We start from the raw sequence: 44973 nt of genomic DNA, 5'->3' as shown, positions 1-44973 counted from the left end.
CATTATATACCCCGGGTCGATCCGCTACGCTCCTCTTCACCCGGGGTTATGCACATTAAATCCCTGCGGGATTTGGCCTTCGAAAAACCTTCAAATTTTACAATATCTGAAGATAATTCTTTTATTGAGTTCACGTTATTTTTAATTCACCTAATTCTCACAGACCACCCACGACTTAAACTCTGCCGCTTTATTTTTACTGATATAAATCCGTTCGGGAGTTTCAACATCCAACGAGATCAATAAACGGCTATCGAACCAAATCGTTATATTTTTCACACTATCGCGTGCGATAATATACTGTTTATTGGCTCGGATAAAATCCGAAGGATTCAATGAACCGATAATCTGGTCTAATGTGCGCGAATAGACATAATGTTGCCCGTCTTTCATATAGATATAGGTTGTCTTATCGGTCGTATAAAAACAGGCGATATCCTTCATATTGATCGGCAGCAATTTATCTTTTACCGGGATCAACATCTTATCCTTATACGCAGGAACAGGAACAGCGAGTTGTGTCAACTGCGACAAATAGTGCAAGACCTCCGTTCGGGTCCATTTACCAAATTTCTCCAAGGCACGTTCGAGTTCTTCTTCTTTCACCGGCTTGAGCAGATAAGCAATGCTATTCACTTTAAACGCTTCAATGGCATACTCATCATAAGCTGTAATAAAGATAATCGGTGTTTCAATCTTTATCATATCGAATATCGAAAAGGCAGAGCCATCCGACAAATGAATATCCATAAAGATAAGATCCGGAAGCGTATTCTTTTGCATCCAATTGACTGTCTGAGTCACACTTTCGGTATTCCCTACTATTTCAATAGCCGGATCAATCCGGTGGAGGATATCTGCCAGATTTTCATAAGCGACAGTTTCGTCTTCAACGATCAATACTCTCATCTTTGTTTGACTTTAAAGGTAAATAAACACGGTATACTTGCACATCTTCTTCTACTCGTATCTGTCTGTTCATCAATAAAGAGAAGCGATTTTCAAGATTTTTCAACCCGGTACCATTGGTTTCAGACGGTGTTAATTTCGGATAGACCGGATTGGAGACAATCAATTCGTCTTTTTCGCTCAACCAGATAGCGACCTCCATTTTGTGATCGCTATCTATCGTATTATGCACCACCACATTGTCGATCAAAGGTAACAAGGAAAGAACCGGGATTTTTAATCCGAGTTTCTCTTTGGGCACCTCTATCCTGAACGATAATTTATTGGCAAAACGCACCTCCATCATATAACGGAAAGCCTCTACAAATTCCAACTCCTCCTCCAACGTCACCAACCCTTTTTTACCACTCTGAAGAATATATCGGAAAACATCCGACAAGGTATTGACATACGCCTGTGTCTTCTCATCATCTTTCTTGCGAATCAATCCTGAAAGTCCGTTCAATGAATTGAAGAAAAAATGGGGATTTATCTGATTGGTCAACGCATCATAACGGCTTTGCAGGTTCTCAGTCTTCAACTGCTCGATTTCTTGTTCATTCTTAAGCTGCTTATTGTACAGAAAGAAGACATGCCCGGCAAACGTACAAAGAATGAATACCACCAAAAACTGGAAAATCAATATGCTGCCAAAACAATCGGCCTTTTTGCAACAGGCAAATGAAATACCGACATATACCAGATAAGCCAATGCCGAGAACAGGAATGTGCGTATCAGCCGTTTTTTGAATTCAAAACCTTTGATCTTCCCCAGGTTATATTTAACCAGAAAACCGATTAATACAACAAAAAAGAAATACCTGAAAAAGAAAAAAAGTAAATGAGAGACGTGTTCGGATTCGTCCAGAAAACTGAGTTCCCAAGGCAAACAGGCGATATTGGGATAAACGATAAAAACAGCGCTAATCAAATTGATTAGTATCCGTTTTGAAGTCGTGTATTTTTTAATTATATCCATTTAGAGCGTATAAAAACAGTATTACATACCGACAGGCGCATCTTAGCTGTAATTGCAACAAACAAAAATAGACAATTGTCTATTCATTCGGAACATTCCGCTGAAGAAAACGAAAAAAAGCGATATTAAAACGAAAAACAATGAAAAATACCTTAAAGATCCAACGTTAATTGTTGTGGTAAAAGGGTAAACGTTTTCCGATGATAAGGGGTTATCCCAAACTGTTGGATAGCGATTCGATGGGCACGTGTGGGGTATCCTTTATTCTCCTCCCAATGGTATTGGGGATGAAGTATTGCTAAGTCGTGCATATAGTCATCCCGGTAAGTCTTTGCCAGGATAGAGGCAGCGGCAATACTCAAATATTTACTATCGCCTTTAACGATTGCCGTATGTTGAATGGAGGGATAAGGAGTGAAACGATTGCCGTCGATCAACAGGTGTTCGGGTTTTACCGTCAGCTGATCAATGGCTCTATGCATTGCCAGAAAGGAGGCATTTAAAATATTGATCCGATCGATTTCTTCCGGTGTCACAATCCCAACGGCCCAGGCTAAAGCTTCTTGTTCTATGATCGGGCGTAATACATAACGTTTCTTCTCACTCAGTTGCTTACTATCATTCAAATCAGTATGTTGAAAGTCGGGAGGAAGAATAACAGCAGCCGCAAAGACCGATCCGGCCAGACACCCTCTGCCGGCTTCATCACATCCGGCTTCCAGCCGGCCTGGTTGTAAATAGTTTAATAGCATACCCGACCTTATTGAGAAGATTGAAAAATAGAGGGACGTATAATAAACCAGGCTATAGCTGTTGCCGTAAATACACCTGTGGTATTGGCTAAAAAGTCAAGCCAGTCACCTCCACGATATGTTGTCAGTGTCTCCTGAAGAATCTCAATGAGTCCACTGAAAAAGATCGGGATAAATACGGCTCCTATCCAACCATGTTTGAATGGGACAGGATGATCATGGCGATGGTTTCTTAAAAATTCAATCCATAACATGCCCGACACTCCGGCATACATACAGAAATGAACGAATTTATCCCAATAAGGGAATCGCGGAATATGCACAGCGGGTGGTTTGAAGAACGATAAATAGATCACCACCAGAATAAGAGCGATCGAAATAGGGTATTTTTTTAAGTAATATAGCATCTATTTACAGGCTAAAACATTTGACACACTTTTTCTATCCCTTTAATAAACGTGTCGATTTCCTCTTTCGTATTATAAAAGGAAAAAGAGGCCCTTACGGTTCCTTCTATACCCAATAGATGCATAAGCGGCTGGGCACAATGATGACCGGTACGCACGGCTATTCCTAACCGGTCGAGCAACATCCCCATATCATAGTGATGTATATGTCCTACCAGAAAAGAGATCACACTGCTTTTATGTGCGGCATGTCCGAAAATACGCATCCCTTCAATTGCATTCAGCTGATGGGTTGCATACGTTAGTAGTTCGTCTTCATAAGCTGCGATTTTCTCCAACCCTAAAGCAGAGACATACTTTAAGGCTTCGGCCAAAGCCGTACTTCCGATATAATCAGGTGTCCCGGCCTCAAACTTATAGGGCAACTCGTTGAAGGTTGTTTTTTCAAACGAAACGGTACTGATCATCTCCCCTCCCCCTTGATAAGGAGGCATTTTGTCGAGCCATGACGCTTTACCATACAAAACGCCTATCCCTGTCGGGCCATAGATTTTATGTCCTGAAAAGGTATAAAAATCGGCATCCAGATCTTGGACATCCACATTGAGGTGAGGAACAGCTTGCGCTCCGTCAATTAATACGGGAACATCGTGTTGATGAGCGATCTCTATAACCTCTTTGACGGGATTGACTGTCCCGAGCACATTGGAGATATGTACAACGGAGACCAACCGGGTACGTTCCGAAAACAGTGCCCGGTAAACATCCATATCCAGTTCTCCTGTTTCCGTCAACGGAATGACTTTGATCGTGATTCCCTTACGGGCAGCCTGTATTTGCCAGGGAACGATATTGGAATGATGTTCCATGGCAGAGATGAGGATTTCATCGCCTGGCATCATACACCCTTCAATAAAACTGGAAGCAACCAGATTGATCGCTTCCGTAGTACCACGGGTAAAAATAATCTCATTGGAAGAGGGAGCATTCAGGAATTGCTGTACGGTCTTTCGGGCATTTTCATGCGCTTCGGTAGCCGCCTGGCTGAGAAAATGGACTCCCCGATGTACATTGGCATTGACTGAATAGTAGCCTTGCTCTATTTTTTCGACCACACAACGGGGCTTTTGTGTAGTTGCTGCATTATCGAAATAGATCAGTGGCTTTCCGTAGATGGATTGTTCCAAAATAGGAAAGTCACGCCGAATAGTTCTTATATCTAACATCTTTATTGACTTTTCTTCTTACTAATAAAGAACAAAGATACGATGTTTATCGACGTGACCTTCTATCGTTTATGAAATATCAAACGGCTATTTCTTCGTTAAATGCAAGATTTAACCTCCTTTAATTAATCTTTATTCGCTTTACCTTCACCGACAAAATGTTGGTGTTTGTTCTTGAATAAAATATTAAAAGAGGTCAGACTTCCGTAGCAACGGGTTATATATTGTTGCAAAGTAATCTTTTCATCATCTTCGATGCGGCTGGAATTGACTTTCTGCTCCAACACCCGTAAACGGTCGCGTACCATAATGATTTTATTGAAGAAGGTTGAAATCGGCATTTCATAGGGTTTCATCTCCGAATTTGATGGTTTTAAAATCAATGTACCCCCTCTCCATTTATCTGCAATCGGAACAACCTCCTGAATATCGGAGAAATTACGCAAAATACGGGTGAGCGTCTCTTCAATCATCTCAAAACTAACCAGATCCTCATCCGGCTCTAATAAATCAATGATCTCCAATCCTTCATACTCGCGGGAGATTTCCCGGTTGCCATACTCCATAAAAGTAATCAGATAACTTTTCGGTTTTACCTGGATTACCGCTCCTAAGCCATATTCTTTGTGTTTGACTCGCGAGCCAATACCTAATACTTCCTTTTCCATTTCCATGATATGTTGATTAGTGATTAAACATCTCTTTAGCCATTACGCCGATACTCCAAAGGTGAAACACCGACGTGTTTTTTGAAAAATTTCCCAAAGGTCGACTGGTCTGAAAAGTTCAATTCATCCGCAATCTGCTGAATGGTAATATTCGGTGATTTGAGAAGAATCTTCGCCTCAACAAGTACGGCTTCATTGATCCACTCGTTGGCGGTTTTCCCTGTGACATCTTTTAATGCAAGACTCAGGTATTGTGAGGTAATAAACAGCTTATCGGCATAAAACGAAACCGCATGCTGTTCTTTACAATGTTTAAGAAGCAGTTTCAAAAAATTATTGAAAATATCCTCACGGCGGGAGACTTTTTGAACAGACAGATGTTCCTTTTTACTCATTATTATATCTGCAAAATCCAATAAAAATGAGGCAAAAGCGATCTGTACCACTTCTTGATGAAAATACGAGTCACTTTTATGAAATTTAGCCCTTAACGCTTCAAGGCTATCCATCAACAGGCTGATCTCCTCCTGAGTTAACGACAGTATCGGATTTTTTCTCAATTGCACATAGTTTGAGATGGAAGCTATGATTTTACTGGGTCTGTTTTCCTGAATAAATTCAAAATCTGAGATCAGGAATTTTCCTTTAAAATCTTTATCAGCAACCATTTCCTGGACAATATGTACGGGCATAATCAACAACACGGTATTGGGTGTTAGTTGATAAGGAACATGATCGAGTTTAATTGTCGCTGTTCCATCTTCGACCAATAAGAAAGAGACTGCATTCAGTCTGACAGGCAGCCAGGTTTTTCGCTGTATCTCTTTTTCGTCTAAAACTTTATTGTCAAAGTTTACAATAAACAGTTGGTCTTCAAAAAAATCGGTAGGTTCAATACCTCGTTTAAAATCCTCTATTTTAATTGTACTTGGTGCATTCATAACAAATGAATATATTGGCCGCGGTAAAGATAGTGATTATAATGAGAGCGACCGAAAAATGAGTTTTGTTAAGAATATATTAAGAATTGTTAGGGATAAAAAAATCTCCATGTTATTTCTACATGAAGATTTCTATTGATCTATTCTTTTTTGCTGATTTTTATAACTCATCCAATGAACCTCTGACAATTCCCCGGCTGGATGTTTTTATAAAGTCCAGAATTAAATCCCGGTCATTGCTTGGCGCATATTCGGTTTCTATCGCTTTAAGCGCTTCGGAGTTATTGAGACCACGGGTGTATAATGTTCGGTAAATGTCCTGTATCAGAAAAACCTGATCATTAGTAAATCCACGACGACGCAGACCGACAATATTAATCCCGCAGTAAACGATCGGATCACGCCCGATCAACGTGTAAGGAGGAATATCTTTACCTACACGTGATCCTCCCTGGATCATTACATGCTTGGAGATTCGCGTAAATTGATGTACCAGACTACCGCCACTGACTATCGCATAATCATCGATTTCGACCTCTCCTGCTAATTGAGTTGAATTACCCAGGATAATATGATCTTTCAGGATACAATCATGCGCGACATGCGAGTAGGCCATAATCAGACAATTACTACCGACCACGGTCTTTCCTCTCGAAGCTGTACCTCTGTTAATCGTGACACACTCCCGGATTGTAGTATTGTCGCCAATTTCTGCCGTAGTCTTTTCTCCGATAAACTTTAAATCTTGTGGTATTCCTGCTATAACAGCACCGGGAAAGATCTGACAGTTATTGCCGATCCGCGCTCCGTTAAGAATGGCAGTATGTGAATAAATGCGACAGTTATCACCAATAATGACATCCTGTTCTATGACAGCAAACGGATCTATCGTAACATCCTTCCCTATTTTTGCGTCAGGGTGAACGACAGCTAATGGAGACTGATTCATCTTTGTGTTTTTTTATTTATTCTTGATAATCTGAGCCATAAACTCAGCTTCACTGACTAGTTTCTCACCAACAAAAACATACCCTTTCATGGTCGATATCCCTCTTCGGATAGGTGCCAGAAGTTCCAACCTGAGAATAAGCGTATCACCCGGAACCACTTTCTGACGAAATTTAACACCGTCGATTTTCATGAAATATGTAGAATAGCGCTCCGGCTCATCGACTGAGTTTAAAACCAATAGACCTCCGGTCTGTGCCATCGCTTCAACCTGCAAAACGCCTGGCATCACCGGTTCCTGAGGGAAATGCCCCTGGAAGAAAGGCTCATTCGTTGTAATATTCTTTATCCCGACAATGTGGTCACTCCCTATTTCAATGATTTTATCGACTAAAAGAAACGGATAACGATGAGGCAATAACTCACGGATACGGTTAATATCCATTACCGGATCCTTGCTCGGATCATAGATTGGCGCTTGTATATCATTTAATTTAATCTCTTTTCTGATTAGGCGGGCCAGTTGATTGTTGATCTTATGTCCCGGACGGGTAGCAATCACACGACCACGTATCGGTCTGCCAATCAATGCCAAGTCACCGATCACATCGATCAGTTTATGTCGTGCCGGCTCATTATCAAATACCAACGGTTTATTATTGATATAACCCAACTCCTGTACATTTTTATGTGGGAGTCCCACCATATCTGCCAATTTATCTAAGGCTTCCTGAGACATTTCCTTGTCATAAATAACAATGGCATTATCCAGGTCACCCCCTTTGATCAGGTTGTTTTGCAACAATAGTTCTACTTCACGCACAAACACAAATGTCCGGGATGCAGCCAATGAAGGAAACTCACTCAAATCGTTAAGTGTAGCGAATTGGTTAGGCAAAACGGGTGAATCAAACGAAATCAACACATTCAGACTAAACTTATCATCCGGTAAAATAATCAAAGAGGATCCGCTATTTTCATCGTAAACCTCTATCTTATGTTTGACGATATAAAAATCTTTAGGTGCCTCCTGCTCCCGTATACCGGCCTTTTCGATCTCTTCGATATAAAAGATAGAACTTCCGTCAAGAATAGGAAATTCCGGAGCATCGACCTCTATCAGACAGTTATCTATCTCATAAGCATATAACGCAGCCATGGCATGCTCTATGGTTCCTACCTGAACACTATTTTTACAAAGCACGGTTCCCCGCTGCGTATTCGTCACGTTTTCGGCAACCGCATCAATCACCGGAGTTCCTTCCAGATCAACACGTTTTATTTTATATCCATGGTTTTCCGGTGCAGGATTAAAGGTAATATGAATATCCAATCCCGTATGCAAACCTTTACCATGAAGCGAGAAACTTGCCGCAAGCGTTTTCTGTTTTTGCATATTATTTGTTGATTTCTTTTTTTAATTGTTCTATTTCACGTTGCAACTGCCCTATCGTCCGGTAGATATCCGGCAAACGATTGAATACGGCGCTTGAACGCATAAATCCTTTGGCATCGATAGCCGGAGCTCCTAAAACCGAAGCCGGTCCTTTAATATCTCCGATCACACCGGCCTGTGCACCGATATGCGCATTATCAGCAATTTGAATATGACCCGCCAATCCGGCCTGGCCGCCAAACATACAATGCTGACCGACTTTCACCGACCCGGCTATTCCTACCTGAGCCGCCATCACGGTATTCTCTCCGACTTCGACATTATGTCCGATCTGAACCAGATTATCCAGTTTCACTCCCTGACGAATAATGGTAGAATCGATGACCGCACGGTCGATAGTCGTATTAGCACCTACTTCAACCCGGTCTTCTATAATCACATTCCCCAGCTGAGGAATTTTGTTGTACCCCTCACCTTCCGGTGCAAAACCAAAACCATCAGCTCCGATAACTGCTCCGGCATGGAGAATACATTTTTGCCCCACAAAACAGTTTTCGTAGATCGTTACATGAGGATATATAATCGTATCATCCCCTATCGTGACATGGTCACCAATGTAAGCATAGGGGTAGATCATACAGTTTTTTCCGATTTTGGCCTGTTCGCCTATATAAACAAAATGACCTATATAACAATCTTCTTTTAATGTAGCAGAAGAGGCTATATAGGCTGTTGAATCTATACCTGATTTTTTAGGTTTCGATTGTTCCACCAAATTCAACAACATGGCTAAAGCAGAATAAGCGTTTGGTACCTTTACCAGCGTAGCCTTAACAGGTTCGGTAGGCTCAAAGTCGGAATTTACAAGAACAATACTGGCTTTTGTCGAATAAATATGATGTTCATATTTAGGATTAGCCAGGAAAGTCAAGGTTCCAGGCGCTCCCTCTTCTATTTTTGAAAAATTATTCACATGAACATTCGGATCGCCTATTATGGTTCCTTTTAAAAATTCTGCAATCTGTTGAGCCGAAAATTCCATTTCAATTAGTTATATAATAATACGTTACAGTCAATAGTTGTATGTTTTTTCACAATTCAATTTGCAAAAATGGTGAAAAATCTTTGGATTGCCTATGATTTGTAAGGAATAATTCCTTTATCAATCAGATAATCTGCCATTTCTCGTTGCAATAATTCCGCTTCACGACGTGCAAAAGAGGCAAAATCAGGCGTATTGTCCGCATAGATAATCGCACGGGAAGAGTTCACCAAAAGTCCGCACTGATCATTCATCCCATACTGAGCGACCTCTTTCAGGCTACCTCCCTGAGCACCGACTCCGGGAACCAGCAGAAAATGATTCGGAGCATACTTACGGATCTCCTTAAACATTTTTCCTTGTGTCGCCCCCACGACAAACATCATCTGCTCATCAGTACCCCATTCCTGCGATTTTTTCAATACTTTCTCAAAAAGACGTTCACCCTGAGCGTCTTCCATCAATTGAAAATCGGAAGAACCTTTATTAGAAGTCAACGCCAGCAAGATCACCCAACTTTCCGGATAGATCAGAAAAGGTTTCACACTATCTTCGCCCATATAGGGAGCAACCGTCACCGCATCTACCTGAGCCACATCAAAAAAGAACCGGGCATACATCTCCGAGGTATTCCCGATATCCCCCCGTTTGGCATCTGCAATAATAAATTGATCGGGATAGTTTTCACGAATATAACAGACTGTTTTCTCAAAAGATTCCATCCCCTTTACACCCAGGCTTTCATAAAAGGCCAGATTGGGTTTGTAGGCCACACAGAAATCAGCTGTCGCGTCAACAATCGCCTTATTAAAGGCAAAAATGGGATCTTCTTCTGTTTGTATCAGATGTTTGGGGATTTTTTTAATATCCGTATCCAACCCCACACAAAGAAAAGATTGTTTTTGTTTTATATGTTCGAAAAGTAGTTGTTTGTTCATCTGTTCTTTCTTTCTGAAATAATTTATAATTCTGCTTCTTTCAACCTTTCGGCATTTTCCGCAATAATCAGTTGATCGATACAATCTTGTATATCTCCATCCATAAAGGCCGATAGATTATAGATCGTATAATTAATACGATGATCCGTAATCCGCCCCTGCGGATAGTTGTATGTTCGGATTTTAGCCGACCGGTCACCTGTCGATACCATCGTCTTGCGCTTGGAAGAGATCTCGTCCAGGTACTTCTGGTATTCCATATTATATATACGTGAACGAAGTTCAATCATCGCTTTGGCTTTATTCTTCAATTGCGATTTCTCATCCTGACACTGAACGGTAATACCGGTCGGAAGATGCACCAGTCGAATGGCCGAATAGGTCGTATTCACAGACTGTCCGCCATGTCCGGATGCACAGAAAATATCGGTTCGGATATCCGACTCTTTGATCTCAACATCAAACTCTTCAGCTTCAGGCAATACAGCGACCGTTGCAGCAGAGGTGTGCACCCGCCCTTGCGTTTCTGTCTGAGGAATACGCTGAACACGGTGTACACCCGATTCATATTTCAATATTCCGTAAACACCCTCACCACTAACGGTAAAGATCACCTCCTTAAAACCGCCTGACGTACCATCGGTGTAACTTGTCATCGCGACTTTCCACCCTTTATTCTCGCAATATTTGACATACATCCGGTAAAGATCACCGGCAAAAATCGATGCCTCATCTCCTCCGGTTCCGCCTCGAATCTCTACGATGGCATTCTTATTATCCTGCGGATCAGCCGGAACTAAGAGTAATTTAATCTCTTCTTCCAATAAAGGCAACCGGTTTACACTTTGATCCAGTTCTTCCCGCGCCATCTCACGCATCTCCTGATCTTGTTCGGTTTCCAGTATTGTTTTAGCTTCTTCTATACTGTTCAATGCAGCGATATATGCCAAACGCGTATTGACGATCTTTTCCAGATCATGATACTCTTTATTGAGTTTGACGAACCGCTTCATATCGGCAATGACTTCCGGATCGGTAATCAAGGTTGCCACCTCTTCAAAACGACTAACCAACCCGTCCAATCTCTTCAACAAACTATTATCTGCCATTTACGATCAATATATAAAGCGACCTTTTTCGCTTTCAATAATAAGCTCGTTGGTCTCAGCCTCTTCCACATAACCGACAATCTGGGCATCAATATCAAAACTTTTAGCGATATCCATCACTTCCTGGGCATACTCAGGCGCAAGATAAATCTCCATCCGATGTCCCATATTGAAGACTTTGTACATCTCCTGCCAATCGGTTTGGCTCTGTTCCTGAATGATGCTGAAAAGCGGAGGTATCGGGAAAAGATTATTCTTAACCACCCGTTTGTTTTTCACAAAGTGCATGATTTTGGTCTGAGCGCCTCCCGAACAGTGCACCATTCCATGCACCTGAAGACGTAACTGATCTAACAAAACTTTGATAACCGGAGCATATGTACGTGTCGGAGAAAGCACCAGCTTACCGGCAGTCATACCAACATCGATCAACCAGTCGGTCAGTTCCAACTCTCCCGAGTAGACCAGTTCTGATGGAACCGACGCATCATAACTTTCCGGATATTTCTCGGCCAGCCCATGAGCAAACACATCATGTCGTGCAGAGGTTAAGCCATTGCTCCCCATCCCTCCGTTATAGGCTTTCTCATAGGAGGCTTTCCCATAAGAGGACAGTCCAACAATCACATCTCCCGCTGTAATCCGGCTGTTATCGATCACATCACTGCGTTTCATCCGGCAAGTCACCGTACTGTCTACAATAATAGTACGCACCAGGTCGCCGACATCTGCCGTCTCACCTCCGGTTGCATAACAACCGATTCCCAATTCGCGAAGTTCAGCCAATAACTCGTCGGTACCGTTTATGATCGCTGAAATCACCTCACCCGGTATCAACAGTTTATTTCGCCCTATCGTCGAGGAAACAAGGATATTGTCCAATGCCCCCACGCAAAGCAGGTCATCGATATTCATGATCAACGCATCTTGTGCAATCCCTTTCCATACGGAGAGATCACCCGTCTCTTTCCAATACATATAGGCCAGAGAAGATTTTGTACCGGCACCATCCGCATGCATAATGTTGCAGTACTCAGGATCACCCCCCAATATATCAGGTATTATTTTACAAAAAGCGTATGGATATAAACCTTTATCAATATGCCTGATCGCATTGTGTACATCTTCTTTTGATGCCGACACTCCGCGCAAATTATAACGTTGATCACTCATTCTCTTTATTGTTTCGGAAGGCAAAGGTAATACTTTTTTATATTTCCTTAAAAGCCTTAAAGTCCTTAAAGCCTTTTCGACTTCATCATCGCAACTTCAACACTTCCCCCGGCACAGGCCTATAGTCTTTCTTCTTCTTATTCATCTTTAGTAGACTATTAAGCTGTATGCCGTATTTCTGTGCAACATGGTGCATCGTTTCACCACTCAGAACCACATGATCATAATGTGGTTTATCTGCTTTCTTTTTCTTTTTCTGCAAATAGATAACTTCCCCTTTGATCAGTCGTTGGTCAACAGATAAATCATTGAATTTTGCCAACTCTTTTGCACTCTGGCGGATATCGCGGGCTATCTGCTCAAAACTATCATTTGCATCCGCATAAACATAGATCAAGCCATAGGTTTTATAGACATTTCGTCGGATCTCGATCTGATCAACATTTGTTTTGTCAGAGGCTTTGTTGCCGGAGGTATCCAACCGCCCTTTCTTTCCCTTTATCTGTTTACTGCTTTTGACCTTATCATACTGATGAAGATCATAATCTTCAATCAGCTTAATCAGCTTTTTCCCATAAGAAGGATCAGTCGCATATCCGCTTTTTTGCAATCCTTTGGCCCAACCTTTATAATCTGTGATTTTCAATTTAAAAAGCGGTTCATACCATGGGCGTTGTGTGAGAAACAACGAATGATCCTCGTAAGAGTCTTCTACCTTTTTATATTTACGGAAACATTCCCCTTGTTTATCATCATTATGATAAACCTTTGCCCCCTTCCAGTTATTGCATTTGATCCCAAAATGATTGTTGGATCGCTTGGCCAAATCGCCTTGTCCGGCTCCCGACTCCAAGATTCCCTGAGCCAACGTAATGCTGGCAGGAATTCCATATTTACGTTGCTGAAAAATGGCAAGATCACCATATTGCTTGATATATTTCTCGTAAGTCGGATTATTTCGTTGAGCAGAAAGATGATCAACATTCAGAAACGTCAACAGAAGAAAAAACCAACAGAAACGAATAGTCAAACTCATACTATATATAATGTAATAATCCCACAAAGATATAACTCCTCCGATAAATTCTTACATTTGTTTCTAATAATGTTATTAGAATGAAAGAGTTAAAAATAGAATTCCAACTAAAGGAACTGGCATTAAACGAACTGACGGATAGCGAATATCAATTGATGCAAACCGCTATCTCTGCGGCAGAAAACGCCTATGCCCCCTACTCCTGTTTTCAGGTCGGCGCTGCTGTGTTGTTACAAAATGGAGTGATTATAACCGGGAATAATCAGGAAAACGCCGCTTACCCCTCCGGACTGTGTGCCGAAAGGGTCGCTTTATTTTACGCCGGCGCTCAATATCCTCAGACAGCAGCAACTACGCTCGCTGTTGTTGCATTGAAAGACGGGATTATCCAACCGAACATTTCACCTTGTGGCGCCTGCCGACAAGTCTTGATGGAGTCTGAACAAAGAGGTAATACGCCTATGACGATCCTGCTTTGCGAGAAAGAAAAAGTACTGAAAATCTCTTCCGCTTCAGCACTGTTACCACTTGCCTTTACAGAAAAGAACTTATAAAAAAATTACATCTGCGAACCCTTTTTCTGAAGACAACTGAAATACTTTTCTGTTGCACGTAGGTCTGTTTTTTGTTAGAGGTACCTCTAAAATAATTTAGAGGTACGTGTAAATCGATTTAGAGGTACCTCTAACAGAAAACGGAGGTAGGTACTGCAAAAAAAGAGACAGAATGATGTTTTTATTTCTATCAGATGAAGTAAAAAAATGTATACTTTTATGCGCTTTGGAACTGTTGTTTAGAAATTAGAAAATATGACACACCCATTTATTGTAGACGCCCATCTCGATCTGAGCATGAATGCCATGGAATGGAACCGTGACTTGCGTCAGTCGTTAGAAGAAATCAATCGTCGTGAAGCTGGTATGACGGATAAACCCGATCGGGGGAATGCGACTATCTCTTTTGCCGAATTACGAAAAGGAAATGTCGGTTTAGTTGTTGCCACACAGATTGCACGTTATATATTCCCGGGTCAACCTCGTCCGGGTTGGCATTCTCCTGAGCAGGCTTGGGCACAGACGCAAGGGCAACTTGCCTGGTATAAGTTGATGGAGGAAGCCGGAGAGATGACAATGATACGGACAAAGTCTGAATTAGAGGCGCATCTGGCTTTGTGGAACAATAACGATCCTGTAGATAGCAAACCGATCGGTTACTTATTGAGTATTGAAGGAGCCGACTCGATTGTGCGGGTGGATTTTCTGGAAAGGGCCTATCAATATGGTTTACGGGCAGTCGGACCGGCACATTATGGCTCGGGGCGTTATGCGAATGGTACCGATTCTTCGGGGCGTTTGAATGCGATGGGGGTTGATCTGTTAAAGGAGATGGATCGCCTGGGTATGATCTTGGATGTGACCCATCTGAACGATGATGCTTTCTGGCATGCCTTGGAGATTTATAAGGGGCCGGTTTGGGCAAGCCATAATAATTGCAGGGTTTTTGTAGATCATAATCGTCAATTCAGCGATGATATGATCCGGGCATTGATAGAACGTGATGCAGTCATCGGAGTTGCTTTGGATGCCTGGATGATGGTTCCCAATTGGATCAGAGGAAAATCAACGCCGAAAGGGATGAATTGTACTATGGATATTATGGCCGAGAATGTAGATCATATCTGTCAGTTAGCAGGAAATGGTAACCATGTCGGAATTGGCAGTGACCTGGATGGTGCTTTCGGAACGGAACAATGTCCTTATGATTTGAAAACAATTGCCGATTTGCAAAAACTACCTGTTCTCTTGCGAGAAAAAGGGTATACGCAGGAGACGATCCATAAAATAGCCTCAGGTAATTTTATAGAATTTATGCGTAGGGCAATATGAAGAAAATTATGAATTATGAGTTATGAATTATGATGTAACCATCTGGTTTATAGTTGTTCGTTTGTGATTTTCTGTGATTGATAACTTCTTTTTATAAAAAACGGGTCATATAATTCATAATTTACAATTCATCCTTGTAATAACACATCCTCTATTGCTTTTTTGAGGTCGGCTTTGCTCAATACCCCTTTGGCTATTTGCGGAGGTTGATTCATCGGGCAAAATAGAAGAGTTGGTATGCTGCGTATATCAAAGGCTATTGCTAATTCTTCCTCTTCTTCCGTATTGACTTTGTAAATATCGATTTTGCCGACATATTCTTGAGCCAATTCTTCCAGAATCGGGGCTATCATTTTGCAGGGACCACACCAGTCGGCATAAAAATCAACAATACATGGTTTGTCTCCTTCAAATTTGAATGCTTCCCTGTTCTGTTCAAAATTGGTTACTTTTTTAAGAAATTCTTCTTTGTTTAAATGTTTTGTTTTCATCGTTTTATAGTTTAAAAAAAGCCGTTCAGCTATAATGCCTGAACGGCTTTTGTATCTATTAAATGCTTCGTTTCACGAAATAGACTTAATATCTTTTTCCAACCACATCCCAATCAATGATTTTCCAAAGTTCACTGAGGTGGTCTGCACGACGGTTTTGATAATCAATATAATAAGAATGTTCCCATACGTCGAATCCCAATAGAGGAACAAGTCCTTTTGTGACGGGATTACTTCCGTTGGCTTCACTGGTTATAGATAATTGGCCAACATTGTCTTTTGCCAACCACACCCAGCCTGAACCGAATAAAGAGGTTCCGGCTTTTTCAAATTCTTTCTTGAAATTGTCGAAAGAACCCCATGTTTTATTGATTGCTTCAGCCAGTTTCCCTGTCGGATTACCTCCGCCATTCGGAGAGAATTGGGTGAAATACAAGTTATGGTTGAGCACCTGTCCGGCATTGTTAAACAGACCGCCTTCGGCTCCTTTTACGATTTCTTCTAAAGTCGCATTTTCAAACTTACTACCCGGAATAAGATTATTCAGATTGTTTACATAGGTTTGCAAATGCTTTCCATGATGCAACTCGATGGTTTGTTGACTAATTACTGGGGCTAAAGCGCCTGTCTCATACGGTAATTTTACTAATTCAAATGTCATAATGTTATCATTTTTAATTGTTAATTGATTATTCGGAATCAATAATAATAGACTTAGAAAAATACTTAGCATAATTTTGTTGTTTTAATGGTCTATATACTATTGTAACAGTGCGAAATCTTAATTTGTTCATCAAAAGTACAAATAGTTTGATTGTTTGTATCGTATTGTTATACAGTTATTTTCTATGTGCCGATAGATGAAATTTATGAAGGAGGATAATGTCCTTTTTGTTGTTTCTGATGATTCTGTCGAGTTAGAACAAGATGGTTATGGATTTAAATTATTTTCCTATCTTGCACGTTTGAAATTAAAGGAGGTTATGAGGAAATTTTTTCTGTTTTTTGTATTTATTGTCTCGGTTACTGCAGCATTCGCACAGGAAGAACGGGTGGAAGAACTAATCAATCGTGGAATAGCTTACCATGATGCCAAAGAATATGATAAAGCCATTGAATTGTATAGAGAGGCACTTCGGTTGGATCCCTATTCGGCAGAAGCGATGTATGAACTCTCTTTGTCTTTATTGGAAATTCAAGATTATGTTGCTGCTATCGAGTATTGTGATAAATTGATAGACAGGGATGATAAATATGCGATCTTATCTTATAACACCAAAGGTTCCTGTCTGAATTATCAAGGAAGAACGAGTGAAGCAATCGATGTATTTTTAAAGGGAATAAAAAAAGAGGATAGTTTTTATCTGTTGTATTTTAATTTAGGATTGGCCTATTATGCGAATGAGAATTATCAGCAAGCCAAAGATGCGTTTGTGAATGCATTGGATCTGAATCCGCAGCATGCCGGGAGTCACCTGAATCTTGGACGAACGATGTGGAGTCTTGATAGGCGGATTGAAAGCTTGTTAAGTCTTTATTATTTTCTGTTGATTGAACCTAACACTGATCGTTCGGAGTGGGCTTATCATGCATTGCAGGAACAATTCTTGAAAAACGGTTTGTCGAAATCCCAATTTGGTGCTGCGGATGTGTTGTATTCTACCTATCTTTCAGCTGAAGGATCTGATAATGAGAGTGAAATGGATTTGTTTATCCGGAATACAGACGCTTTTTTTAGCGTACTGAACGAAATCAATCTCCGTAAGAATCCTCGGGGTGAAAATGTGTGGTGGTCTTTTTATACCGATTTTTTCAAAGAATTATCTTCCTTGAAATACACCGAAGTGTTTTGTCATTATATCAGCCTGTCGGTCTCCGACCTGGAAGAAGAATGGTTGAAAAGGAATAATGATCAAGTGCGAGGTTTTGCGATCTGGTTGAGGCAGCAATAGTCAAAAAAACTTCTGTTTGTACTGCCTACTCACCTATACATTACACTTACTCAACCGTATTTAAATATTCTTTCAATCGTTCGTTTATAAAGAAGACCCAGCCTTGAAGGCAACTTTCTCTAGTAAAAGCTGGATTTTCTTGTGGAAAACTCTCTTGTCCGTGATGAGAAAAATGAAGTATGGTCTGATCCTCGTTTGTCGTCAACTCCCAAACAACAAAAGAGCTACCAGGATATCCTCCATATTTCCAACTGTAAACAAGTTTCTGCGTAGGAATAACTTCTAAAACTTGCCATACATGCAAATAGTCATTACCCTCAAAGTGAATTTTAAAACTTGTTTCAAAACCAACTCTCGGCTCAAAATCAGGTATCATTTCAAAAAACCATTTTGTCATTTGGTCTTTATCAGTGATTGCCGTCCAAACTCGATCAACCGAAGCTTTGAACTCTTGTGTTATCACTATAGGATTATCTCTCATAATCGTCTTTTATTCTTATGAATATTAAGCAATTTTACCCATTAAGGCGCATATATCATGAATACATTACAAATATGTGATAAAAAACAATTCAAACCAATTCGGCTGAATAATTTTTTATAAAACAAAAAACCGCAGTAAATCAATTGTCTACTGCGGTTTTAAATTCACTTTAGTTATTGGTAGTGATGGTGGGTTATTTCACTTCTTCGAAATCAACATCCGTTACCCCACCATCTTGTTTGTTGTCACCACCGGCATTGCCTCCGGCTTGTCCGCCGAAGTCGGCGCCCGGTTGAGGTTCGCCTGGCTGTTGTCCGGCGTTATACATTTCCTGGCTAGCAGCTTGGAATACACTGTTCAGCTCTGCCATAGCAACATCGATTGCATCGATATCCTGTGCTTTATGAGCCTCTTTCAGTTTATTTAAAGCAGCTTCGATTGGTGCTTTTTTATCTGCCGGAAGCTTATCTCCCAGGTCATTCAACTGTTTCTCGGTCTGGAAGATTGTACTGTCGGCCTGGTTTAATTTATCGATACGTTCTTTTTCCTTTTTATCGGCTTCAGCATTAGCGGCGGCTTCGTCTTTCATGCGTTTTACTTCATCATCACTCAAACCGCTGGATGCTTCGATACGGATACTTTGTACTTTGCCTGTTCCTTTATCTTTGGCCGATACATTTAGTATACCATTGGCGTCGATATCGAAAGTTACTTCAATCTGAGGCACTCCACGTTGTGCGGCAGGTATGCCATCCAAATGGAAGCGGCCGATGGATTTATTATCTCTGGCTAAAGAACGTTCTCCTTGCAGGATATGGATTTCAACAGACGGTTGATTGTCAGCTGCAGTGGTAAATGTTTCCGATTTCTTGGTTGGGATTGTTGTATTGGATTCGATCAGTTTGGTCATCACACCACCCATTGTTTCAATTCCTAAAGAAAGCGGAGTTACATCTAATAACAGAACGTCTTTAACTTCACCTGTTAAAACTCCTCCCTGAATAGCGGCACCTACAGCGACTACTTCGTCAGGATTCACCCCTTTTGAAGGCGCTTTTCCGAAGAATTTCTCTACGATAGACTGAATTGCCGGAATACGGGTTGAACCACCAACCAAAATGACTTCGTCTATATCCGATGTACTCATACCTGCATCTTTCAAAGATTGACGGCAAGGTTCGATACATGCCTGAATCAACGTGTCGGCCAACTGTTCGAATTTAGCACGCGTCAACGTTTTTACCAAGTGTTTAGGAACACCGTCTACCGGCATGATATATGGCAGATTGATTTCCGTACTGGTGGTACTGGACAATTCGATTTTTGCTTTTTCCGCAGCTTCTTTCAAACGTTGTAGAGCCATCGGGTCTTTCCGCAAGTCGATGCCTTCTTCACGTTGAAATTCTTCTGCCAACCAGTCAATGATTACATGGTCGAAATCGTCACCGCCCAAGTGGGTATCTCCATTCGTAGATTTGACTTCAAATACGCCGTCACCCAACTCAAGAATAGAGATATCAAATGTACCACCACCCAAGTCAAAGACAGCAATTTTCATATCCTTATTAGTCTTATCCAAACCATACGCCAGTGATGCGGCAGTCGGTTCGTTTACGATACGACGCACATTCAATCCGGCGATTTCCCCAGCTTCTTTAGTGGCTTGACGTTGTGCGTCGCTAAAGTAAGCCGGAACGGTAATTACCGCATCTGTTACTTCCTGACCCAGATAATCTTCTGCTGTTTTCTTCATTTTCTGAAGAACCATCGCGGAGATTTCCTGAGGAGTATATAAACGTCCGTCTATATCAACACGTGGCGTATTATTATCGCCCTTTACAACCTTATAAGGTACACGATTGATCTCTTTTTGTACCTGATCATAGGTTTCACCCATGAATCGTTTAATAGAGAATATTGTTTTCTCAGGGTTGGTGATTGCCTGACGTTTTGCCGGATCACCCACCTTACGTTCTCCTCCTTCGATAAATGCAACAATGGAAGGCGTTGTTCTTTTTCCTTCACTGTTTGAAATAACAACCGGTTCGTTACCTTCTAAAACGGCAACACATGAATTAGTTGTTCCTAAGTCTATTCCGATAATTTTTCCCATACTTATTTATATCTTTCTTTTAAGTTATTTTCTTTAATACTGTATTTGTAACCTTTTTGCGATTTATTATCTAATCAACAAATGCTATGCCAAAGTTGTTTGAAAGGAGTCTGAAATGTCGTTTGACAGGAATTGTGACAAATTGACTGAATACCATTATTGTTGCTGTAGGAGGGGTATAAGAGAGATGTAGACTTTGCGAAAACCAAACAATAGGTGAGTCGAATACAGGCTGTCGCACATCTGCTTTTGACATATATACCTTCAGTAGGTATCCAGACCAATTTTTTAGCGCTTCAAAAATAAGATTAACCCTAATTAATTCGTATTTTTGCAGCGAATTTTAAAAAGCAGGACACTATGTCTAATGTTAAATGTATTGGCATCTTAACCTCCGGAGGTGATGCACCCGGGATGAACGCCGCTATTCGTGCGGTGACCCGTTCAGCAATTTATAACGGGATAAAGGTGAAAGGTATTTATAGGGGGTACAAAGGGTTGATCATTGATGAAATTGAAGAATTTAAAACCCAAAATGTCAGTAACATCATTCAGCGGGGTGGAACTATCCTGAAGACAGCCAGATGTGCCGAGTTTCGTACCCCGGAAGGGCGAAAAACAGCTTATGATCGTTTGGTTCAGCATGGGATCGATGCCTTGGTGGCTATTGGTGGTGACGGGACTTTAACCGGTGCGCGAGTGTTTGCACAAGAATACAACTATCCGATTATCGGTTTGCCGGGAACCATTGATAACGACCTTTTCGGAACGGATGTCACTATCGGCTACGATACAGCTTTGAATACAATTATAGAATGTGTGGATAAGATCCGTGATACGGCAACCTCTCATGAACGTCTGTTCTTTATCGAAGTCATGGGGCGTGATGCCGGTTTTCTGGCATTGAATGGAGCTATTGCTTCCGGAGCCGAAGCGGCTATTATCCCTGAGATGTCGGTCGAAAAAGATCAGTTGGCCGAGATGATTGAAAATGGTTTTAGAAAATCTAAAAACAGTAGCATTGTTCTTGTGGCCGAGAGTGAAGTGACCGGTGGAGCAATGGGAGTGGCCGAACGGGTTAAAAATCAATATCCTCAATTTGATGTTCGCGTCTCTATTTTAGGTCATTTACAACGAGGAGGCTCGCCGTCGGCACAAGACCGTATCCTAGCCACCCGTATGGGCGTGGCTGCTATTGATGCTATTCTTGAAGATCAACGGAATGTAATGATCGGTATTCAGAATGACAACATTGTTTATGTGCCCTTTTCTAAAGCCATAAAGAATGATAAACCGATCAATCCCGACTTATTGAATACGCTGCGGATTTCGTCGATTTAATCGTATTACTTTATACTAAATAAAGACAACAGGGTTATTCCATATAGAGGGATAACCCTGTTTACATATATGTAAATATGAAGACTCTCAAATAGGACTCAATTCATGATCTTGTTGAAACGATCGCATCTTGTTTTAACGTGAGTTAAGAAAAAAGTATTCCATCCGAAGATAATGTGAAGATAGTGAAGGCGAACGCCACAGGCGTTAAATGTGCATAACCCCGGGTGAAGAGGAGCGTAGCGGATCGACTCATGGGGTGGGTGAATAGATACCTGTGTTCTATTTGAGTATTAAAAATAGTTAAAAACAACGATTCTCTAATCAAAACAACCGATTTGACTGTTATTAGTCTGTATCCGTCAAATGTATCTTGTGTAATTTGATACAAGGCCGATCCAGCGATATCCGTGTGCGCTTTTTATAAGCAAAAATTTATGAGTATTTTTTTAGAAAATCATTTTAATGACATGAAAAGAAAGAGTATCTACACCACTACTATGCTGTTTATAGCATATCTGTTATCAACACCCCTGATTATAGCAAATATCCACACAGGGGAATCGAATGAATTTAATCTGGTCAATGAAACTACCACAGAAGAAGGTAGCCGTATGAATAAGTCTATATTAGAAGGCTTTGTGAATACCTTGTCTACACTTGATCTGAGTCAATATACAGAAGCATCTGCGGCGGTATTTCGTGATGCTTTTGAGGAGGCCCGTATCATTCTGGCAACCGACGAGTCCAAACTAACATCAACAGCTGTTGAGGATGCGTATGTTAAACTGAAAAACGCAGTAGAGGGATTGGAAAGTATTAGTGTAAGCAAAAATTTATTATTCAATATTATTACATACGTTGAAACAGAGCTTCAGGATGAAACTATTTATACAGAGAATTCATACAATCAGGTATCCATTCGATTTGCTGAAGCTAAGGCGGTAGCTGATAATTCTGCAGTGACACAAGTGCAGGTCGATAATGTTGTACATGGATTGTTAGACGCCATACAACAGCTGTCTAAGGTTGCAGATAAGAGCCGGTTGGAAGCTGCGATAGCTGAAGCTGAGGTGTTTGTATTCAATAAGACCTATACAGCAGACAGCTGGGAATTTTTCCAGGAGGCATTAGACCATGTTAAATATCTGCTTAAAAATATACGAAACTGTTCGGAGTTGGATAGTTCGAACGGCATAAATAGATTAAACGAAGCAATGGTCAATTTAGACCCTGCTGTGGATAAAGCACCCACTCTTACGGGTGTAGACAATGCGAAGCAAACGGGCTATCAGCTTCAGGCTTATAACGGATATCTGCAAATCGAATCATATATCCCTTTGCAAATAAAAGTCTATGGTATAACCGGACAATTGTATACACAATGCTGTGTACAGGAAGGAACGACGACTATAGAGTTGCTCAAGGGCATTCATCTGGTACAATTAAACGACAGAATACATAAAATCGTGATGAGATAAATAAGCCGTTTTTTTATACCCGGCAGACCAGCTGTTCGATCGACAATAAATTTAATTACCTTTGTCGACCAAACAGGGTTGAGTAAAACAAAGCATAAAGACGACTCCTGGTCGTCTTTTTTTTATTTCAATGAGTAGATACTGGCAAATACTTCGTAAATACAGGGGAAATCTGTTGATTAGTCCGCTGTTGGTGTTGATTGGTGTTGTTGCCGAAACGATCCAGCCTTATTTCATGTCGCAGATTGTGGATGATGGAATTATGCGTAGTGATTTGTCGGTCATCACCCGAACCGGCATTTTAATGCTCGTAGCTTCTGTTATCGGATTAATTGCAAGTGTGATCAATATCTATGTCTCTTCGAAAACCTCGATTGGTTTTGGGACAGATCTGCGTACAGCGCTTTTTGGGAAAATTCAACAACTGGCCTTTCCTGACATCGACCGGTTCAGTTCGGCTTCGCTGATTACCCGTCTGACCAATGATGTTACCCGTATTCAACAGGTTATAATGATGGGGATGCGTATCATGTTACGTGCTCCTATGATGCTGGTTATGGCGGTGTTTTTTATTATCAGTATCAATGCAGATTTGGCAATCATCTTAGCAGCTTCAATACCACTATTGGGAATCAGTATTTTTATTATACTCTATAAAGGATTTCCGTTGTTTATGGTGGTGCAGCAGAAGATTGATGCACTGAATAGTGTTGTCAGAGAGAATCTGATCAATATCCGGGTGGTCAAATCATTTGTGCGGGAGGATTTTGAAACGCAAAAATTTGTACGTAATAGCGAAGAACTTCGTGATATAGTAATCAAAGCATCTAACATCATTGTGTCTATTTTTCCTGTGATGCATTTGATCATGAACCTATCGATCCTGGCTATATTATGGTTTGGAGGGAGTAAGGTGATTTCCGAAGAGTTGAAGGTCGGCGAATTGATCTCCTTTGTCAATTACCTGATGCAGATCTTGATGTCGCTGATGATGTTGTCGATGGTCATTATGACTTTTGCCAGAGCATCGGCCTCTTCCGAACGTATCGTGGAGGTGCTGGAAGCGGAACCTTCACTGAAAGATTTCTCACACGCATCCAACGATCGGGTCAAGCGGGGTGATATCACTTTCCATCATGTCTCTTTCCGGTATAGCGGTGGAGAGAATGATGTATTGAAAGATATCAATTTCCATGTTGCTGCCGGAGAGACAATTGCGGTTGTCGGTTCGACAGGATCGGCCAAATCATCCATGGTGCAGCTTATTCCCCGTTTATATGATGCCACTGCGGGAGAAGTACTTATCGACGGGGTGGATGTCAAAACATATCCACAACAGGCCTTGCATGAAGCGGTCGGAATGGTGTTGCAGAAAAACGAACTTTTCTCCGGAACGATTCTGGAGAACCTCCGGTGGGGCGACCAAGAAGCCTCTTTCGAACAGGTGGTTGAGGCCGCAAAAGCAGCAGAAGCGCATGAGTTCATTCTCTCTTTCAATGAAGGGTATGAGACCGTGCTCGGACGGGGGGGCGTGAATGTCTCGGGCGGACAGAAGCAACGGTTGTGTATCGCACGTGCCCTGTTGCGAAAACCCAAAATCTTGATTTTAGACGATAGTACCAGCGCCGTAGACAGTGAGACCGAACTTAAGATACGTCGCAATCTGAACAGTCTGTTTGCACAAACAACGGTTTTTATCATCACCCAGCGTATTCACACCATGCAGTCTGCCGACCGGGTGATCGTACTGGAAGATGGCGAGATTGATGCCATGGGAACTCCGGAGGAGTTACTACAATCGTCGAAGATCTATCAGGAGATTTATCATTCACAACAATTGAGTCAATAGAAGAGGAGGGATGGCGCACGGGGATAAATATAAGGCGAGCGGTAAACCGAAAGAGACAAAAAAGACACTCTTCCGGATGATGACCTATTTGCGGCAGGACAACAAACTGTTGGTGGTCATCGGACTGCTGATTCTTGTAGAGATCGCCAGTAGCTTGCTGGGGTCGTATATGTTGCGTCCGATTATCAACGACTATATTATTCCCGGGGACTTCAGCGGATTAATCGATGCGCTTATTCTTTTGGGCGTTATTTACCTGTCGGGAGTCGCCGCCATGTGGGTGCAGTACCGTTTGTTGAACGATATCGGACAAAATACGGTCACACGCATACGTGCCGATCTTTTCCGACAGATGGAACATCTTCCATTAAACTATTTTGACACCCATCAACATGGCGATCTGATGAGCCGCTATACCAATGATATCGATCGTATCAGTGATGCCTTGACGGATAGCCTGGCAGAGATTCTCTTTAGTATGTTTACGCTGATCGGTATATTCACTATGATGCTTTATATCAGTCCGATATTGACCATTGTCGCATTGATCACTATCCCTCTGATGTTTCTGAGTGCACATCTTATCGTCAAACGCAGCCGGAAATATTTTAAAGCGCAACAGGCGGCACTGGGGGATATCAACGGGTATATCGAAGAGATGATCAGCGGACAGAAAGTGATTAAGCTTTTCGGACATGAACAGAAGGTGGAAGCCGATTTTGACCTGTTAAACAAAGACCTGAACGATAAGTCGCAACATGCCCAGTTTTATTCGGGATTGATGATGCCTGTGATGCAGAATCTGAATACACTCAACTATGTGGTATTGACCATCGTCGGAGGGTTACTTGCTATTTTCAGAGGGTTTGATGTCGGTGGACTGGCTGCATTCCTGCAATATTCGCGGCAATTCGGACGACCGATCAATCAATTGGCCAGTCTTTATAATAGTATTCAGGCCGCCATGGCTGGTGCCGAACGGATCTTCCAGGTCATCGATGAAGCGCCGGAACCGATCGATCGTCCGGATGCGATTACGCTTGAAAAGATCGATGGCGATGTTCGGATGGAACAGGTCGTTTTTGGGTATGATCCAGAAAAGACCATCCTGAAAGGGATCTCCCTGCATGCCCGGCCTGGCTGTAAAATTGCGCTGGTAGGCACCACAGGAGCAGGGAAGACAACCATCATGAATCTGTTGCCCCGCTTTTATGATATCCAATCCGGTGAGATTAAAATCGATGATCACCCTATTGGTACGATCAGACGTGACAGTCTGCGTTCGTCGATGGCGATCGTGTTACAAGATACCCACCTGTTTACCGGAAGTGTGCGGGAGAATATCCGCTTCGGACGATTGGATGCGACAGATGAAGAGGTGGTTGAGGCGGCTAAACTGACAGCTGCCCATTCGTTTATTAAACGGTTGCCGCACGGTTATGATACCTTATTGGAAAATGACGGTGCCAACCTGAGTCAGGGGCAACGCCAGTTATTGAACATCGCACGTGCCGCGGTGGCCGATCCTTCGATTTTACTGTTGGATGAAGCGACCAGTAATATCGATACGCGTAGTGAGATGTTGATTCAGAAAGGTCTGGATCAATTAATGGAAGGGCGTACAAGCCTGATTATTGCCCATCGGTTGTCGACTATTCGTAACGCTCACCTCATTCTGGTACTGGAGGATGGCGAGATCATTGAGCGGGGGAATCACGAAGAGTTACTTGCGCAACAAGGAAAATATTTCTCGCTTTATCAGGAACAATTCCGTTAGATCAGAATCGTATTTTTTGTGGAATGAAGATTCGTTTGACAATTGTCAAACGATGGTTCTATAATTATCAAATGATCATTCCATAATTGTGAAACGATCATTCGACAATTGTCAAATGAATTTTTCATCGAAAAAAAACAGGGAAAATAGGGGCTCTTTTTCGGAATCGTATGAAAAGGGAAGAGATAATATTTGCGGGTGATATACGTTTTAGAGAATAAGACTTAAAAAATGAAACAGCAATTAGTGATATGTCTGCTCCTCTTCGCTTTCGCGTTACAGGCGCAACAGGTTGAATTATCCGGTAGCCGGAAAGCGGTTAAAACGTCCAGTGATATTATGGTGACCGTGACTCCATTGGCTTGTATCACAACCGTTTTGCTCTTACAGGATTGGGAGGGAATGAAACAAGGTGCTTTTGCGGCGGCTACAACGATTGGTGTTTCTTACGCTTTGAAATACCTGGTCGACAAAGAGCGTCCGGATCGGAGTGACAACCGTTCATTCCCGTCGTTACATACCTCCGTTGCTTTTACCGGAGCCACATTTATCCAGAAGCGATACGGATGGAAATGGGGGATTCCGGCTTATGTGGTTGCGTCGTATGTTGGTTGGAGCCGAACCTATGCTAAAAAACATGATTGGTGGGATGTTGCTGCAGGAGCAGTGCTGGGTGTTGGAAGTGGTTATCTGTTTACCCGTCCTTTTGCCGACAAGTATAACCTGTCGGTCAGTCCCGTTGCCGGAAATGGGGGGTATGGTATTTATGCGTCGCTTCGGTTTTGAAAGGATCAACGGGAGATTGTGTAAAACGGGCTTGTCTCAACATAAAAAAAGGAATTGACCATTGGCCAACTCCTTTTCTATACATGATCAAAAACAAATAACTTTTTATAAAATACCTTGCGCCATCATCGCTTTGGATACTTTCATAAATCCGGCAATGTTGGCTCCTTTTACATAGTCGACGTATCCGTCGGGTTGTGTGCCGTATTTGGTACATTGTCCGTGAATGGATTGCATAATGCTTTTCAGTTTTTCATCCACCTCTTCACGTGTCCAACTCAGTTTCATCGCGTTTTGTGTCATCTCCAAACCGGAAGTGGCTACCCCTCCTGCATTGGCTGCTTTCCCCGGAGCATACAAGATTTTTGCTTCAAGGAATGCATCGATCGCATCAGGTGTAGAAGGCATATTCGCTCCTTCCGATACGGCAAAACATCCGTTGGCCAGAAGTGTTTTGGCATCTTCGCCGGTGAGCTCGTTCTGAGTCGCACTTGGCAGAGCGATATCACATTTTTCACCCCATGGACGAGCGCCTTCGACATATTTACAGTTGTATTTTTCAGCATATTCTTTGATACGACCCCGGTAGAGGTTTTTCAGTTCCATGATATAAGCCAGCTTTTCACGATCGATTCCTTCCGGATCATAGATATACCCGTTGGAGTCGGATAATGTAACCACTTTCGCTCCCAGTTCGATTAATTTTTCAACTGTATATTGAGCAACGTTTCCTGAGCCGGAAACAGCAACCACTTTCCCTTTGATATCGATCTTACGTGTTTTCAACATTTCCAATAGGAAGTACACATTCCCGTAACCGGTCGCTTCGGGGCGAACTAATGAACCACCGAACTCAATCCCTTTGCCTGTGAATGTTCCGGTATTTTCGCGTGCTAATTTTTTATACATGCCATACATGTAAGCCACTTCGCGTCCGCCTACACCGATATCACCTGCCGGAACGTCTGTGTCCGGACCGATGTTGCGCCACAATTCCAGCATAAGTGCCTGGCAAAAACGCATGATTTCAGCATTCGATTTACCTTTCGGATTGAAATCAGAACCTCCTTTACCGCCACCCATCGGGAGGGTGGTCAATGAGTTTTTGAATGTCTGTTCGAAAGCAAGGAATTTCAGAATCGAAAGATTCACAGAAGCGTGAAAGCGCATCCCCCCTTTATATGGACCAATTGCGTTGTTGTGCTGGATGCGGTAAGCCATATTGGTATGTACATTTCCTTTATCGTCTGTCCATGTCACACGGAAAGTAAAGATCCGATCAGGAATACAAAGACGTTCGATCAGATTGTTCTTTTCAAATTCAGGATGTTGATTGTAAACTTCTTCGATAGACCCTAAAACTTCAGCTACTGCCTGGTGATATTCCAACTCGTTGGGGAATCTTCTTTTTAAGTTGTCAAGAACTTCATTTGCTTTCATACGACTTCATTGTTTTATTATTGTTATACCCTATTGATATTTGCCTTATCAGACTTTTTTGACCGCACAAAGGTAAGGTAAAAATCATTATTAACAAATAAATGAAAGTAAAAAAGCAAAAAAAATGACATTTAGATAGATTTGTTTGCTAAAAACGAGTAAATGTTACTCATCGTTGTTTCTTCTGCTTTTATATAGAGGAACGAACACAATGATTGCTGAGGCGACTAAAGCGAATACGACGTTGAAGGTGATCTTTTCGCTGTAAGCAAGCAGCATGTAACACAATATGCCCCATAAGAGAATGATGCATACGGCTTGACTATTTGTTATTTTTCTACGTGCCATAGTTTACATTTGTCTAATTGGATACCAACAGGGAGTTGGCATAAATAAGTCCGGCGATAATAATTGCAATCAATAAAAAGAGGAGGAGGATCTGTTTTTCCAACGCGTAGTTGCGCAGAAAAGGAATATGCCGGGCCCAATTCGCTACGGCTTTGACCTGATCGGGTTGTTCGTCTTCACGCGGGATCTCATAACCATTATCCTGCATGATTTCGAGCGCTCTGGGGATATTACTCTCAAGGGTTTCTACACGTGCGCCACCAACATCCACGTAGCCGGCCATGACCTGGCTACTGAATTCATTGCGGATATAACAATCGATTCCTTCTGATTTTAACAAGGCGACCAATGTCTGTGCTTCTGCCGGATAGGTAAACCGGGCCAGCTCGACCATCTTTTCCATATTGATTTCCCTTTGGTTTCTACAAAGAAAGCCTTTTTTGCAGACGTAGACAAACCTCGGAGACTATTTCTTAGAAAGCAACAGAGACTTCGGCACCGATCTGGAACGGTTTTCCCAATTGCATAAACGTATTGCCAAGGGATTCGAAATAGAATGCGGAGTATTTGGTGTCGGTGATGTTGCGGCTCCAGACATTGAAATTAACAATGCCTTTCCGTACACCTGCTTTGGCATTTAATATCCCGTAAAAGTTCTGCGAGATATCGTTCTGTTCTGTCCAGTAAATATTTCCGTTACCCGAGAATTGTGCCGATACCGTAAATTGATCCAACCAGCAGCTGGATAGAAGTTTGGTATAATTTAATCCGACACTGAGTGTGTGGCGGGGAATATAAGGGATATAGTTTCCTTTGAAGTCCTCCAATCCATTATTGTAATCCCGGAAAGTGGAACGTGTATAACCATAATTTATATCGGAGGTCAAGCCGGGGAGTATAGATGCCCGTAATGTCGCTTCTATACCGAAACTTTTTGCTTTGCCGGCGTTGGTCAACATACGTCCTTCTCCTGAATTGACAAATTGAGTTAATTGCAGATCACGGATATCCATATAAAAGATAGTCAATTCGGAATGTAACCGATCCGGGATCAATTCACTTTTTACCCCTAACTCATAGTTCCAACTTTTCTCCGGTTTGTAGGCGGCTACATCTTCTATCGGCTGAGGAGCGACAGGTTTGACACTTTCCGGCATAAAATCTTTTAAAGAGGTCATCATATCATATTGCATCTGTGCCTGCATCACATCGGCAGACATTTGTACGTTATATCCGCCGGCTTTATACCCTTTCGCTATGGAGAAATAGGTGAATGTGCGCGGAGTACACTGATATTTCAGGGAGACTTTGGGTAATAGTTGCCAATAGTCTTGGGATGTTTTCAGATCGATGATGCTCGGTCCGTAGTATTCACTGAGATCCATCAAAACCATTCCGTTCGGAAGTGCGGCTACCAGGTTCATCTTTGCCGTAGCGTCGTATTCCAATCGTTGTTTTTCGTAATCCAAACGCACGCCGGCTGTGACGGAAAGGCCTTTTATAAACAGGTTATTGTAGGTCGATTGATGAAACAATGCCGCACCATAAGAGGGGGTCTCGAATGTGCCGGGGATATAAAGTGTTTCATCAGTCACTTTGAGTTTAATCGGCATGGCCGAACCGGCTCCGATTTGATCAAATACTTTCTCTTGCAAAATGATTCTGACCCCGTCTTCTTTAAAAGTCACAGGACCTTCCGTATGTAAATCGTTATGGAATCCATACAGTCCGAATGACCATTGGTAGTTGCTTGGGGTATTGCTTTTAATCGTAAACTCCTGACTGAACGCGTTTTGCTTTTGTTTCTGATTAAGGGTGAAAATAGAGAGCGTATCATAGTCCTGATCCATTTTCATATTGTCTTTCAGGTATTGATAGCCGGTTGTACTGGATAAAATGAATTGATCTGTACGGTATTCCATAAAAAGCTGATTTAACATCATCTTTCGGTTGTAATTGCTGGAATCATTGAGCATAACGGGATTAACGAGATCATTCTCTTTATCGTATTTGCCGTAAGGAAATGCGCCTTGGTCGGTATAATCTGCAGAAAACGTGTAGGCTAACGTGAAATTTGGTTTGATGCGCCAGTCGAACTTAAAACGTCCACCGACCGATTCAAGCCGGTCGGCTTTTCGCCCGGTATAGGCATTGGTAAAGAACCCGTCATTCCGGTCGTAATACCCACTGAGGGAAAGACCTACTGTCTCGCTTACTTTATTATAATGAGACGCTTTGGCTTTAAACTGTCCATAGTTCCCTCCGGAAACGGATAGTTTGGTTCCCTGGTAATTAAAAGGCGATAATGTATATATATTGATAATGCCACCCATCGCATTGCGCCCGTATAATGTTCCCTGAGGACCACGCAACACTTCTATCCGTTGGATATCCGTCAGTTCAAAATCCAATGTGCTTTTGTCCAGATACGGCACATTGTCGACATACAACCCGATCGACTGCCCACTGCTTCGTGCCCCTATACCGCGAATGTAAATCGCAGAGGTTAGTTTGGCTCCGTAATCCGGCATATAGAGATTGGGAACAAACGAACTGATATCTTTCAATGCGTCAATTTGTCGACCGGAGATCATCTGAGGGGTGAGAATGGTCACTGATCCGGGTAATACGCGCAGATCGTTTGTCTCTTTGGTAGAAGAGGTGACCACCACCTCATCGATATTGAATGTTCGGATGGTATCGTTTTTACTGGTGTTGATATGATCCGCTTTAACGGATAAAATGGAGGTTAACGACAAACAAAGAGATAGACACAAATAGCGCATATTCATTCTTTTTATTTTAGGAAATTATTCGGTTGCAAAATAAGTGCAAACAAGTGGTAATGACAATCACTAGATGTAGTGATTTTATAGTGACTATAACTCTATTTCATCGCCGGAAATAATCCCATTCATAATGGCGTAAAAGGTCAGTCCCGATACGGTTTTTATACCTAATTTGGATGTGATATTTTTTCGATGGGTCAATACGGTATTCAAACTGATATTTAGTCGCTCGGCAATCTCTTTATTCGTATGGCCTTTGACTATTAACTGGAGTACATCTGTTTCACGTGTCGAAAGCTCTTTATTCCCTTCCAAGGGGTTGGTATTGTTGGTCTCTTGTGTGAACAGTTGTTGGAGTTGTTCCAGAATCGTTTCCTGGGAAGAACAGCTATTGAGATTATTAAAACTATATTGCTCTCTTCTTTTTTCGTTACAGAACAAGACAACTGTTTTATTCCGGCGGGGAAGAAAAAAATCTGAATTAAAAACGAATGTTTCCGAATCCGTAAAATAGTAATCAAAAGTATCTTTTTGACTTTCGGAAAGCGTGTCAAAAGCGGTATAAAGGGTGATTTCGACAGGCATAAAAAAATCGGTCAGTATACTTTGCAAACCAATGCTTTGCAAGGTGTCCGACAAGATTATGGCTATTCGTTTTGTTCGACCCATCTTTCGGTTACTTACATAATTCCTCCATTGCCGTAACCATAGGGGTGAGTATACGATAGCGGATACGGTTGTGTTGCCTCATGTCTTTTTCCAGGCTGTTAATGGCAAAAATAACGGCATAACACAAATTATCATCATATTCACCGGACAGGTGTTTGATGATGATGCTTTTTAAGTCGGCCAACAAGGCTTCTAAAGGATCTTCCGGGGATATGGACGACGCAAGATGATATTCCTGTCGGATTGGAGTCTGCTCTTCTTTGATTTTTTCGATTAAGGAGAGGCCATACGGAAACCACTCTTTTTCATCATTGGAGATCCGCATAAGCAGTTCTTCTTTAAATGATGAGAAAAAGCGTCCGATCAAATTAAGGCTATTGTTTCCCTGGGCAGATATAAATAAATTCAGATGACGTTCTATATTTGGCAACTGATACCGTAAATAATAGTGGTTGGTCTTGGTCAGATAGTCTATTATCTGTGATGCATGGAATGTTTGTAACTTCTTTTCAGGGAAGTACTCTTCATTCAAAAAGGTATTGATCATGGTTAAAAAGAAATCCGTATCCAACCCCTGTTCTTCACAAATGGTTTTGACCGATTTATCTCCCAGTCCCAGACGAATACCAAATCGGTTGATCACAGGAATGAGTGAGGGGTACTCTTCGACCACCTCACTCAACTGTATGTTAGGATATACTAAAGGCATCTGTTTTTATGCTTGTTCCCACTGTTCGCGTAAAAGTGCGAGTGCTGCAGGAACAACAGTAGCGCGGTCACCCTGGCAGCCACATTCAAAACTGACATACTTATCATATCCGATCATTTTCAGACCTTTGAATCCGTCGATGTAATTGTCGGCATCTCCGTCTTCTCCCGGCATACTGCGCCGTTTGCGACTGGCAACATGTACATGCTGCAGATACTCTTTTCCGGCAGAGATGAAAGCGCCTTTGTCGGATGCTTCTTCCCAGGTCATATGCCAGAAATCGCCCATGCAACGCACGCCCGGATTGTTGATATCCCGACAAAGAGAAGCGGCATCAGCCACCTGACGAAGATAAAAACACTCTCTTCTGTTCAGCGGTTCGAAGATCACTGTGGTTCCCTGTTGGTGGGCAAAATTCCCCATTTCGTTGAACTGCTCACACAAAAAGTCGCGTGTCTCCTGTGTATGAGGTAATACCGGTGTCTGATGATTGAATGCCGGAACGATAATCACTCCTGTCGAACCTAATTCTCCGGCTGCGGTTATGATCTCTTTCATCGTGTCCATACACTCTTTGCGAATGGCCGGATCAGTCGAAAGGATAAACCCTTTGAATCCGGCACATATCGCACTGACTTGGATATTCCGACCCTTAAGCGCTTCTTTAATCTCAGGCACACGTTCGCCTAACCGGCCGCCGCCAGGTTCAAACCCAACAACACCATGTGTTTCCATAAAGTCGAATTTCTCATTCAGGTTTTCACCCGGAGCGATTCCCTCTTGGAAAGAGATTTTTAATTCAGCGTTTGCATGAGCCGTACAGCACGCCTTCGATTCTTCAGCTTCCTGATTGCCCGATTTAGGGGAGCAGGCTGTTAACGCCGTACCGCTTAAGGTGGCCACAGCCGCTCCGGATAGTGTCGTTTGTAGAAAACGTCTTCTATTTATAGACATATGCTCTTGTTATTTTTTCGCCAATGGTTGACCCGGTACCTGAACGGTGAATGAACTCATATCCATTTTACCCATATTCAAGTCTTTCGGCATATAATCCAATGGTGAAGCTGTCATTGCTTCCCAAGTTACGGCAGCTCCGGTATAAGCCGATTCGCGTCCCATGATGGCAGCCATATTTGAAATTGCTGTTTCTGATGCCTGATCGATCGGTTTTTTACTACGGATATGGTTGATCCAGTTCACATGCTCCAGGGTATATGGATCGTACTGTTTGAAGTTCGCTTTTTCAGCTTCGAAATCGTATTTCCACACTTCATTTCCGGCAAGGTCTCTGATCACTGCATTATTCCCGCTATCGGTAGTCAATGAACCTTTTGTCCCTTGGATAAATTCACTGACATTCGTTGCTGTTCCGTCCATCTGACGACACATACTATGCATGTGAATACCATTTTCCATGGTAAAGTCAACACTGAAATTATCGTATTGGTCACCGGTTATACGACGCTGACGTGAGCCGAAACCTACAGCTTGTACTGGTTTTAAACCGCTAAACCATGTGAATACGTCGATATTATGCACATGTTGTTCCACGATATGGTCGCCCGAAAGCCATTTCCAGTTTACCCAGTCTTTGATCATCCACTCACAATCGTTCCAACCCGGTTTGCGTTCATTGAACCAAAGCATATTCTGATTCCAGTAAACGATACCTCCGGTAATTTCTCCGATAGCACCTTCCATCACTTTCTGGTATGCAGCGACATAGTTCCGTTGGTGATGACGTTGTGTTCCTGTGATCACACACAGATTTTTGGCTTGTGCCTGACGTGCTGTTGCAACAATCATACGATAACCTACCGGGTCTACACAGATCGGTTTTTCCAAGAAAGAGTGTTTTCCTTTTTCCGTTGCATATTGGAAATGAATCGGACGGAAATTGGGAGGAGTAGCAATAATGACTACATCTACACCGCTGTCTATCAGTTGTTTGTAAGCATCCAATCCTGCAAAACGCATATTTTCAGGAATATCAATTCCTTTTTGTTCTTTCAGTTTACCAGCCAAGGTATCGATACGGTCCTTAAAGGTATCGCATAATGCGGTAATGGTAACGCCATTACCGGCATTCAGCCAGTTAAATGCGGCACCTGATCCACGACCGCCGCAACCAATGATACCGGCTTTTAACTCTTGTCCGTCATTCGCAAAGTCAACCAGGTTAGGTACATAATACGATCCGGGTTCTTTCAATGGTTTATTTGCAATAGCACCTCCGGCTTTGCCTTCTGCTCCACCGCAGGAGGTCAATACACCTGCAGCACTACCTGTTCCGATAGCACCTACTGCTCCGGCTAAAGCTGAGCTTTTCAAAAAAGATCTTCTACTGATACTGTTTTCCTTTTTCATGATGATGTGTTTTAATAAGTACTTATAGTGTAAAGTTAATAGATTATCGAGCCCCTATAGATGGATCCGGTTCGCATACCACACGGAAACCTATTCCGCGGATGTCGGAGTACCACCAGATGCTTTTGGGTTGTTGCGGGTCGGTTCTTAACCAAGCTTCATGTTTCGTATAATCACGAGCAGCCGCACGTACATCTGCCGCATCGGAGGTGTAATTACCTCCACGTACAACATACTCCTCTCCGGTGGTGATCAACGGGTCTGTCACATGTGTGCCACTCTTTGTATATGCTTCTGGATCGTATTTGTCTGCACAATACTCCATCACATTTCCCAACATATTTTTTAATCCGAACGGATTGGGTTTAACCATATCCGGTTCTTGTGTTTTATTTTTACTGTTCTTACTATAGATCACATATGAACTGATACTATCTGTTTTTGCATCAAAGAATTTCCGCCAGAAACCTTGATCGGAAAAATCTTTCGGACTACCCGGGAAGAAGTAAGGTGTTTCTGTTCCGCCTCGTGCTGCATATTCCCATTCCGCTTCGGTCGGAAGGCGATATTTTTTGCCTGTTTTCAAGGATAACCATTGACAGAATGTTTCGGCAGCATAATGTGTCATTGTTATGGCCGGACGGTTACCGCTACCCCATCCCTGATCCGGTAAACCAAATGGAGGTGTCGGTCCTGAAATGGCATCTACATCAGCACGGCTGTTGTTGGCATACACCGCTTCCGGCGGGGTACGTCCTTCACTCATCGTATTGCCGTAAAATGCCCAGAACATATCCCAGGTGACCTCGACTTCAGCCATGAAAAAAGGAGCGACCGTCACCGAACGCACAGGTGCCTCATCCTGTTTATGGAAAGGTTCTTCAGCTGTACTGCCCATTTGAAAAGTACCTCCCGGAACAGCTTTCATATTGAAAGCAATAAGCGATCCGGGTATTTGTTCGGTATAATGGGTAAACGAGGTGACCGGTGTTGCTTCTTTAAAGAATAGACTGGTATCAACGGGTGCATTCGATGTGCCCGCTCCAGGTATTCCTGTCATTTTCGAATGGCTGTAATTGGGGTTGTAATGTCCTGCGTCGAGGTGACAACTGATACATTGCAGGTCTAATTTCTTCTCATTTTCATCATAGTAAAGATGCGCGGTGATCCCGTCGTCGGTAATTCCTGCAGGAAACAGATTGGTGTGACACTCTTTACAGGAAGCATTGGGAATATATTTTACGGCATGTTCCAACTCCGATTTCGTCTCCCAGTTAAAATCAATACTGTCTTTGGTCAGATATCCCCATAAGTCTTTTATGCCCAATTGCGCTTTGGCCGAATAATGATCCCAAGTATGGTTGCGTGGAGGAAGATGACAATCGACACAATGCACGGTCACTCCACTGCCATTGTTGACATGTTTGGAGAGTTTCCAACTGTCTTCTACATGCGGATGCACATGACAGACCATACATGACTCATCTGTAGATAAATAGATAGAAACATTGTATGTGCCGATCATAATAGCGGCACCAAGTATCAATCCTAAACATAAAATAAATAGTTTTCCTCTGAAAAAGCCTCTTTTTTTTCCTGTGGATGAATAGCGGTTTGTTAATCTGTTAGCAGCCATTTGTTTTCCAGTGTAGTTTTTTGTAAAAAATCGTATTAAATTAGAAAATCGGCAATAAAAGTAGCATAAACCTTTCAATTAAAGAAAGAAAAAGCGATCTAATTGTCGAAAAAGATGTACCTAAATGTACTTTTTAACGGCATGAATTTCATCCTTTAATGTGAATTTCAGTAAAAACACACTCTCTATTTAATGTGTTTTTATAAATCTCACTCCGAAAGCGTCCCGAGTTGGGCGCATGAACTGCCGTTATATAGAGGGTTCTTTGGCTGTTTAATAAAAAAAAGACCATTTCTTATACTGAAACGGTCTTCGATCTATCTAAAATAATCCGAAAGAATTTACATGAAATAGGTGCATGCCTCGGCACATTCTTCACACGCTTTGGCGCATTGCTGACAATGATCGTTCGCATGTTTTTTACATTCGGCAGCACATTTTTTACACGCTTTGGCGCAAACCACCAATACTTCTTTACTGAAAAAGCTGCTTGAGGTAATCGTTGATAAGGTAATCCCACATATTTCTGCACAGGTTTTATTTAACCTGATGCATGTTTTCATCTTCTCCATATCAGAATCGTCAAGACATGCATTTAAGCAAAGATTGCACTTCGCCTGACAGGCTGCCAGTTTCTGTGTCAATAAAAGCATTTTGTCTTCCATCTTTTTTCTCTTTTTGTCAAAACCTGTATATATTAAAACAAACAAAAAGAGAAATTGTTCGGGGGAATGTGTTAAAAAGTTTATAATTGTGCGTGTATGGAAAATTCTGATACTTTTTTTGCATATATCTGATGGTTTATTTGTTTCTCTTGAAACACTTTTGTGTTAGAGGTACCTCTAAATTATTTTAGACGTACCTCTAAACAGATTTACACCTACCTCTAAATTCATTTAGAGGTACGTCTAACAGAAAACAGACCTACGTGTAACAGAAAAACGAATAATATGTAACAAAAAAGTGGACAGGATGCAGCATAAAAACAGTCGGTATGCTGTTTTTATACCTATCGGATAAAGCCGGAAATAGATGTTGATTTTACTCCCTTAATATTTTCTCAATGGCTTTACCTTTAGCCAGTTCGTCAATCAACTTATCTAAATAGCGGATTTTTTGCATGAGTGTGTCCTTGATCTCTTCTACCCGATGGCCACAAATAACACCGGTGATTTTTGAAATATTCGGATTCATTCGAGGAGCCTGGGCAAAAAAAGTTTCCAAATCGGTGTTGTTATCGATTTGTTGCTGCAGTGTTTGTTCGTTATAACCTGTCATCCAGAAAATAACCGTGTCTACTTCTGTTTTTGTACGCCCTTTTTTCTCTACTTTCTGTATATACAACGGATAGATACTTGCAAAAGGATAGGTGAAAATTTTCGGTTTATTCATTTTGTAGTAAGATTATTACATATTAAAGGAACTATTGCCAAACTTAGACAAAAAAGACTATTCTTTTATGCGACTGGCTTATAAATAGCATATTTTTATCTAAGTTTGCATGGTTTTTAAAGGTCTATTAGCATGATACGACAATGCGCCATCTTATTTGGCTGTTTGGCATTGGGTGAATGGATTGTTTATCTTACTGGAATCAAACTGCCTTCCAGTATCATAGGAATGTTACTGCTTACCCTTTTTCTTGAATTAGGTTGGATCAAACTGCAATGGGTTCAAGGTCTGGCCGATTTCTTGTCGGCAAATCTGAGTTTCTTTTTTATCCCTCCCGGTATCGCACTGATGTTGTATTTCGATCTGATAGCTGCAGAGATCATACCTATTGCTGTTGCGACGATAGTCAGCACAATACTTGTCCTGTTTGTCACCGGATGGGTGCATCAGGTGACCCGAAAAATGAGTAAGAAAAATGGACTATCTCGAAAATAAATACTTCCTATTATTTATCACATTTGGCGTATTCTTTGTGGCCAAACTGATACAGAAGAAAACCGGGTATGTGTTGCTTAATCCGATTTTACTGACAATTGCCGTATTAATTGTATTCCTCAAAATGACGGGTATTAGTTACGAAACATACAAAAGTGGAGGTGATCTGATCGAGTTCTGGTTGAAACCTGCTGTTGTCGCACTTGGTGTGCCATTATACCTTCAACTTCGACAAATAAAAAAACAGTTTGTACCTATCCTTTTGTCTCAACTTGCCGGATGTGTTGTCGGTACGGTTTCAGTCGTACTTATTGCTCATTTATTGGGAGCGAGTAAGGAGGTTGTTTTATCTTTGGCTCCGAAGTCGGTGACCACACCTATTGCTATGGAAGTCTCTCAAGCAATAGGAGGCATTCCCCCACTCACGACAGCTGTTGTGGTCTGTGTCGGATTGTTTGGAGGCATTATGGGGTTTAAGGTTATGAAACTGCTGAAAATCAATCAACCCATTTCACAAGGACTATCTATGGGGACTGCTGCTCATGCCTTAGGAGCTTCTACGGCGATGGAGATCAGTCATAAATATGGCGCTTATGCCGGGTTGGGGCTAACCTTGAACGGCATATTGACAGCATTGCTTACTCCTACTATTTTGCGGTTAATGGGCTTTTTGTAAATTCCTATTTCAGATGTTGTTTCAGTTTTTTCATCGCCCAATCGTAATGGCTCGAAGTGGCGGAGATACAATAACTCCCCAAATTAGTGGTTCCTGTCCACGGGAAGTATTTTTTTGTGAATAATTCGTCATCGGTAAGTGGCTCGATGAGTTTTATTATTTCAATATGTGTCTCTTTCAATAGTGCAACGGCTTCTTTTAAAGAGGTTGTTTGATGTTTCTTCCAAATCTCAACATTCATTTGGGGATAGGTTTTCCAGTTATAGGGCGTAGGCAGAAAATTGACCGCTTTTCCTGCCAGGTTAGCTGGGAGCCAATGCAGTAACAATTGGTGCCATTCATACAGATGTACCAATACGTCGCGCAGGTTTCTGTCTCTATCTTCAAATGAAAACGTGGCCAGTCGTTTTTCCTCCGACATGGAATCGATCAGTTTCCATAATTTCTCAAATTGACTGTTTGCCAGTACGATCAAGTCGTGTTTATTGGTTGGTCTTGCCATAATCCGTTTTTTCTTAGTGTTTGAATAACAAAAGTAACATTTTTATATTGACTGAAAGGCGTAATCCTTAAGCCGGATAATCAAATTGACACTTTGTTATTTTATCCTCACGAGATTCGTTTATTTGATACATACCACAAGAGTGTTCGGAAAAAAGGCGTGGATTTGAGGTTTATTTTCAAGAGATAAATTGAAAATCATACTGTATTGTCTATTTTTACAGGATGAAAAAATGGCTATTCTGGAGAAAAACGACTGGTTTTGAACCCGTTTTTTGAACTGTTTCCGACTCTCTTTGAAATTTATCCAGATGATTTTTAAAATCATTTGGATGTTTCTCCAAGGTCATCTGCATAACTTGTTGCTGTCATTCAGATAAATTCCCCAAACGATCAGCATAAGTTATTAAGCACATCCCGATTTTTACCGAAAATGCTTAAAATTGCCCTCTGTTTGCCTGAAAAAAGCCAAAGTGCAAGTTAGTAAAAACGGCATAAAACTCTATTTTTGTCATGAAAAAATCATATTTGATGGTATATTGTCAATAGGATCGGATTGCCATAAGTCCACAGAAAGCGGCTGTGGGGTCAGTGTCACCAAACAGGGTAAACATTTAAGTGACCTTATTTATCCACTATTTTAGTCATTGTATTCCAATTGCGGGAGGTAGAAGGCCGTTTTAATAACTGTTTGATCGTCGGATTGGTGACTTTAGCCCGGCCGACACCTACTTTATAATAAATATAAATCAGATTGTCTTTAAGATAATAATCAGCATCTTCTTTTTCGTCTTTGAGAATGACCATCCCTCTGCCGGACGAAATTGTTTCATGGAACATTACGACCATCCTTTTGGAATTATCTGATTCTGTCTCTGAGTCGAAGGGATTATTGGCCAGAATAAATTCCAGATCCTCTTTTGATTTAACGAAGACTGCAACAGTTAATCCCCATTGTTGTTCGATAAGTTGCTGGAGATGCTTTTCTGTATCCTCTTTGCTTTTTTTTGTTTCAAGGATCACATTTCCACTGTTCAGATATGTGTCGACTTGACTATATCCTTCATTCGTCAACAAATGTTTCAATGTAGCCATGCTGATAGTCGCATTTCCTCCAACATTAATTCCTCTCAAAAATACAATGTAGCGATTCATGTGAGATAGATCTTATCTTTTTCAAAGATACATCTTTTATTTCACAACAGGCGAGATCATTTTGTTTATAAGAATATAGGAAGAAGGCGGTGGACCGGAAACCTTATTAACTGTCACTGTCATAGCAGCGGGAAGCGAACGATAGGCTTCATCTGTATAGGGTAATCCTTCTTTTCCTTTTATATCATAGTAGATTGTTGTTTCGCCTGAAAAGTTCGTATTTGGAATGAATGTGATTCTCCCTGTTATGGGATTATATTCCCATTTTCCTGCTGTAGTGGTATGACTATTTGCTGCTATTTTCGTGCCATCTGCTAAGATGAAACGGAAAGAAGTCGGATCGATATAATTTGTATTACCAGCCTGATCTTTGGATATTACCCCTTGGTAGGCGAGATCATTGACTAATGGAAAAAAAGATACGGGCGTGTAATTGTCCGTTGTTGCGAAATCCGGGTTGGCTTCTGCTGCACTGGGTAATGTGATGACTACATGTTTGATCAGGTGAATATTTGTTGCAGAACCTGTTGCGGCAGCAAAACCGATTTTTAAATATTCGGGAGCAGTGGTGTTAAGAGTCACGATTTTGTCGGCTCCCCGAGTGGTTGAAGAGTTGTTGTCTCCACCTGAGAGGTTACTGGGCATCGCATTCTCGACATAAGTTGTCTGCTCTTTGTAATGATAATTGTTGATAACTGTTGTCGTGGTAATATCTGTCCACTTGATTTTTACTGTAATATAAAAACCGTTATCCGGATGAGGATAGATCTCGATAAATGCTTTTCGGGTTCCGGCTAAGGAGAAATTACCTCCGGTAGTCCTAGTTGTCTCCAAATAGGAGCCATTGTTTTGCAAGGTGAACGTCTTTCCTCCAAATGTAGCGGAAGAGATTAATGTCGGATAACCGGTATATCGATCCTCCATCCCGGGAACAACCACCCCATTGTATCGATACGGCTCCCCTTTGGCTCCTCTCAGCGTGACTTCGCTATTGCTTTGTGAAGTCACAATCCCGTTTCTTCGCTCTTTCGCCTCCCACCTTCTTCCTTTAAAATTACCATAGGTGTCGAAACCGATTCCCAAATAGGCGCCGGCAAGTCCGGGTGCCCTATTGGGGTGATTCGTGCCCAATGTTCGGTTATACGCATACCCTAATCCGGCGCCGGAAGCTCCGATATTAGAATTGTCGGCATTAAAAAGGAAAACGGTCATTCCATCCCCATTTCCACTTCCTCCATAAAACATATATTCAAATTCTATTTTGATCCCATTCTGGGATTTAAATTGTTTGTTGTTGATAAAGACGGTGCCGAATTGGTTTGGGGTGGCGGGAGTTAATCGCAACCCATCGGATGTAAATGTGGCTGCGTTTGTTCCTGCATTGGGTATTGGCTTTGTACATTCGCTTGGTTGAGCAGTAGATAAGAAACTTTGTACATACGGAAAATCACCATAAATACTTTGCCCCGAGAGCTGCATATAGCAAGCAAAAAATAGACAGACGAAGAGGATTTTTCCTTGACCGTTTTTTAACTGAAATATAGTCATCGCTCTTCTTTTGATCATTTTATTACAAATACAACATTTACAAACGACCAGGGCGTGGCACTATTTATCACTTCATAATACATCTTGCCATCTTCTAAAAGGACAAATTGCCTGAATACAGTCTCATCATAAGAGGTTACATAATAGTATAAGTCGGTTGCGTTTTCGAAAACAGGTATTTGGGCTGGAGCTCCCTGGCTGATCACTTTGGGTGTTAGAAATTGATCTTTGTAGACTTTATGTAAATCTATCGGTATGGGGTTCCATCCGATTGAAGAGGTATTAATGGGCAACGAAGGCATGTAGAAGAATTTTTCTCGTCCTTCTTTACCTGCAATCAATACCCACTGTTCTCCATTCCACATATAAAGCCCTTCTTTTAAACTTTGAGCCGAAACAGAGCGGACGTTATATACCACAAGGCCTGTATGTTTCTTTTTCTCATCATCTGTTCCTCCGTTGGCCAAAAAAGGCTTCAGTGAATTTTTTTCTTCTAAATTCACACGGGAGAAGAGTACGCCTCCTCCATTAAGACCGGTTGTTGGACCACCGGAAGTTGTGGCATTAAAACTTTTAATCTCTAATAAGGCTGCTTTTTCAGGTTCACTGCCGGAACCGATGGTTACTTGTGCGGACAGATCGAGTACGATCAACAGAAAAAATGTTGTTATTAAAATCCGAATATTCATAATTTGTAGAAGTTATTACTCTGATGCAAACAGGCTTTGATTGTTTGTGACGTTTTGATTTTGCAAAGTACCTTTATTCATATGAAGATCTCAATAAAAAAAACAAGAAAACGAGGTTGATTTTTTCAACTATTTGACAAACAAAAGTGTTTTAGTTATAGGAAAGTGGAACTTTTGCGGTTTTTAGATTTTTAATGCGACTCATTGTTTTCTAATTTTGTATTGTTGAAAAGGAGATACAAACTTGTTGTTTTTGCATAATAATGAGCCTTAACTATGGATAAATTACAGTATAAAGCTATCGCCGATAAGATAGTGTCCCAAATACCTGTACATCTAAATCCGATCGATTTTCTGGCAGATGTATTAGACCTGAGTAAAGAGTCTGTATATCGGAGAGTCAAAGGGAAAGTTCCTTTTACAGTGAATGATTTTGTGAAACTCTCCTCAACGCTGAGTGTATCGATGGATGAAGTTTTATTTTCAAACAGAGCGGATTATTTGAATTCCAAATCGACTGTGTTTGCCTTTCATGGCAATAGGGCGTTTGATACAGAAGAGACCTTTTATGATCTTCTTTTGACCTGTGCAAATGGAGTAAAAAAAATGAATGAAGTTCAACATACGGAATTAATAGCCACTTTTGATCGTGTCATGATATCGACTGCAGCATCATATGACTATTTATTTAAATATCACTATTATAAATGGATGTGTCAGATGCGGCAGATGCCGTTGGATTTTCGATTATCAGATGTTGAACTGCCGGAACGTATAATCGCTTTACAGAAAAAGGTCAGTGATTATAAAGCTGTAGGTAAACAGACGTACATCCT

General features: G+C 41.6%; 43 protein-coding genes and 1 pseudogene (1 of these 44 cut by a window edge). 11 read left to right on the top strand and 33 right to left on the bottom strand.

Annotation, left to right across the window (positions count from 1 at the left end; translation table 11 throughout):
- Positions 1-150: 150 nt before the first annotated feature.
- From M2135_RS10005 to M2135_RS09940, 14 genes are all read right to left on the bottom strand, one after another.
- Positions 151-909: a LytTR family DNA-binding domain-containing protein gene (locus M2135_RS10005; protein ID WP_280748361.1), complete on the bottom strand. Its 759-nt coding sequence runs from the start codon at positions 907-909 to the stop codon at positions 151-153.
- Positions 890-1927, bottom strand: a complete 1038-nt coding sequence (locus tag M2135_RS10000; RefSeq protein ID WP_280748360.1) for a histidine kinase — start codon at positions 1925-1927, stop codon at positions 890-892. The genes M2135_RS10005 and M2135_RS10000 overlap by 20 nt, the downstream gene beginning before the upstream one ends.
- 152 nt (positions 1928-2079) lie before the next feature.
- Positions 2080-2679, bottom strand: a complete 600-nt coding sequence (locus M2135_RS09995) for a ribonuclease HII (protein ID WP_280748359.1) — start codon at positions 2677-2679, stop codon at positions 2080-2082.
- Positions 2680-2687: 8 nt separating this feature from the next.
- Positions 2688-3086, bottom strand: a complete 399-nt coding sequence (locus M2135_RS09990) for a VanZ family protein (protein WP_280748358.1) — start codon at positions 3084-3086, stop codon at positions 2688-2690.
- A gap of 11 nt (positions 3087-3097) precedes the next feature.
- On the bottom strand, positions 3098-4312 hold the full coding sequence (locus M2135_RS09985; protein WP_280748357.1) for a cysteine desulfurase: 1215 nt from the start codon (positions 4310-4312) through the stop codon (positions 3098-3100).
- A gap of 125 nt (positions 4313-4437) precedes the next feature.
- Complete coding sequence (locus tag M2135_RS09980; protein ID WP_280748356.1) at positions 4438-4986, bottom strand: hypothetical protein; 549 nt, start codon at positions 4984-4986, stop codon at positions 4438-4440.
- A 29-nt stretch (positions 4987-5015) separates the two neighbouring features.
- Positions 5016-5921, bottom strand: coding sequence for a helix-turn-helix domain-containing protein (locus M2135_RS09975; RefSeq protein WP_280748355.1), 906 nt, complete (start codon positions 5919-5921; stop codon positions 5016-5018).
- Between the two features lie 160 nt (positions 5922-6081).
- Positions 6082-6870 carry an acyl-ACP--UDP-N-acetylglucosamine O-acyltransferase gene (gene lpxA / locus M2135_RS09970; RefSeq protein WP_280748354.1) on the bottom strand — a complete coding sequence of 263 codons (789 nt, stop codon included), beginning with the start codon at positions 6868-6870 and terminating at the stop codon, positions 6082-6084.
- 12 nt (positions 6871-6882) lie between these two features.
- Positions 6883-8265: a bifunctional UDP-3-O-[3-hydroxymyristoyl] N-acetylglucosamine deacetylase/3-hydroxyacyl-ACP dehydratase gene (locus M2135_RS09965; protein ID WP_280748353.1), complete on the bottom strand. Its 1383-nt coding sequence runs from the start codon at positions 8263-8265 to the stop codon at positions 6883-6885.
- A gap of 1 nt (position 8266) precedes the next feature.
- Positions 8267-9307: a UDP-3-O-(3-hydroxymyristoyl)glucosamine N-acyltransferase gene (gene lpxD, locus M2135_RS09960; RefSeq protein ID WP_280748352.1), complete on the bottom strand. Its 1041-nt coding sequence runs from the start codon at positions 9305-9307 to the stop codon at positions 8267-8269.
- Between the two features lie 92 nt (positions 9308-9399).
- Positions 9400-10245, bottom strand: a complete 846-nt coding sequence (pyrF, locus tag M2135_RS09955; protein ID WP_280748351.1) for an orotidine-5'-phosphate decarboxylase — start codon at positions 10243-10245, stop codon at positions 9400-9402.
- A gap of 23 nt (positions 10246-10268) precedes the next feature.
- The gene (gene prfA / locus M2135_RS09950; protein WP_280748350.1) at positions 10269-11354 is read right to left on the bottom strand and encodes a peptide chain release factor 1; all 1086 of its coding nucleotides are present in this window, start codon (positions 11352-11354) and stop codon (positions 10269-10271) included.
- Positions 11355-11360: 6 nt separating this feature from the next.
- The gene (locus M2135_RS09945; protein ID WP_280748349.1) at positions 11361-12527 is read right to left on the bottom strand and encodes an AIR synthase related protein; all 1167 of its coding nucleotides are present in this window, start codon (positions 12525-12527) and stop codon (positions 11361-11363) included.
- Positions 12528-12612: 85 nt separating this feature from the next.
- The gene (locus M2135_RS09940; RefSeq protein ID WP_280748348.1) at positions 12613-13563 is read right to left on the bottom strand and encodes a glucosaminidase domain-containing protein; all 951 of its coding nucleotides are present in this window, start codon (positions 13561-13563) and stop codon (positions 12613-12615) included.
- A gap of 80 nt (positions 13564-13643) precedes the next feature.
- Here M2135_RS09940 and cdd point away from each other — a divergent pair, with 80 nt between their 5' ends.
- The gene (cdd, locus tag M2135_RS09935) at positions 13644-14117 is read left to right on the top strand and encodes a cytidine deaminase (protein WP_280748347.1); all 474 of its coding nucleotides are present in this window, start codon (positions 13644-13646) and stop codon (positions 14115-14117) included.
- Between the two features lie 255 nt (positions 14118-14372).
- Positions 14373-15449, top strand: coding sequence for a membrane dipeptidase (locus M2135_RS09930; RefSeq protein WP_280748346.1), 1077 nt, complete (start codon positions 14373-14375; stop codon positions 15447-15449).
- Between the two features lie 128 nt (positions 15450-15577).
- Here the strand turns inward: M2135_RS09930 and trxA are convergent.
- Together trxA and M2135_RS09920 are read right to left on the bottom strand one after the other, a co-directional pair.
- Positions 15578-15931, bottom strand: a pseudogene (gene trxA, locus M2135_RS09925) (thioredoxin); the annotation flags it as partial.
- A 94-nt stretch (positions 15932-16025) separates the two neighbouring features.
- Positions 16026-16601 (bottom strand): superoxide dismutase, encoded by a 576-nt coding sequence (locus tag M2135_RS09920; RefSeq protein WP_280748344.1) that lies wholly within the window; start codon positions 16599-16601, stop codon positions 16026-16028.
- A gap of 322 nt (positions 16602-16923) precedes the next feature.
- On the opposite strand from M2135_RS09920, the gene M2135_RS09915 reads away from it, so the two are divergent.
- Entirely contained in the window at positions 16924-17892 is a 969-nt protein-coding gene (locus M2135_RS09915) for a tetratricopeptide repeat protein (RefSeq protein ID WP_280748343.1), read from the top strand.
- 46 nt (positions 17893-17938) lie between these two features.
- Here the strand turns inward: M2135_RS09915 and M2135_RS09910 are convergent, their stop codons facing one another.
- Positions 17939-18373, bottom strand: coding sequence for an SRPBCC domain-containing protein (locus tag M2135_RS09910; RefSeq protein ID WP_280748342.1), 435 nt, complete (start codon positions 18371-18373; stop codon positions 17939-17941).
- A 196-nt stretch (positions 18374-18569) separates the two neighbouring features.
- The gene (gene dnaK, locus M2135_RS09905; RefSeq protein WP_280748341.1) at positions 18570-20489 is read right to left on the bottom strand and encodes a molecular chaperone DnaK; all 1920 of its coding nucleotides are present in this window, start codon (positions 20487-20489) and stop codon (positions 18570-18572) included.
- Positions 20490-20849: 360 nt separating this feature from the next.
- Here dnaK and pfkA point away from each other — a divergent pair, with 360 nt between their 5' ends.
- From pfkA to M2135_RS09880, 5 genes are all read left to right on the top strand, one after another.
- On the top strand, positions 20850-21830 hold the full coding sequence (gene pfkA / locus M2135_RS09900) for a 6-phosphofructokinase (RefSeq protein ID WP_280748340.1): 981 nt from the start codon (positions 20850-20852) through the stop codon (positions 21828-21830).
- A gap of 470 nt (positions 21831-22300) precedes the next feature.
- Positions 22301-23311 (top strand): hypothetical protein, encoded by a 1011-nt coding sequence (locus tag M2135_RS09895; protein ID WP_280748339.1) that lies wholly within the window; start codon positions 22301-22303, stop codon positions 23309-23311.
- Between the two features lie 130 nt (positions 23312-23441).
- Positions 23442-25160, top strand: a complete 1719-nt coding sequence (locus M2135_RS09890; protein ID WP_280748338.1) for an ABC transporter ATP-binding protein — start codon at positions 23442-23444, stop codon at positions 25158-25160.
- A 10-nt stretch (positions 25161-25170) separates the two neighbouring features.
- On the top strand, positions 25171-26937 hold the full coding sequence (locus M2135_RS09885; protein WP_280748337.1) for an ABC transporter ATP-binding protein: 1767 nt from the start codon (positions 25171-25173) through the stop codon (positions 26935-26937).
- Between the two features lie 231 nt (positions 26938-27168).
- On the top strand, positions 27169-27723 hold the full coding sequence (locus tag M2135_RS09880) for a phosphatase PAP2 family protein (RefSeq protein ID WP_280748336.1): 555 nt from the start codon (positions 27169-27171) through the stop codon (positions 27721-27723).
- 105 nt (positions 27724-27828) lie between these two features.
- Here M2135_RS09880 and M2135_RS09875 read toward each other — a convergent pair whose 3' ends face one another.
- The 11 genes from M2135_RS09875 to M2135_RS09825 all read right to left on the bottom strand — a co-directional run bounded on the left by M2135_RS09875 (position 27829) and on the right by M2135_RS09825 (position 39073).
- On the bottom strand, positions 27829-29163 hold the full coding sequence (locus M2135_RS09875; RefSeq protein ID WP_280748335.1) for an NADP-specific glutamate dehydrogenase: 1335 nt from the start codon (positions 29161-29163) through the stop codon (positions 27829-27831).
- Positions 29164-29328: 165 nt separating this feature from the next.
- Positions 29329-29511 carry a hypothetical protein gene (locus M2135_RS09870; protein WP_280748334.1) on the bottom strand — a complete coding sequence of 61 codons (183 nt, stop codon included), beginning with the start codon at positions 29509-29511 and terminating at the stop codon, positions 29329-29331.
- Between the two features lie 13 nt (positions 29512-29524).
- Positions 29525-29914, bottom strand: coding sequence for a DUF2007 domain-containing protein (locus tag M2135_RS09865; protein WP_280748333.1), 390 nt, complete (start codon positions 29912-29914; stop codon positions 29525-29527).
- Between the two features lie 70 nt (positions 29915-29984).
- Positions 29985-32303: a TonB-dependent receptor gene (locus M2135_RS09860; RefSeq protein ID WP_280748332.1), complete on the bottom strand. Its 2319-nt coding sequence runs from the start codon at positions 32301-32303 to the stop codon at positions 29985-29987.
- A gap of 87 nt (positions 32304-32390) precedes the next feature.
- A complete protein-coding gene (locus tag M2135_RS09855; protein ID WP_280748331.1) occupies positions 32391-32969 on the bottom strand; it encodes a response regulator transcription factor in 579 nt (192 codons plus the stop codon).
- 7 nt (positions 32970-32976) lie between these two features.
- Entirely contained in the window at positions 32977-33678 is a 702-nt protein-coding gene (locus M2135_RS09850) for a helix-turn-helix transcriptional regulator (RefSeq protein ID WP_280748330.1), read from the bottom strand.
- 6 nt (positions 33679-33684) lie between these two features.
- Positions 33685-34632, bottom strand: a complete 948-nt coding sequence (locus M2135_RS09845; protein ID WP_280748329.1) for a sugar phosphate isomerase/epimerase family protein — start codon at positions 34630-34632, stop codon at positions 33685-33687.
- 9 nt (positions 34633-34641) lie between these two features.
- The gene (locus M2135_RS09840; protein ID WP_280748328.1) at positions 34642-36045 is read right to left on the bottom strand and encodes a Gfo/Idh/MocA family oxidoreductase; all 1404 of its coding nucleotides are present in this window, start codon (positions 36043-36045) and stop codon (positions 34642-34644) included.
- A 43-nt stretch (positions 36046-36088) separates the two neighbouring features.
- Positions 36089-37681: an SUMF1/EgtB/PvdO family nonheme iron enzyme gene (locus M2135_RS09835; protein WP_280748327.1), complete on the bottom strand. Its 1593-nt coding sequence runs from the start codon at positions 37679-37681 to the stop codon at positions 36089-36091.
- A gap of 341 nt (positions 37682-38022) precedes the next feature.
- A complete protein-coding gene (locus M2135_RS09830; RefSeq protein ID WP_280748326.1) occupies positions 38023-38346 on the bottom strand; it encodes a four-helix bundle copper-binding protein in 324 nt (107 codons plus the stop codon).
- Positions 38347-38722: 376 nt separating this feature from the next.
- Positions 38723-39073: a DUF2200 domain-containing protein gene (locus M2135_RS09825; RefSeq protein WP_280748325.1), complete on the bottom strand. Its 351-nt coding sequence runs from the start codon at positions 39071-39073 to the stop codon at positions 38723-38725.
- Between the two features lie 132 nt (positions 39074-39205).
- Between M2135_RS09825 and M2135_RS09820 the strand changes: the two genes are divergently transcribed.
- Together M2135_RS09820 and M2135_RS09815 are read left to right on the top strand one after the other, a co-directional pair.
- Positions 39206-39568 (top strand): CidA/LrgA family protein, encoded by a 363-nt coding sequence (locus M2135_RS09820; RefSeq protein ID WP_280748324.1) that lies wholly within the window; start codon positions 39206-39208, stop codon positions 39566-39568.
- A complete protein-coding gene (locus M2135_RS09815; protein ID WP_280748323.1) occupies positions 39549-40244 on the top strand; it encodes an LrgB family protein in 696 nt (231 codons plus the stop codon). The genes M2135_RS09820 and M2135_RS09815 overlap by 20 nt, the downstream gene beginning before the upstream one ends.
- A 4-nt stretch (positions 40245-40248) precedes the next feature.
- On the opposite strand, the gene M2135_RS09810 is transcribed toward M2135_RS09815, so the two are convergent.
- The 4 genes from M2135_RS09810 to M2135_RS09795 all read right to left on the bottom strand — a co-directional run bounded on the left by M2135_RS09810 (position 40249) and on the right by M2135_RS09795 (position 44137).
- Entirely contained in the window at positions 40249-40746 is a 498-nt protein-coding gene (locus M2135_RS09810) for a ClbS/DfsB family four-helix bundle protein (protein ID WP_280748322.1), read from the bottom strand.
- 623 nt (positions 40747-41369) lie between these two features.
- Positions 41370-41900, bottom strand: coding sequence for a DUF1697 domain-containing protein (locus tag M2135_RS09805; RefSeq protein WP_280748321.1), 531 nt, complete (start codon positions 41898-41900; stop codon positions 41370-41372).
- A 36-nt stretch (positions 41901-41936) separates the two neighbouring features.
- Positions 41937-43466 (bottom strand): hypothetical protein, encoded by a 1530-nt coding sequence (locus tag M2135_RS09800; protein WP_280748320.1) that lies wholly within the window; start codon positions 43464-43466, stop codon positions 41937-41939.
- The gene (locus M2135_RS09795) at positions 43463-44137 is read right to left on the bottom strand and encodes a hypothetical protein (protein WP_280748319.1); all 675 of its coding nucleotides are present in this window, start codon (positions 44135-44137) and stop codon (positions 43463-43465) included. The genes M2135_RS09800 and M2135_RS09795 overlap by 4 nt, the downstream gene beginning before the upstream one ends.
- Before the next feature lie 276 nt (positions 44138-44413).
- Between M2135_RS09795 and M2135_RS09790 the strand changes: the two genes are divergently transcribed.
- On the top strand, positions 44414-44973 hold the 5' portion of the coding sequence (locus tag M2135_RS09790) for a hypothetical protein (protein ID WP_280748318.1). Its footprint extends 436 nt past the window's final position; only the first 560 of its 996 coding nucleotides appear in the window; the start codon lies at positions 44414-44416; its stop codon lies beyond the right edge, outside the window.

Source organism: Parabacteroides sp. PF5-9 (assembly GCF_029893105.1).
In the GTDB taxonomy this organism is placed as follows: Bacteria; Bacteroidota; Bacteroidia; order Bacteroidales; family Tannerellaceae; genus JARXWG01.
This window is presented reverse-complemented; position numbering and strand designations above follow the sequence as displayed.

Bases quoted from the DNA above. Each gene is read 5' to 3' on its own strand.
- M2135_RS10005 (WP_280748361.1), bottom strand. From the start codon at position 909: ATGAGAGTATTGATCGTTGAAGACGAAACTGTCGCTTATGAAAATCTG.
- M2135_RS10000 (WP_280748360.1), bottom strand. From the start codon at position 1,927: ATGGATATAATTAAAAAATACACGACTTCAAAACGGATACTAATCAAT.
- M2135_RS09995 (WP_280748359.1), bottom strand. From the start codon at position 2,679: ATGCTATTAAACTATTTACAACCAGGCCGGCTGGAAGCCGGATGTGAT.
- M2135_RS09990 (WP_280748358.1), bottom strand. From the start codon at position 3,086: ATGCTATATTACTTAAAAAAATACCCTATTTCGATCGCTCTTATTCTG.
- M2135_RS09985 (WP_280748357.1), bottom strand. From the start codon at position 4,312: ATGTTAGATATAAGAACTATTCGGCGTGACTTTCCTATTTTGGAACAA.
- M2135_RS09980 (WP_280748356.1), bottom strand. From the start codon at position 4,986: ATGGAAATGGAAAAGGAAGTATTAGGTATTGGCTCGCGAGTCAAACAC.
- M2135_RS09975 (WP_280748355.1), bottom strand. From the start codon at position 5,921: ATGAATGCACCAAGTACAATTAAAATAGAGGATTTTAAACGAGGTATT.
- lpxA (WP_280748354.1), bottom strand. From the start codon at position 6,870: ATGAATCAGTCTCCATTAGCTGTCGTTCACCCTGACGCAAAAATAGGG.
- M2135_RS09965 (WP_280748353.1), bottom strand. From the start codon at position 8,265: ATGCAAAAACAGAAAACGCTTGCGGCAAGTTTCTCGCTTCATGGTAAA.
- lpxD (WP_280748352.1), bottom strand. From the start codon at position 9,307: ATGGAATTTTCGGCTCAACAGATTGCAGAATTTTTAAAAGGAACCATA.
- pyrF (WP_280748351.1), bottom strand. From the start codon at position 10,245: ATGAACAAACAACTACTTTTCGAACATATAAAACAAAAACAATCTTTT.
- prfA (WP_280748350.1), bottom strand. From the start codon at position 11,354: ATGGCAGATAATAGTTTGTTGAAGAGATTGGACGGGTTGGTTAGTCGT.
- M2135_RS09945 (WP_280748349.1), bottom strand. From the start codon at position 12,527: ATGAGTGATCAACGTTATAATTTGCGCGGAGTGTCGGCATCAAAAGAA.
- M2135_RS09940 (WP_280748348.1), bottom strand. From the start codon at position 13,563: ATGAGTTTGACTATTCGTTTCTGTTGGTTTTTTCTTCTGTTGACGTTT.
- cdd (WP_280748347.1), top strand. From the start codon at position 13,644: ATGAAAGAGTTAAAAATAGAATTCCAACTAAAGGAACTGGCATTAAAC.
- M2135_RS09930 (WP_280748346.1), top strand. From the start codon at position 14,373: ATGACACACCCATTTATTGTAGACGCCCATCTCGATCTGAGCATGAAT.
- M2135_RS09920 (WP_280748344.1), bottom strand. From the start codon at position 16,601: ATGACATTTGAATTAGTAAAATTACCGTATGAGACAGGCGCTTTAGCC.
- M2135_RS09915 (WP_280748343.1), top strand. From the start codon at position 16,924: ATGAGGAAATTTTTTCTGTTTTTTGTATTTATTGTCTCGGTTACTGCA.
- M2135_RS09910 (WP_280748342.1), bottom strand. From the start codon at position 18,373: ATGAGAGATAATCCTATAGTGATAACACAAGAGTTCAAAGCTTCGGTT.
- dnaK (WP_280748341.1), bottom strand. From the start codon at position 20,489: ATGGGAAAAATTATCGGAATAGACTTAGGAACAACTAATTCATGTGTT.
- pfkA (WP_280748340.1), top strand. From the start codon at position 20,850: ATGTCTAATGTTAAATGTATTGGCATCTTAACCTCCGGAGGTGATGCA.
- M2135_RS09895 (WP_280748339.1), top strand. From the start codon at position 22,301: ATGAAAAGAAAGAGTATCTACACCACTACTATGCTGTTTATAGCATAT.
- M2135_RS09890 (WP_280748338.1), top strand. From the start codon at position 23,442: ATGAGTAGATACTGGCAAATACTTCGTAAATACAGGGGAAATCTGTTG.
- M2135_RS09885 (WP_280748337.1), top strand. From the start codon at position 25,171: ATGGCGCACGGGGATAAATATAAGGCGAGCGGTAAACCGAAAGAGACA.
- M2135_RS09880 (WP_280748336.1), top strand. From the start codon at position 27,169: ATGAAACAGCAATTAGTGATATGTCTGCTCCTCTTCGCTTTCGCGTTA.
- M2135_RS09875 (WP_280748335.1), bottom strand. From the start codon at position 29,163: ATGAAAGCAAATGAAGTTCTTGACAACTTAAAAAGAAGATTCCCCAAC.
- M2135_RS09870 (WP_280748334.1), bottom strand. From the start codon at position 29,511: ATGGCACGTAGAAAAATAACAAATAGTCAAGCCGTATGCATCATTCTC.
- M2135_RS09865 (WP_280748333.1), bottom strand. From the start codon at position 29,914: ATGGAAAAGATGGTCGAGCTGGCCCGGTTTACCTATCCGGCAGAAGCA.
- M2135_RS09860 (WP_280748332.1), bottom strand. From the start codon at position 32,303: ATGAATATGCGCTATTTGTGTCTATCTCTTTGTTTGTCGTTAACCTCC.
- M2135_RS09855 (WP_280748331.1), bottom strand. From the start codon at position 32,969: ATGGGTCGAACAAAACGAATAGCCATAATCTTGTCGGACACCTTGCAA.
- M2135_RS09850 (WP_280748330.1), bottom strand. From the start codon at position 33,678: ATGCCTTTAGTATATCCTAACATACAGTTGAGTGAGGTGGTCGAAGAG.
- M2135_RS09845 (WP_280748329.1), bottom strand. From the start codon at position 34,632: ATGTCTATAAATAGAAGACGTTTTCTACAAACGACACTATCCGGAGCG.
- M2135_RS09840 (WP_280748328.1), bottom strand. From the start codon at position 36,045: ATGAAAAAGGAAAACAGTATCAGTAGAAGATCTTTTTTGAAAAGCTCA.
- M2135_RS09835 (WP_280748327.1), bottom strand. From the start codon at position 37,681: ATGGCTGCTAACAGATTAACAAACCGCTATTCATCCACAGGAAAAAAA.
- M2135_RS09830 (WP_280748326.1), bottom strand. From the start codon at position 38,346: ATGGAAGACAAAATGCTTTTATTGACACAGAAACTGGCAGCCTGTCAG.
- M2135_RS09825 (WP_280748325.1), bottom strand. From the start codon at position 39,073: ATGAATAAACCGAAAATTTTCACCTATCCTTTTGCAAGTATCTATCCG.
- M2135_RS09820 (WP_280748324.1), top strand. From the start codon at position 39,206: ATGATACGACAATGCGCCATCTTATTTGGCTGTTTGGCATTGGGTGAA.
- M2135_RS09815 (WP_280748323.1), top strand. From the start codon at position 39,549: ATGGACTATCTCGAAAATAAATACTTCCTATTATTTATCACATTTGGC.
- M2135_RS09810 (WP_280748322.1), bottom strand. From the start codon at position 40,746: ATGGCAAGACCAACCAATAAACACGACTTGATCGTACTGGCAAACAGT.
- M2135_RS09805 (WP_280748321.1), bottom strand. From the start codon at position 41,900: ATGAATCGCTACATTGTATTTTTGAGAGGAATTAATGTTGGAGGAAAT.
- M2135_RS09800 (WP_280748320.1), bottom strand. From the start codon at position 43,466: ATGATCAAAAGAAGAGCGATGACTATATTTCAGTTAAAAAACGGTCAA.
- M2135_RS09795 (WP_280748319.1), bottom strand. From the start codon at position 44,137: ATGAATATTCGGATTTTAATAACAACATTTTTTCTGTTGATCGTACTC.